At 34.8% G+C, this 54053-nt stretch carries 46 protein-coding genes, 1 tRNA gene and 1 pseudogene (1 of these 48 only partly in view); 19 read left to right on the top strand and 29 right to left on the bottom strand.

Annotated features, from left to right (window positions below):
* Nucleotides 1-466 precede the first annotated feature (466 nt).
* A pseudogene (locus JOC48_RS21775) lies at nucleotides 467-625 on the top strand (YHYH domain-containing protein); the annotation flags it as partial.
* A 522-nt stretch (nucleotides 626-1147) separates the two neighbouring features.
* On the opposite strand, the gene JOC48_RS10120 reads toward JOC48_RS21775, so the two are convergent.
* The 6 genes from JOC48_RS10120 to JOC48_RS10095 form a co-directional block, all read right to left on the bottom strand.
* Nucleotides 1148-1822, bottom strand: a complete 675-nt coding sequence (locus JOC48_RS10120) for a hypothetical protein (RefSeq protein ID WP_204499302.1) — start codon at nucleotides 1820-1822, stop codon at nucleotides 1148-1150.
* Nucleotides 1794-8072, bottom strand: coding sequence for an ATP-binding protein (locus tag JOC48_RS10115; RefSeq protein ID WP_204499300.1), 6279 nt, complete (start codon nucleotides 8070-8072; stop codon nucleotides 1794-1796). The genes JOC48_RS10120 and JOC48_RS10115 overlap by 29 nt, the downstream gene beginning before the upstream one ends.
* Nucleotides 8073-8155: 83 nt before the next feature.
* A complete protein-coding gene (locus JOC48_RS10110; protein ID WP_204499297.1) occupies nucleotides 8156-8437 on the bottom strand; it encodes a hypothetical protein in 282 nt (93 codons plus the stop codon).
* 93 nt (nucleotides 8438-8530) lie between these two features.
* Nucleotides 8531-11596, bottom strand: a complete 3066-nt coding sequence (locus JOC48_RS10105; RefSeq protein ID WP_204499295.1) for a type I restriction endonuclease subunit R — start codon at nucleotides 11594-11596, stop codon at nucleotides 8531-8533.
* An 18-nt stretch (nucleotides 11597-11614) separates the two neighbouring features.
* A complete protein-coding gene (locus JOC48_RS10100; RefSeq protein WP_204499292.1) occupies nucleotides 11615-12790 on the bottom strand; it encodes a restriction endonuclease subunit S in 1176 nt (391 codons plus the stop codon).
* On the bottom strand, nucleotides 12787-14331 hold the full coding sequence (locus JOC48_RS10095) for a type I restriction-modification system subunit M (RefSeq protein ID WP_204499290.1): 1545 nt from the start codon (nucleotides 14329-14331) through the stop codon (nucleotides 12787-12789). Before JOC48_RS10095 ends, JOC48_RS10100 begins: the two co-directional genes overlap by 4 nt.
* A 377-nt stretch (nucleotides 14332-14708) precedes the next feature.
* On the opposite strand from JOC48_RS10095, the gene JOC48_RS10090 reads away from it, so the two are divergent.
* From JOC48_RS10090 to JOC48_RS10070, 5 genes are all read left to right on the top strand, one after another.
* Nucleotides 14709-14918, top strand: coding sequence for a helix-turn-helix domain-containing protein (locus JOC48_RS10090; RefSeq protein WP_204499287.1), 210 nt, complete (start codon nucleotides 14709-14711; stop codon nucleotides 14916-14918).
* A gap of 169 nt (nucleotides 14919-15087) precedes the next feature.
* A complete protein-coding gene (locus JOC48_RS10085; protein WP_204499286.1) occupies nucleotides 15088-15237 on the top strand; it encodes a hypothetical protein in 150 nt (49 codons plus the stop codon).
* 53 nt (nucleotides 15238-15290) lie between these two features.
* The gene (locus JOC48_RS10080) at nucleotides 15291-15512 is read left to right on the top strand and encodes a hypothetical protein (RefSeq protein WP_204499285.1); all 222 of its coding nucleotides are present in this window, start codon (nucleotides 15291-15293) and stop codon (nucleotides 15510-15512) included.
* Nucleotides 15487-16896: a recombinase family protein gene (locus tag JOC48_RS10075; RefSeq protein WP_204499284.1), complete on the top strand. Its 1410-nt coding sequence runs from the start codon at nucleotides 15487-15489 to the stop codon at nucleotides 16894-16896. The genes JOC48_RS10080 and JOC48_RS10075 overlap by 26 nt, the downstream gene beginning before the upstream one ends.
* Nucleotides 16886-18391, top strand: coding sequence for a recombinase family protein (locus JOC48_RS10070; protein ID WP_204499283.1), 1506 nt, complete (start codon nucleotides 16886-16888; stop codon nucleotides 18389-18391). Before JOC48_RS10075 ends, JOC48_RS10070 begins: the two co-directional genes overlap by 11 nt.
* Nucleotides 18392-18993: 602 nt before the next feature.
* Here JOC48_RS10070 and JOC48_RS10065 read toward each other — a convergent pair.
* Together JOC48_RS10065 and JOC48_RS10060 are read right to left on the bottom strand one after the other, a co-directional pair.
* Nucleotides 18994-21156: a hypothetical protein gene (locus tag JOC48_RS10065; RefSeq protein WP_204499282.1), complete on the bottom strand. Its 2163-nt coding sequence runs from the start codon at nucleotides 21154-21156 to the stop codon at nucleotides 18994-18996.
* 343 nt (nucleotides 21157-21499) lie between these two features.
* Nucleotides 21500-22489, bottom strand: coding sequence for a hypothetical protein (locus tag JOC48_RS10060; protein ID WP_204499280.1), 990 nt, complete (start codon nucleotides 22487-22489; stop codon nucleotides 21500-21502).
* A gap of 376 nt (nucleotides 22490-22865) precedes the next feature.
* On the opposite strand from JOC48_RS10060, the gene JOC48_RS10055 reads away from it, so the two are divergent.
* Nucleotides 22866-24011, top strand: a complete 1146-nt coding sequence (locus JOC48_RS10055; protein ID WP_204499277.1) for a site-specific integrase — start codon at nucleotides 22866-22868, stop codon at nucleotides 24009-24011.
* 122 nt (nucleotides 24012-24133) lie between these two features.
* Here the strand turns inward: JOC48_RS10055 and JOC48_RS10050 are convergent.
* A tRNA-Val gene (locus tag JOC48_RS10050) sits at nucleotides 24134-24206 on the bottom strand.
* A gap of 350 nt (nucleotides 24207-24556) precedes the next feature.
* On the opposite strand from JOC48_RS10050, the gene JOC48_RS10045 reads away from it, so the two are divergent.
* The 5 genes from JOC48_RS10045 (at nucleotide 24557) to JOC48_RS10025 (ending at nucleotide 28130) form a co-directional block, all read left to right on the top strand.
* Nucleotides 24557-25144, top strand: coding sequence for a cell wall hydrolase (locus tag JOC48_RS10045; RefSeq protein WP_204499275.1), 588 nt, complete (start codon nucleotides 24557-24559; stop codon nucleotides 25142-25144).
* A gap of 161 nt (nucleotides 25145-25305) precedes the next feature.
* The gene (locus tag JOC48_RS10040) at nucleotides 25306-26034 is read left to right on the top strand and encodes an alpha/beta hydrolase (RefSeq protein ID WP_204499273.1); all 729 of its coding nucleotides are present in this window, start codon (nucleotides 25306-25308) and stop codon (nucleotides 26032-26034) included.
* 140 nt (nucleotides 26035-26174) lie between these two features.
* On the top strand, nucleotides 26175-26687 hold the full coding sequence (locus JOC48_RS10035) for a YjcG family protein (protein ID WP_204499269.1): 513 nt from the start codon (nucleotides 26175-26177) through the stop codon (nucleotides 26685-26687).
* Between the two features lie 10 nt (nucleotides 26688-26697).
* Nucleotides 26698-27123, top strand: a complete 426-nt coding sequence (locus tag JOC48_RS10030) for a GNAT family N-acetyltransferase (protein ID WP_204499267.1) — start codon at nucleotides 26698-26700, stop codon at nucleotides 27121-27123.
* A 329-nt stretch (nucleotides 27124-27452) separates the two neighbouring features.
* Nucleotides 27453-28130, top strand: coding sequence for a DUF421 domain-containing protein (locus tag JOC48_RS10025; protein WP_204499333.1), 678 nt, complete (start codon nucleotides 27453-27455; stop codon nucleotides 28128-28130).
* Between the two features lie 39 nt (nucleotides 28131-28169).
* Here JOC48_RS10025 and JOC48_RS10020 read toward each other — a convergent pair whose 3' ends face one another.
* The 4 genes from JOC48_RS10020 to JOC48_RS10005 all read right to left on the bottom strand — a co-directional run bounded on the left by JOC48_RS10020 (nucleotide 28170) and on the right by JOC48_RS10005 (nucleotide 30179).
* Nucleotides 28170-29066 (bottom strand): MBL fold metallo-hydrolase, encoded by an 897-nt coding sequence (locus JOC48_RS10020; protein WP_204499265.1) that lies wholly within the window; start codon nucleotides 29064-29066, stop codon nucleotides 28170-28172.
* An 88-nt stretch (nucleotides 29067-29154) separates the two neighbouring features.
* The gene (locus tag JOC48_RS10015) at nucleotides 29155-29424 is read right to left on the bottom strand and encodes a hypothetical protein (protein WP_204499263.1); all 270 of its coding nucleotides are present in this window, start codon (nucleotides 29422-29424) and stop codon (nucleotides 29155-29157) included.
* Nucleotides 29425-29500: 76 nt separating this feature from the next.
* A complete protein-coding gene (locus JOC48_RS10010; RefSeq protein WP_204499261.1) occupies nucleotides 29501-29728 on the bottom strand; it encodes a hypothetical protein in 228 nt (75 codons plus the stop codon).
* 208 nt (nucleotides 29729-29936) lie between these two features.
* Complete coding sequence (locus JOC48_RS10005) at nucleotides 29937-30179, bottom strand: hypothetical protein (protein ID WP_204499259.1); 243 nt, start codon at nucleotides 30177-30179, stop codon at nucleotides 29937-29939.
* Nucleotides 30180-30383: 204 nt separating this feature from the next.
* Between JOC48_RS10005 and JOC48_RS10000 the strand changes: the two genes are divergently transcribed.
* Nucleotides 30384-30833: a CotY/CotZ family spore coat protein gene (locus JOC48_RS10000; protein ID WP_204499257.1), complete on the top strand. Its 450-nt coding sequence runs from the start codon at nucleotides 30384-30386 to the stop codon at nucleotides 30831-30833.
* An 85-nt stretch (nucleotides 30834-30918) separates the two neighbouring features.
* Here the strand turns inward: JOC48_RS10000 and JOC48_RS09995 are convergent, their stop codons facing one another.
* The 4 genes from JOC48_RS09995 to mgtE form a co-directional block, all read right to left on the bottom strand.
* Nucleotides 30919-31458, bottom strand: a complete 540-nt coding sequence (locus JOC48_RS09995) for a CotO family spore coat protein (RefSeq protein ID WP_204499254.1) — start codon at nucleotides 31456-31458, stop codon at nucleotides 30919-30921.
* Nucleotides 31459-31662: 204 nt separating this feature from the next.
* Nucleotides 31663-32442 (bottom strand): enoyl-ACP reductase FabI, encoded by a 780-nt coding sequence (gene fabI / locus JOC48_RS09990; RefSeq protein WP_204499252.1) that lies wholly within the window; start codon nucleotides 32440-32442, stop codon nucleotides 31663-31665.
* A gap of 290 nt (nucleotides 32443-32732) precedes the next feature.
* Entirely contained in the window at nucleotides 32733-34601 is a 1869-nt protein-coding gene (locus tag JOC48_RS09985) for a monovalent cation:proton antiporter family protein (RefSeq protein ID WP_204499250.1), read from the bottom strand.
* A 13-nt stretch (nucleotides 34602-34614) separates the two neighbouring features.
* Complete coding sequence (gene mgtE / locus JOC48_RS09980) at nucleotides 34615-35982, bottom strand: magnesium transporter (RefSeq protein ID WP_204499248.1); 1368 nt, start codon at nucleotides 35980-35982, stop codon at nucleotides 34615-34617.
* A gap of 396 nt (nucleotides 35983-36378) precedes the next feature.
* On the opposite strand from mgtE, the gene JOC48_RS09975 reads away from it, so the two are divergent.
* Together JOC48_RS09975 and prpE are read left to right on the top strand one after the other, a co-directional pair.
* Nucleotides 36379-37554, top strand: coding sequence for an FtsW/RodA/SpoVE family cell cycle protein (locus tag JOC48_RS09975; protein WP_204499246.1), 1176 nt, complete (start codon nucleotides 36379-36381; stop codon nucleotides 37552-37554).
* Nucleotides 37555-37631: 77 nt separating this feature from the next.
* A complete protein-coding gene (prpE, locus tag JOC48_RS09970) occupies nucleotides 37632-38372 on the top strand; it encodes a bis(5'-nucleosyl)-tetraphosphatase PrpE (protein WP_204499244.1) in 741 nt (246 codons plus the stop codon).
* A 63-nt stretch (nucleotides 38373-38435) separates the two neighbouring features.
* On the opposite strand, the gene JOC48_RS09965 is transcribed toward prpE, so the two are convergent.
* From JOC48_RS09965 to yjbM, 3 genes are all read right to left on the bottom strand, one after another.
* Nucleotides 38436-39329 (bottom strand): RluA family pseudouridine synthase, encoded by an 894-nt coding sequence (locus JOC48_RS09965; protein WP_204499242.1) that lies wholly within the window; start codon nucleotides 39327-39329, stop codon nucleotides 38436-38438.
* Between the two features lie 87 nt (nucleotides 39330-39416).
* Complete coding sequence (locus JOC48_RS09960) at nucleotides 39417-40220, bottom strand: NAD kinase (protein WP_204499240.1); 804 nt, start codon at nucleotides 40218-40220, stop codon at nucleotides 39417-39419.
* A gap of 20 nt (nucleotides 40221-40240) precedes the next feature.
* Nucleotides 40241-40873, bottom strand: a complete 633-nt coding sequence (yjbM, locus tag JOC48_RS09955; protein ID WP_338024271.1) for a GTP diphosphokinase — start codon at nucleotides 40871-40873, stop codon at nucleotides 40241-40243.
* 225 nt (nucleotides 40874-41098) lie between these two features.
* On the opposite strand from yjbM, the gene JOC48_RS09950 reads away from it, so the two are divergent.
* From JOC48_RS09950 to JOC48_RS09935, 4 genes are all read left to right on the top strand, one after another.
* Nucleotides 41099-41668 (top strand): CYTH domain-containing protein, encoded by a 570-nt coding sequence (locus JOC48_RS09950; RefSeq protein WP_204499238.1) that lies wholly within the window; start codon nucleotides 41099-41101, stop codon nucleotides 41666-41668.
* 206 nt (nucleotides 41669-41874) lie between these two features.
* Nucleotides 41875-42294, top strand: a complete 420-nt coding sequence (locus tag JOC48_RS09945) for a globin domain-containing protein (RefSeq protein WP_420829218.1) — start codon at nucleotides 41875-41877, stop codon at nucleotides 42292-42294.
* Nucleotides 42291-43190 carry a DsbA family protein gene (locus tag JOC48_RS09940; protein WP_204499236.1) on the top strand — a complete coding sequence of 300 codons (900 nt, stop codon included), beginning with the start codon at nucleotides 42291-42293 and terminating at the stop codon, nucleotides 43188-43190. The genes JOC48_RS09945 and JOC48_RS09940 overlap by 4 nt, the downstream gene beginning before the upstream one ends.
* A gap of 360 nt (nucleotides 43191-43550) precedes the next feature.
* Nucleotides 43551-43727: a hypothetical protein gene (locus JOC48_RS09935; RefSeq protein ID WP_204499233.1), complete on the top strand. Its 177-nt coding sequence runs from the start codon at nucleotides 43551-43553 to the stop codon at nucleotides 43725-43727.
* Nucleotides 43728-43846: 119 nt separating this feature from the next.
* Here JOC48_RS09935 and pepF read toward each other — a convergent pair whose 3' ends face one another.
* From pepF to opp3C, 9 genes are all read right to left on the bottom strand, one after another.
* Nucleotides 43847-45652, bottom strand: a complete 1806-nt coding sequence (gene pepF, locus JOC48_RS09930) for an oligoendopeptidase F (protein ID WP_420829217.1) — start codon at nucleotides 45650-45652, stop codon at nucleotides 43847-43849.
* Between the two features lie 96 nt (nucleotides 45653-45748).
* Nucleotides 45749-46924 carry a competence protein CoiA gene (locus tag JOC48_RS09925; RefSeq protein ID WP_204499230.1) on the bottom strand — a complete coding sequence of 392 codons (1176 nt, stop codon included), beginning with the start codon at nucleotides 46922-46924 and terminating at the stop codon, nucleotides 45749-45751.
* Between the two features lie 114 nt (nucleotides 46925-47038).
* A complete protein-coding gene (mecA, locus tag JOC48_RS09920; protein ID WP_204499229.1) occupies nucleotides 47039-47719 on the bottom strand; it encodes an adaptor protein MecA in 681 nt (226 codons plus the stop codon).
* Between the two features lie 336 nt (nucleotides 47720-48055).
* Complete coding sequence (gene spxA, locus JOC48_RS09915; protein ID WP_204499228.1) at nucleotides 48056-48451, bottom strand: transcriptional regulator SpxA; 396 nt, start codon at nucleotides 48449-48451, stop codon at nucleotides 48056-48058.
* A 420-nt stretch (nucleotides 48452-48871) separates the two neighbouring features.
* Nucleotides 48872-49456 carry a GNAT family N-acetyltransferase gene (locus JOC48_RS09910; protein WP_204499227.1) on the bottom strand — a complete coding sequence of 195 codons (585 nt, stop codon included), beginning with the start codon at nucleotides 49454-49456 and terminating at the stop codon, nucleotides 48872-48874.
* Between the two features lie 184 nt (nucleotides 49457-49640).
* Nucleotides 49641-50912, bottom strand: a complete 1272-nt coding sequence (locus JOC48_RS09905; protein WP_239584290.1) for a putative glycoside hydrolase — start codon at nucleotides 50910-50912, stop codon at nucleotides 49641-49643.
* Between the two features lie 137 nt (nucleotides 50913-51049).
* Nucleotides 51050-51976: an ABC transporter ATP-binding protein gene (locus tag JOC48_RS09900; RefSeq protein ID WP_204499225.1), complete on the bottom strand. Its 927-nt coding sequence runs from the start codon at nucleotides 51974-51976 to the stop codon at nucleotides 51050-51052.
* Entirely contained in the window at nucleotides 51973-53040 is a 1068-nt protein-coding gene (locus JOC48_RS09895) for an ABC transporter ATP-binding protein (protein WP_204499222.1), read from the bottom strand. Before JOC48_RS09895 ends, JOC48_RS09900 begins: the two co-directional genes overlap by 4 nt.
* A gap of 14 nt (nucleotides 53041-53054) precedes the next feature.
* Nucleotides 53055-54053: the 3' portion of an oligopeptide ABC transporter permease gene (opp3C, locus tag JOC48_RS09890; protein ID WP_204499220.1), read on the bottom strand. Its footprint extends 147 nt past the window's final position; only the last 999 of its 1146 coding nucleotides appear in the window; the start codon falls outside the window, past its right edge; its stop codon occupies nucleotides 53055-53057.

Here is a 54053-nt window from a genome sequence, read left to right as displayed (position 1 = left end):
AAAGCTATCGTATGAAGACCCGCGAATCTATATTTGAGGAACAAACTGTACAAAATTAATTAGCAAAAAGTGTTCAATTTTACTTGACGGTCACAAGCTCGTATGTAGTATATCATCTTGTACCTAAACTATTTTAATATTGATGTTAGATATTTTAACACAACCCGACCACCGCCAAATAATGATTAAGTTTGAATAATCAATAGCCATTCTGCCCATAATAATTAAAGTTATTAGAGCAACTTGTATGTCTGACAAGGAAGAGGTGCATCCTGCATTTCTTCCTTTTTTACATTCCTCAAATCAAAGATTTCCTTTTCACCTTCCCAAATCCAATCATCAAAAAATATTTTCTATTAAGTATATGTATATTTATAAATATAATTGGTACTATTTAACTTAATTTTTGCTATAAATCATGTGATAAAATAAGTTATATCCATTACATCAAGGAGAAACAGTGGCAATGAGAAAGGTCTTTGTCTTATTATTAATACTAATTTATATAACCTCATTTAAAGTAGTTCTGGCGCATCCGGGGAACACAGACTCTAATGGTGGACACTATTGTAGGACAAATTGTGAGGAATGGGGATATAACTACGGGGAGTATCATTACCATGATAATAATTATAATGACCATTCTCATTATCCTTCTACTAATCAAGGTTCGACAGATAATACAAATGAAAAAAGTATTATTGGTGGGGTAATTCTGTTAATTATTTTTGTTAGTCTCTTTGGGCTAGGGATTTATGGATATTATCAAGAAGGAACATTATCACAACATCTCAAAAATGGAGTTATCAAATTAATTATCTGGATAGGAATTTGCGTAGGTTGGTTTAGCTTTCTTTGGTTATTAACAAAAATGGGTTTATAAATTTTCTAACTAAATTATGTCACGGAAAACACTGATTTAACAATGTAAATTACCTTCTAAACTGATTTTCCAAGGTCAAACTTCACTATTGATTTCTATAAGTTATTTCCAATTAAAAATCTACAATGTTACTCTTAACAATTTTAGATTCACATAAACAATTTACAAGAAATTCTATATCTGATGAGCTAAGCAAGGAAACTGCTATAGCTGAAAAAGAAATTAAAAATGGCTCAGTTATATTACTAAGCCATTTTTAACGAATTAAATCTCTTCAAGTTCCTTTCTATAAATCGAAAGTAGATTTTGATTAAACTCATTAAAAGCTTCCAATTGTTTAATCCTAGAATTTAATTTATCACACCTTCTTTGTTTATCACTCTTATTTTCATCCCAAATATCGTCAGCCGCCAATAAGTTAGAGATGATAGAAAGTTCATAAGTCTCTTGTAAAACAATAGAATTTTTCAACCACTCTTTGGTTTTTTCGTCTGTTGCACATAATGTAGCTTGTTCAAACACATATTCTAACCAAACCCTTGCGACTTGATCTATTCCTTCTGCTACATCTAGCCATTGGTTTAAATCCTTCTCAATTGCATTCAAATTTTTTGGCATCAGTGATTTTTCATTTCTATTAATAAAATAATAGGGTTGTTTATTTTCTGGATCTAATTTTTCTAACACATTAAAAATAGGTTCAAAACTTTCAAAGGCACGCTTTCCATTAGGCATTGAAGATCTATGATCCCAAAGCTTTAGAATTGTTTCAAAACATTTTTGTTCTGCATCAGCTCTGGAAGAAACATCTGCTTGTTCAGCAATTTCTATTTGTTCAGCAATATAGTGAGCCATCCATCGCCCCAACGTATCGACACCTGGATCTAAATTAAGTTCTTTTACGAGTGCTTTACCTAATTTCATAATACGATTCTTCATCTCTAAGCCTTCCGTCTGCTGAGAGGATATATATTTTGTTAAATGGTGGTTTGTATTCACGCTCTTCATCCCTCCCTAAATATGCATTTCGCTTATAACGGTGTCTGATTTGAACCTCGATTATAAGCTCACATTTCATTATCGTACATAGTTTTTTTAGAAAGGTTATTGATGCACTTAATCGATTACCTTTCCTAAAAGGTTCATCATCTGGTTCATTGTTATTTGTGCTCCATATTCTGCAAATTATTGATTCGGTATTTGTATTTGGTAACAACCATTTTCGAAGATCCGAATCGACTGATAAGCCCATCTTTTTAATAATTGATTCACCAATTTGATAAGGTGGATAATCTATTTTAGCAGCATGTGGATCAAATTCATCAATTCTCTTAGGTATATACTCACTCCATACCCAGCCTCTAAGGTTAAATGGTTCTAAATTTAATTCCATGCGACCCTCTTGATAATCTGGTAATTTAAAATCATGTGGATCCGAACATGATGTTAACGCATTTAACAATGATTGAGCCCCCTGAGGAGAGACTAGTGCACTGGAAACAAGGAAGCTCTCCTCGCAATCATTATTCCCCTCTGTCCATGAACCAAAAATATTCAACCACTTATCTCCTAAATGCTCACATATTAGACCATCCAAAAAATCCCCAGAAGATATGTCAGTATTCCAATTTTCTTTATTAATTTTTGACCAATCTTTTTCTTTAAGAGGTGTTGGATCACGACGATCTGCTAACCATTGTCCATCATTACGTGTTAATAAATGATCATTAATCCATTCATTCCAAGGATCCTCTTGCCAATCTTTTGATTGGACAATATGCTTGTCCTTTAGAAGCTTTGCTGCAACAACAAACATTGAATGGTAGGATAGGTAAAAACTATAACTATCAGTTCTAGGATAACTCCCATGACTATGCATAATTTCTTGTTCATTCCTATTAGATCGCCATTGACTTTGGCGGGGATCACTTTGATACCCTCCATCACTGTCTATATTCCATTCATTAATTATTACTTCTGTCGCAAGCTTTTCAACCAATTGACCAGTAATTCCAAATACCTCACCTAAAGGTTCAAACCAATAACGGTCAAGATCATAACCGTGATAAAATTTTGGATCTGTATCATTTTCTTCATCACTGTAAGAACTTCCAATTTTCTGTTCACTCTTATCAATTGTTTTGACTGGTAATTGACTTTTCCCAATCATTTGAAGTTGACTGATAACTTCTTTGCTATTAGTGCTTGGAAAAAGCTTCTCAATATTAAGTGCAATTTCTGCAGAGTATTTTTGAATAAGTACATGCGTAAATGAATCTATTGCGATTTTTAAAAAAGTAGCCCTACGATCCTTTAACAACTGCGGAAAATCAATAGAGACCCGAGCCAATCCAATTAATAGATACAAACGGGCATGTAATTTATAAAAAGGTAATTTATTACTTCCAAAAGCACCAACATCATCATTCTCCATCCAGGTAATCAAAGCATCTATCTCATTTTTACAATTAGATTCAGCTAGCCTCCGTACACAATGTACCGCTTGCCAACGTATCGTTGATTTAGGTGAACCAAGAGCAGACCAAACAAAACCAGCAAATGCCTCACTTATCTCTTGAGGTGGTTTTAGCCAATTTAACCACAGTCCATCCGCATAATCATCATCTATGTGAATTTCAAACCTATTTAATCCAAAATCAAGTAATTCCGTTGCATTACTCGGAGAAATTAAGCTTGATGTAATTTGTACGAATCCAAAAAATGTTTCTGCATCAGCAAGGTCACTGTTATTCGCTAGTCCTTCAATAATACCTTCGTAAATTGAATTAATGTCATAATTTTCTAATTGAACATTTTTTAAAAAGTGTTCTAATACGTACTTATTGGAAAGTTCAACTGAAAATCGTCGTGCAATCTGCTTGAGGAGTTTGTTTATATTACGTTGTATACTAACTTTTTTTAGCCAATTTTTTGGCATATAAGAAAATACATCTTCTAAGCCATATAAACTGATTTGTTCTACATTTATAAGGTTTTCCAAGAATGTTTGTATTTCATTTTCTCTAATTCGATAGAACATCTCTTGCCAAAATGTTTTACGATGGAAGAATTTATCTTCTATTCCATCAAAACGTTTTAATGCCAGTTTAATTCCATTATTTGATGTTAAATCCAAGTTTAGAAATAATTGTTCCCAATTTATATCCTCTAAATCCTTAGCATATTCAGGTAAAGAGTTCTCTTTAGATGTAGATTCAGAAGTTTCATCATGATTATTAGCATAGTAAGCTTTTATTTCATCTAACTCAATATTGTTCAAATTATAATCAGTAGCAATTCTATTTAGTTCCTTATAGCTGCCTTTTTGTGTATCACTTAATCTAATATCCCGAATTGCTTTATTCAAAATGTGCTGTCGAACTTTTTCGGATTGTTCCTTCTCTATACAAATTGATGCAAAATCAGCAATTTCATATTCTTTTAGAAATGCAGACAAAGACCAAGCTACAGTTGGTTGAATATGATCTGATTCTACTATTTCCTTAGCTAATTCTGGCAATTGACTATCAAACCATCCAACATCCCGATCACGCCATCTACTTAATGATGCGAGTGCAGAAGTGGGGGATAGTCTGACACATATTCTAATTGCTTCATTTCTGTCAAAGTACTTTTCTCGAGCTACATTATCACCGATTAATTCAGCACAGCGAATAAAACGATAGGCCAATTCTGAAGATTCATTTTCTTCTTTTGCACTACGTTTTCCTAAGGCTGCAATAGCTTCCCATCTTTGTACGATTTCATCTCCAAATTTTGATATTGATTCAACTGCATAATCAAAATATGCGGCTGCATCATCACGGTTCACGGGAAGAACAGCACGTGAAAGTTGAACGTACCAGTCCGCTCTTGTTTCTGTATCTTCAGAAGAAGAAGCAGATACTATTTCATATATTGTGTTTTCAAGTTCATCTCTTATCTCAGAGAGATGACTTAAACGAAATCCAGCTCGAACAGCCTTCATCTGATCTTGTATTCGAATTTGATTATTTGTTTTTAGATAGTTCGTAAAAATCTTATTTATTAAACTAGAGTCTACCCCATTACTAAACATAAGAATATCAATAATTACTTTAGATATTTCATATGGCAGGATATCAAATTCTTTCCATCTATTATCTATTACTTTCTTAGATTGTTGACTACTATCTTCAACGGCCTTCAATGGATCAGCTACATTATCTATTAAAATTTGTATACGAGCAAAATACCAAGGTAAAAGTCCCTTCATTATTTGTTTGAATTCTTGAATATCATGTTCATATCTGTATTTATTTTCTTTTTTAGAAAACTCCTCTGGAATGACTTCATCTAAATTCAGATTTAAGTTTTCCGTTAGAACAGACTTAAGTGCAACGGCACGTAAAAAGGGATCTCTTTCTCTTTCTTGAAAATTGCTAGTAATTATACGAGGTGCCCTTTTAGGGAAATAATATCTTAGGACTCGTAAAATTTTCCTTTGTGATAATTTGTTAACAGCACATACTTCGGCAAATGAAACAATAGCTGATAGAATATCATTATTGTAAGAATGTGCTGGTTTGTCCATACGAGTACGACTAAAAGTTAGTAAATCCAAACACCTTTCAATTGTATCTTTTTCAGGAAGTTTTCCCACCTCTAGTAACTCATGAACTACCGCAACAACAAAATATGGGTTCTTTGGTACAATTCTAAGCATTTCATATATAGCATCAAAATTCCCTAAATCGATAATACGCCTAATAAGTATTTGTGTGATGCGAAATGTTACTTCTTTTGGCTGCCAATTCAAGAGGAACTCTACAGTTTTAGTTACCCCAAACAGGTTTAAGTGGGCAAAGGCTAGCTCAACTAGGTCTTCATCTTCTATTTTATTATGATGAAAACCCTCCTGATTTTTTCGTTCTTGAAAATATAGATGAAGCCAATTAATACCCGCTCTCAAATAGCCTCTTGCTTCACCTTTAAATTCATTAACTGAAGATAACATTGCTGCCGAATAAACGTTCTGTGAACCATCCCAGGCACCACTTATCATTCTTCGAAAAGCTAACTCTTGAATTCTTTGTTCACTCTGTAACGGAGCTAGCAAGTCAATATTTTCTTTAATTAATTTTAGCTGCCGTTTATCACCAGCCGTTTCTTCACCAGCAAGTAATGCTAATTTGATAGAATCTTCATATCGTCCTAACTTTAATGCTGCTTTGAATGCAAATTGGAGACGATACACTCGAACATTTCTTCTATCAATCGGATTATCTTCGGGTAGATATTTATCAGATACTGTAAGTTCAATTAATTCACTGTACTGTTCAGCTTGTAGTAACAATGAAGGTAATACTTCAGCAACATAGGTATATTCATAAGCCATTGGCTTAAGCTGTGTGATATATGATAGTATCTGCTCTTTTTTAGCTGAAAACCTTTTCCGAAACCAGGTTTCTGTAGGCTCATCTCTAAACTGTACTGAATTATCTGTCAGCCATAGAGGATGCCCCAGTTCCGATATAAAGCTTCTCACCGTAGCTTCATTCACTTCTGCTGCCTTAGCTAGAACACGCAAAGGAATAAATGGTGGTAAATTAGCCAACCCTAAACAAATTGCATCAATTTGACTTTGATAATTACTGGAAAGCTTTTCTTTTATTATGGAAATAGCATTATCTAGTTGTAATTCAATTTGTTCTTCAACTGTAGTACCTACTGGTCCTAGACTATTTAATACTTCTGTAATATTTTTAAATCCTCTGTTAAGAACGTTTGATTGCACCCTTGGGTTACCACCTGTTAATCGATGGAATTCGGTTCCATCCTCCTGAGTAGATTCTGGAAATACACTTTTGAGATAGAATAAAGATTCTTCTTGTGAAAAAGGTTTCAATTCTATCTGATTAACGAAACTAGATGGTTCTAATAAATTAATCCTTTCTGTCCTGCATAACATTGCCAACTTACAACCTTCAGGTAAAGACTCACGTAATAGTTCATGGGCAAAACAAGAATGACCATATTCTCTCGCAGCCATTTCGGCATTATCGGCAGCATCAATTAAAATTGTTAATACTGCATTTTCATTTTCTTTCTTTAGTGCTTCCACAGCAACGTCCAATCTTGAGAGAAATTGCCTTAGAATTTCATCTTCTAGAGCATTAGATAGTGCTATTAATGGTTCACATAATCCATGGGCTGCTAATTCATTTACTATCTGCACAAGAGAATCACGATAACGATGTCTAGGTTCACTTCTATTTCGATATCTACCTCCACCAAAGCAATCATAAACTATACCAAAGGATCCACTAGGCAATGATCGAATAATTTGACGAGAAATAACTGACTTTCCAACACCTCCAGCTGCATGTATTATAGTAGGATTAGAATTGGTCAAGATTAATTCTATGATTTCATTATGTTGTTTTCGTAGAATTGTATTTTCTAGTTTTTCATACTCTGGAGGGGAAGGGAATAAATCTCTATCTGAAGTAACACCAAAACGTTTAAATATATCTTCCCTCATGATTCGACCATCTGAATCAGGCAAAACTTTTTCTTGAACTAATGTAGTAATACTATCAATTTGTGGGTTATCAACAGTTCCTGCCAATATTTGCGAAATTTCTAGATGAAGATCATATTTCTGAGCATTATAGTCTCCTTCTCCATCCATGAATAGAAGACAGGCACAGAATTCTTTTAATTTTTCACCCTTAAGTGTAGTATATTTTTCGATAGTATTAGAAAAGCGTTTTTTAACAACATCTCCATTTATAATTTTCTGGATATTATCCTTAAAACTGTGAGCAATGGGTCTGTTAGTCACTATTGTAAAAGTAATGTTTGGGGCATCTTCACTTTCATTTTTAGTGTCACAATAAGCAATGAACCTTTTTGCAAAACCCTCAATTGTATCTTCTAAATCACTTAAATTAAAAGGCAATTCTTTTCTAACAGTTGTGTGCTTTAGTTGATAGTAATCTATTTTTTGCAAATCTTCATCACTTATTCCCGAGTATTCAGCCACATCAATCACATATTCGCCCGCCATTTTTTTCTCGTTTGACCCTTCAATAATGACACAACGTAACAAAGCTTTTGGATGTAGCATCCTTAAACATCGACGTGCAGCCCATCGATAATGGAAAGTGTCACCTGCCCTTGAATATCTAACTAGTTCGTTTTCCATCTATGTAATTTCTCCTTTTAAAAAATTGACAACCTGTCGAAATTTATAACCAACTAAGAAAGCTGTAATTTTTAGTTGAATGTCTATAACTCATATCTTTGCTTCAATAAGTTAATTTTTTCTAACACAAGATTCAAATCTGTACTGCCATCTTCATTCACATGTGTAGTAATATGTGGAGGAACCTTTGTATTTGGAATCCCGTTATACTCCATTAAAACATAAATTGCTGTCTGGACATTTCCTCGCCAATTAACCGTCCCATAACACACTAGATAATTAACATTTGGACCATGTGAAGCAGGTATTCTTACAAAATCTACAGGATTATCATAAACATCTCCATTCTTAAATAATACTTCCATGTTTCTCAACACCCTTTCCTTATCTCTATTGTTTTTTTACATAGTGATTCAAAAAAGAGAGTCTTCATCTATAATGTAAAGACTCTCGTTGCACTACGCCTGATTAGGCCAATCTTTATATTGCTCTTTGGCTTCTTCCATGATTGCTTTTGTAATAAATATTAGTTGTTGTCCTTTTATTCCTTCGTTCATCAATACTTTTTTAACAGACATATTAACTTTGGCATATATATTCTTCCGATGCTCGCTGGTCCAATCCTGACTAAGGTTCTTCTTTAACTCTTTTAGAACCTTGTGTATTAGGTCAGCTAGAAACTTGTTGTCAAAAGACTCCATTTTTAAAGAGGTAATAGCCTTGTAGAATTCAGCTTCTTCATCGGAAAGGCCAAGTTCTTTACGAAAATCCACTTCACTATCGACATCTTGTTTCATTTCAACCATCATTCGAACGACATCCGCAGCCTGTATAATTCGGTTATGGTAATCTTTAAGAGTCTTCTCTAGAAGTTCTCGCATTTGCTTCTCTTTTGGACTATTCTTTTTAAAATTAACTTGTATATGATCCTCCAGCAATTTCTTAAGGAGTTTCAGCCTTAAGTCTTCGTGCTGTTCTTTTTCCTCCATATCCTTTAAGAAATCTTCATCAAGGATACTAATGTCCGGCTTTTCAATGCCTGCAACCTTATAAATATCAACTGGTTCCTTCGTTTCCAAATGACGATCAATTAGAGAGTTCAGGCGCTCTTCAACGGTTTGATTAGATTCGAAGTCATTTCTCTGTGCAGAAAGGAATTTTCTAACTTGAATCCGCACCATTTGATACAACGTAACTTCATCTGCGAGAGGGATTACTTGTTCCATATGCTTAACTAGCTTGTGAGCTTTTTCAAGTTTTGTACACGCTTCAACAAAAGCTTCTGGATCTCCATTTAATTGGTCGTTAACCAAGTCACCAATCAAATCATCTCGCTTTACTTTAGATAGCGAACGCCAATCATCGCGGTGTTTAATTTCACCAAAGTACTTTCTTACCTCGCTTAACTTATCATTAAAGACACCGATTGCTTTATCAACATCAATATCCATGTCATTAGTAGCATTATCGCCAGTATATCGGTTAGTGGCTTCTTTCAGGGATGTTGCAATACCAATAAAATCAACAATCAGTCCGCCTTCTTTTCCTGGGAAGACACGGTTAACGCGTGCAATCGCCTGAATAAGATTATGACCTTTCATCGGTTTATCAACATATAGGAATGATAGATTAGGTACATCAAACCCAGTAAGCCACATAGAAACAACAATAACCAATTTCAGAGGATCCTCTGTATCTTTTAAACGGGCTTTGACTTCTTCTTGTTCTTCTTTTGTTTTAATATGGGAATATTTACTGTCTGGATTTTTCCTTCTCCACGACTCAGGATCTTTAGTTACATCTCCAGTCATGATTACTTCTACTTCTGGACAATCATCCTGCTTCTTCAGTTCATCATATAAACGAACTGCAATTTGCCGACTCATACAAATAATCATGCCTTTTTGAAATGGATCAGCAGCTTTATTGAAATGATCCAGGATACTCTTGGAAAGCATGTTTAAACGTTTTGGTGTACCTACAACCTTTTCAAGTGCCGCCCATTTCACTTTGTACGATTGAGACTCCTCATCTTCAAGTCCAACATCGTCCACCAAATTGGAAAATTCACTATCTATATCTGCACCATCGTAGTCTAGCGGAATCATTCTACTTTCATAATATAACGGTAAAACAGCTTTATCTTGAACGGCTTGTGCCATATCATATCTGTGAATCACATGGCCAAAAATTTCTTCAGTATTGTTTCCTAATAAATTTACAGGTGTCCCAGTAAACCCAACAAATGAGGCATTAGGGAGGGCAAAGCGAAGTTGTGCTGCATAGCCCCCATCAAAACCACTTTGCGTACGGTGAGCCTCATCAGAAATCACTATAATATTACTTCGATCAGATAAAACAGGATGTTTTGCTTCTCCTTCTTTCAAACGGAACTTTTCAATAGTAGAGAAGACAATTTGTCCACCTTCACCTTTAAGTATATCTCGCAATTCATCCGCTTTTTTAGCGTGATGAGTATGCCCAATTAGACTATAACCTTCTGAAAACGTGTCATGTAATTGTTCATCCAAGTCGTTACGGTCGACTTGAACTACAATCGTCGGATTATCCAGTTTATTATGTTTAGATAATATTGCTGAGTAAAACAACATACTGATACTTTTACCTGAACCAGTTGTGTGATACATCACACCAATTTTCCGGTTACCCTCAGGACGTGTAGCACGAACCGTTTCTCCTACTGCAAAGTTGACTCCAAAGAACTGGTGATATTTCGCTCCAATCTTAACCTTAGACTCGCCCTTATCAAGGTAAACAATAAAATTTCGGATATAGTTTAGCAATCTATCTTTTTCAAATAGACCTTGTACTAAAGTCCTCATGGTATTTACTACATTGTTATCTACATTAACACCATCAATCGTTTTCCAGGAAGCAAAGAAATCATATGGCACAGAGGGCATTCCGTGTTTTGTTTCAATACCGTCAGAAATAACTGTAAATGCATTGTACTCGAATAATTGAGAGATATCATGGGTGTAATTACGAATTTGAGTATAGGCGTCATATACAGTTACGTTTTCTTTATTAGGATTCTTAAGTTCGAAAACAATCAAGGGTATTCCATTAATGTATATAACAACATCAGGTCTACGAGACATACGCCCTTCTATAGACAACTGATTAACAACTAAAAAATCATTATTTTCAGGTGTTTTCCAATCAATAGGATAAACGTGCTGTACTTTTTCTTCTCCTTGATCATCCTCATATTCAAACTCAAGTCCTTTTACAAGTTTTTGGTGGAAGACAAAATTTCTCTCTTCCCAGCCAACACCTTCATTTAAAATAAACAAATTCGATAGACGACTAACTTCATTTTCAGGAATCATTGTATAAGTTTCTTGTAAAAAGGATTCTAACCGTCTTTTTAAAACAACTTCTTGTAGACGTTGACGTTCACCACGTTGATAAAGTTCTTGCCCGTGCGAATAGGTATAGTCAAGAGCTTCCAATCGTTCAATCGTTGTTTCTTCAAAATCCGATTCCATTAATCGCCCCATGTTCATCCCTCCTCTTTGTTACTGCGTGACTTCTGCTACTTGTGATTCCACGTCTAATGAGCGGATTTCTCCTGATAGGAGTTTAGGTAGAAGGTAATCACGAAGTTTAGTTAAATTCCAATTCTGAATATTGTTTTTACTCACCAGCTTAAACCAATCCTTAGTTAGTTTATCAAAATAACTCATTCGTTCACTTTCAATATCTGGCATTTCATATTCTAACAATATGCTATTCTGTATTCTCTGTCGTCCAGAAGAACCTACCATACTCATTTTGGCAAATTCCTTAAACCTCGGATCCTTTATTAAACAATAAAGAAATTGTGGACACGATTTTTCATTGGCCCTTAAAACCAAAAATTCAGTTGAACCGTATGCTAACTCCCCATCTCTTAAGAAGTTTACAAATGCTGATTTCCCATTTTCTAAACAAGGTGTTATTCTTGCAAGTAAAACGTCATTATTCATAAATTTTGAACCAGATTTAAATTCTCTTTCAATTATACTCTCGTAAGATACACTCATATTATTAGTCGACAGAGCCTTCATATCTATATACTTCATGATTGTACCTTTTTTAACCGGTGTTGTGGGATTTAAGGTTATATAATCTCTTAGTCTCCGTGAATTTGAATTATTCTCTGAGATTATCTTTTTGAAAAGTGTAAAAGCCAAATCTTCAAGGGTCTGGTTCATTTTGTTGATGAGTTCGATTTTTTCATCAATTGCAGATAGGATTGCTGCTATTTTTCTTTGTATGGTGATTGAAGGAAACTCTATTTTGTATTTCAAGATTTCTTCTTTGTCACCCCTAGGCATTTTGGCACCCTTAGCACCACTCATAACATAATCAAAAAATGAATCTTGGAATAATGCGTAATATAAGTACTTGTCATCTATTCTTTCTTTCAACTTATTTCTCAAAACTAGAACATCATTCGAGCAACCACCTGTTTGGTTTGCATACCATATCTTTTTAAAGTACGGCCTAATATTTGAAACAAGAATGTCGTTGGGTAAATATTTCGTGACTGTTTTACTTGATGGTAAACCTGACGCTTCTTCTACTCCCCTCTTATCAGTCAACATGTTTTCAGTTGAAATATAAGTATGATTGGATAATTGATCTGTTGATATTCGGTCTTTAACATAGTAGGCAACATCTTTAAGTTGAAGTAGTGATTCTTCACTCAAACTAACCCCTCCAAATCCTTCTTAATCTTATCTTGGAGACGATTGGACTCTTCAAATTGTTCAAAAAGTGTCGTTCTTAATTCTTCCATTTTCTCTTCAAATGGAATGCCATCAACTTTAACTTCCTCTGTTCCAACATAAATACCAGGCGTTAACTTATAATCTTTTTCTTTCACTACATCTATTGATGCAACTTTACAAAAGCCAGGTACGTCTTCAACTTTTTCTTTATCAAACTTAAAATTACGATATACTTTAGCAATATTTTCTATTTCATCTTCTGAAAGTGCTTTTTGTTTTCTGCTAACGAGTGAACCTTTTTGACGAGCGTCTATGAATAGAATTTCATTTCGTCTTTCACGATACTCACCTTTTCCATCACGGTTCTTACTCAAGAAGAATAAACAGACAGGTATCCCAGTAGATAAGAACAATTTTTCTGGTAGTGCAACTATACAATCAATGTAGCCATTATCAACAAACCATTCACGAACAGGTCTTTCTCCTTTAGCATTAGTTGTCATAGCACCATTAGCCATTACATAACCAGCAGATCCAGTATCATTTAAATGATGGAAGAAATGTTGCATCCACATATAGTTCGCATTTGAATCCGTAACAGGACCAATTAACCTTGGATCATCATTTGATATACGGTCCGCACCCCAGCCATCTTGGTTAAATGGTGGATTTGCAATAACATAGTCGGCTTTCAGATCTGAGAATTTATCATCTAAAAGAGAATTTCCAAGACGGATATCTGCATTTAAACCATGAAGCAATACGTTCATTTTTCCTAATCGAGCAGTAGTTGTAACGTTCTCTTGACCATAAAAGGATAGTTCATGACGCCGTGGTGAATATTCTTCTGATTGGATAAACATACCACCAGATCCACAAGCAGGGTCTAGGACAGTACCTTTTATTGGTTCTAACATTCGGACGAGTAAACTAACAACTGAGTAAGGAGTATAGAACTCTCCACCACGCTGCCCCTCAGTGGAGGCAAATTCAGAGATGAAATACTCATAAACCCGGCCTAAAACATCAACACTTCGATCATCATTAGCACTAAACACATCGCGTGAAAAAATTTCAATTAATCCAGAGACGTTTTCGGCTGGTAAATTACTTCCTTGGAAAATACGAGGAAGCATCCCTTCTAAATCAGGGTTTTCCTCTTCTAGTCGTTTCATAGCATTATCCAGAATTTCTTTTATGTTTGGTTGCTTCGCATTTTTTAAGATATATGACCAACGTGACTCTTCAGGTACAACATAAACATTCTCAGCCATATACATGTCTGGATCTTCTTTAATTACTTGTTGGGTTTCCTCATCTGGCACATACCAATCACTATTTGGATCCTTAACTAAACTGTCTATTTCTTCTTTACGAATTGCAAATCTATTTGAGAGGTAACGTAAAAAGATTAAAGGTAATACATAATGTTTATAATCAGCTGGCGCAACACTACCGCGCATGTTAGTGGCAGCGTCGAACAGATCTTTTTGAAAATCAATATCTGCTTTAGCAGGCATATTCTTTCACCTCGGAAAATTATTTTTTATAATCAAATTTTAACATATGATAGGGCTATTAGTCTTAATAGGTTTAATTTGAAATTGGAAGTATCATGGAAATTGTAACTACCGAACTAAAAACATCTTGTGAATTAGACTAATACGTTACCAAAAACTACCTATCGAAATCTTATTGCCCTTAATTTTTAAATAGATTAATATTAATTTATAAGCTTCAACAAATTAACAACTTAATATATCAACAGGAAATTCCCTGTCGATTTGGAAGTGGAAGAACCACTCCATAGCAATTTTTAATTTGCTTAGGAGAGGTCTGTCTACAGCCAAATGGGTAGGGAATTTTTTTATTTTTCTTAACGAAAGGAGGTGTTTTGATGAACCATCGTAGTCGCAATGGATACGACCTTGTTTTAACTGCAACTGAAATTGCAGAAATATTAAATATATCAAAACCAACTGCTTATTCATTAATGGATAGTCCACATTTTCCACTTATTAAAATCGGAGGATGCAAAAGGGTTTTGCGCGATGATTTCTTTCAATGGCTTTCAAATCAGACACTTGGTAAAAGCAACTTATTATAGATATTCAGATTTTGAGGTTAACAAGATTGAGGTGAAATAAAGATGTACAAACTTGAATTGAAAGACATTGAGGCTATTAATATAGAAAAATTACTTTTTCATTGCAAGAAACGTAATATTTCGGCTGAGGTTATTAGAAGTTTTTATCAATCAGAAAGGAGCCAGTCAAATGAATAGAATTATTCAGGAACTTAAGTTACCCGGTAGAAACACTAAAACATTTATTATCAAACGTCCAAATAACTCTTCAAACAAAAAAGAAATGGCTACTATTCAATTAGATTTGCCAATAGTTTTGGAGAATAATTCAGAAGATTAAATGGAATAAATTTTTCACCTCCGGTCATACTGCTACTGACTGGAGGTGAGAATATGAAGAGAAAGCTAAAAATAGCTAAGGTCAATATTAGTGACGATAAGAAACTAGAAACGACAATGTGGCTATATCGTCTTATCGAAAAAATAATCATTGACAAAATCACAACAGACCCCTATATACAGGGACTATTATTATCAAACTCTATGAAAGAATTTGATGAAATTATCATAGAAAAGGAGAAGGACAACAGTGAAAAATCCATTAACCCAGAATAAGATCACTGCAGTATATTCCCGGGTTTCTTCGGCTGGCCAGGATCTAAAAATGCAAGAAACTGCAAATAACGAAGTCTTAAAGAAGATGAATATAAGTAACAACATTGAGTTTTTTACCGATTTTGATGTATCAGCAACTAAAGTGCAGTTTGAAGACAGACCTGCACTACGAAGAATGATGAAAAAAATGCGGGATGGAAAAATTGAACGAGTCATTGCATATGAACGTGATCGAATTGCCCGTGATTCCTTTGAATATAAACATGTATTTCAATACTTTATAGAATTCAATATAGAAGTAATTTTCTCTGCAAGCAATGCACCTGATTTTTCTAAAAACTTAACTTCAGAAGTTTTTTATGGGCTATTTTCACAGCTCGAGGGACAGAAAATCCAGTCGCGGTTAAAGGACCGTCGGAAAAGGTTCCCCCCCAGTCTCATTGGCTACACAAAGATTTCTACGGATGGTGGAAAACGACAGTATAAAGCAAATAAGAAGCAAAAACCAACCATTAATAGATTATTTGAAGAGACATCAAAAATTAGTACTATAAGCGATTTATTTAACGTAATCAGTGAATTTAAACCATTATTAAAAAGAAGCGACAGTAGAATAATAGATATTTTAAAGACACCGTTTTTTGCGGGACATTTGCAAAATAATGATGGTTCATTCCAAAGCTTATCACATGTTGAACCTATCATTTCTCTTGAGTTATATAAAAAAGTTCAATCCAAGTTAAATTCATTTGAAAAAGAATATAAAATTGGATTAAAGCAAGAATCAAAAGAAGCATTAATTACTCCAGTGTGTAAACTCTGTTCAAGCGAAATGAAACTAAAAAAAGGGGAACAGGGCTACCCTGGGAATTATTACTGCAGTAAACATCGGAATAATACTATAAGTGTATCTGATTTGGATGACTATATTAAAACTGCTATCAAACAAGCACTTATGAACTTGTCCGCAAAAAAATTAAAGGGTATTTCAAATATTGTTCTATCCAAAAGAATAAAGGATTTTCAAAGTAAAATTGAATCTCTTCAATCCAAAATAGAAAATAAAAGCCTGGACGTATCCTTGAATTTTACACCAGGGAAAACTGGTCAGAAGCTAAAAGCAATTTTCGATGAACTGCTTGAAATGAAACAACAACAACTGAATTTCCATGATACGGTATCCAACTTAGAAACCTTAAAACAAGAATTTGAAATCGTTGTTGCTTATATTAAAGAGGAAATAAACGAATCAAAAGATGATCTTAATTTTTCCGAAATTGCTAATCTACTCATTTCCGAAGTTTTTATTGATAACGATTTTGTATCAATCAATATGTATTTAGACGAATTTTATGAAATGGAAGGTGATTTAATTGGACAATAAAACTAATATGCCTCGTGCAATTGGGATTGTTAGAAGATCATCTCTCAATCAAAAGGAAAATTTATCTTTTGAAATACAAGAACAAGAAATATTAACTAGAGCACGTATGGAGGGTTATGAATTAATCGAAATTATAAAAGAAGATGCTGAGAGCTCTTATCATAAGAACGTAAAGCAAAGATCAGGAATGCAAGAACTACTAACTAAGGTTCTTGATGACACGCTGGGAATAGAAGCAGTATTTTTTTATGATGAAAGTCGTATAACCCGTCAATTTGATGACTTTACCCTATATATCTATAGACCTATTAAGTTTGAAAAACCATATGTAAAATTTTTCTCAACTGAATATATCGGGGAATGGGATCCTTACGACCTTTTGACCACCCTTAAACTAGCAAATGCAGCTGAAGAATCTATAAAAAAATCTATGAGAGCAAAGGATGCACAAAAAACGTTATTAAAAGAAGGAAAACGTCCAGGTTCCAAGATTCCCTTTGGCTATTCTTATGATGAAGATGGTGAAATCACCCCTGACCGAAATGCTCAAATAGTTAGATATATATTCTCTCTAGCAGCATATGGTCATGCTGAAGATATAATTGCAAATCATTTAAACGATGTGGAAATCCCTTCTCCCAAAGGTAAAAAGTGGACCGGTAAAACAATAGATTATATTCTAAATAATCAATTTTATTTAGGACATCTAAGTTGGAATATAGCCGTTAGTCGGAATACTTCCCGCCGGAAACAAAGAGGTGAGTACGACTTGCTACAAAACCATCATGAAGAGATTATTTCGGCCACTTTATGGTATTTGGCTCACCAAGTTATAGAACTTCATAAACGTCAGGGGAAGAATAACAATACTCCGTTTTTGATTCGTAATTTACTCTATTGTAATAGTTGCAATGTTGCTCTACAGTCTAAGGATTATACTCCTTCAAAGTCTAAGAAAAAGTACTGGGTATATCGCTGCCCATCTTGCAAATCGAAAATTGAGGCAACTAGTTTACAAGATACAATTCTCAACGATTTGTACTCTAAATGGGACATGAAACTAGCTACCATGAAAGACGATGGAAAGAAAATGCTAAGTCAAAGGACAAAAACATTAACAACCCAGTTGAATCATGTAAAAGAACAAATTAGGCATATTGAAACTAGTGAAAAGTATCTAGCAGAAAGTAACTCTACTAATGGTCATCAGTGGGATTTTGTCTTAAACACCGCTAAGACCATGTTAATCGACCAACAAACACGTTTTACAAATGCCTTGGAAAACATTGATGCGATTACATCAGATCCAAATTTTGATGAACTAATGAATCAATTACTTGAGACAAACATTCAATCTTTCACTAATCCAGAAATAAGAACTATCATGCTTCTATTTTTTAAGCAGATAAAAATCGATTTCGAACAAGAGCATAATATTTACGTTGAGTATGACCTTTGTCCTTTCACTGACATAGATATTCCGGCCATGTCGTAAATCAATGTTATAAAATATTGCCCTCATCTAATTGAGGGTAATATCTTTTTGGCCAATTAACCTTGTTCTTAAATAACCGAATGTAACTATTAGTAGTTTCGTATATTACCGAACAAAGCGTTAACGAATTTGGTTATAGTTAATCTGAAGAAACGCAAACCCCTTGATATCAGTGAAAAGTGAGCTAATATTTTCGGTTATAACTGTAGAACACGATGGCGTTCTTCTATTATAACCGAACTACATATTTCAATACTTCCCAGAAAACCGAAAGATTATACACTACTTATCATTACGCTAGTATCTTAGTTAATAATAAAATATTTAACAAGTTAGGCTCTTCGCTATTTAGTGTTGGGTGCTAATTCAAAAGATAGAATCGTAGTCGGTTTGACACTGAGCCTCTGCGGGCATGATCCACGAGCCAAGCCACCAGTATTAAGGGATATTGGCTCTCACATTCGATGCTATCATGCCCGCCACACAGTATAAAACTTCCTAACAACTTACTGCCTCCATACAAAATAGTTTAGGTACTACTAAATAAAAATCATTTTTGCTATTGCTATTTTTTCCAACCCAAAATTCTTTTTAACTTAAACCTAAACTTGATCACCCTTATTCTTCCTTATTGCATAGTATCTTTTTTTACATGCAGTCCAATGTCTATCTAAAGTTTTAGCTGCTGATTGAAACCCCCACTTTTTTGGTCTTTGTTGTTCTTTATAATATGATACTCTTTCTAGAAGAATACAATCCTCATCTTTAGTCCAAGGATTAGGCTTAAAGCTCCTAGTTCTCATTTCTTGTTTAAAACCACTTTGAAATTCTCCTTTTAAATATCTATCTTTAAATTCATGTAAATCCTTTTCCTTCACATTATAGGTGTAAATTCTATGAAAAAGTTTATGTAGTTCTTTCTTAAGAGGTACCCCCTCATATTTTTCATGTTTTTCAATTAATATTTTTTCTATTTGGTACAATTCGTCATCAGTGTACTCACCTACGGTTCTATATATGGGGATTTTAAGTTCTGTAAGAATTTCATCTCTAATTTTGTGGAATGGTTTAGAATGGTGTATTTCTAATTCTGATTCACATCTTCCAGTGATAAAACATTTGTATTCATATTTTTTGAGAGTAGATTCTTTCCATTCATTTATTAATGATCTTAAATATTTACTTAAACTTGTAATTCCGCCTTTCCACATCGCTGCCCCTGAACCTTTTCTTGCTTCGATTCTACAATATATACACCTACTACCTTTATTAAAATCAGACCAAGTTTTTAGTTGAACTTTATCATTATGTTTCATGCAAAGATACTTCATCGGATAAGTCGCATTATGATATTCTTCCTCCAATAACTCATATCCTTCTTTTTCAAATTCTTTGACTACATCTTCATAATCAACTTTTCCATTACAATATTGACAAGGACTATATCCCTTGAGTAACCCAGCATTAAAGTTTTGAAGTGTAGTATATGTTTGCTTTTCGGGGTGCATCGAGCAAGTAAATAGCATGGGGGTTGTCGAATTGATATACTTTTTTTCTTTTAGAATATATCCTGATTTTTGAAACATCGTTTTCACTTCATTGTATTCTAGCTTTCTACTGTTACTACAATAATAGCAACCTTTACCCGCTTTAAAGTTATTCCATGACTTGTATTGAAATTTTTCAGGATGGTGTATGCAATAATATTTCATTGAAGTAGCTGAATCTTTATATTCAGTTTCTAGTAATACTAATCCTCTCTCTAAAAAAGCAATTTTAATATCTTCTATATCTACATAGCCATTACAGTATGGGCAAGCATAATTTTTTGTTAACATGTCATATGAAGCTTTAATATTTTTATCTGGGTGTTTCTTGCACTTTATATCCATTACTGTATTTCGATTTATGTAATTAATATCTATTAACTCAAAACCTTTTTTTTCAAACTCTTCTTTAACAAAGTCAAATTCTAATTTAGCCGAATTCCCACAATATGGACATCCAAAGGTTTGTGTCTTTAATTCTGAATACTTTTTGTATAATTCTTTATCGGGATGTTTAGGGCATTTGTATCTTAATTTTTGTGTTGAACTTTTATAAGTTTCCTCCATCAAAATTAATCCTTTACTTTTAAAGAGTTCTTTTACTTCTTCATAATTAGCAGTCGGCTTCCTACCTTTTTCTAAACAATATGGACACCCAGAGCCATTTAATATAGATTTTAAAGTTTTTTTAATATCTTTGCCTGGGTGTTTAGGACATCTACATTTCATTTTTGTGAATACATCAAAATATTTACTTTCTAATAGTTCTAGGCCTACATTGTAAAAGGCCTCCTTTGCCTCATCAATTGTGTATTTTACATTATTACTACAATAAGGACATCCCTTTTTCCCTGACTTAAAATTACCAAAAGTTATACTTAAATCTTTATTAGGATGTTTAGGACATCGGTATTTTAACTTTTGTTTAGCACCTTTATATTCAGTTTCTAACAACGTATAACCTCTTTTTGCAAACTCTGATCTAATGTCTTCTATACATAATTTACTTCTGTTGCAAAAAGGACAAACTTTACCATTCTTCTTTCTCAAATAGTTAAATGTAGTCTTAGTCTCATATTTTGAATGCTTTGGACATACAAACCTCATTAGGGTATGTATATTTTTATAGTCTTTTTCTACTAACTCAAATCCATATTTTTCAAACTCTTCTTTAATTTGTTTTAAAGTAAATATAGTCTTACCAGCCACTTTCTTCACCTCTACGCCAGGAAATATTCAACTTTTTTTCATCTTAATATTAATACTAAATTTAATAATCTTTTCCTTTTCTTTTTGCACCTTTCTTCTATTAAAAAAATTTCACCTTACATATCTTGAAGCGTGTTTTAGTATAATATTGCATCATAAGAGGTATTGTGGTTCATATAAAGTATTACGCACGATTGTTGAAGATTTTAGAGAGAAAAGAACCAGTTAATTTAAGTGAATTCTCTCGCAAACTCCTTCTGAAACCTAACGTAATCATATATATAAAATGTGAAGTTACAGTATATAATAATGTTGGCTGATCTCCTATTTTTTTATAAGCAACGAGTGTCTTTTACAATAACTCGTCTTTTGCACTTTGGAATAGCTTACTTAAATCAAAAATGTACCTCTTGAAACTCAATAATTGAGCATATACTGCTTCATATTTTAATTCCGTAATAGGCTCTACTCCATAATGAACTGAGTTTCTGTTTCCTAGAACAGTATTCGACCATTCCTTGAATTTATTCAAGTGTTTATAATTAATTTCCGTTTTGTCAGATATATCTTTAAACCAATGTGTGTAATCACTATAAAATTTATTTATATCTTCAACTTTCCTTGTAATTGGAGTTACACCTTTTAAATAATCAATTTTACTTTCATATTTCGTTTGATCGAAGCCGAATTTCTCTTTTGCTAGTTCATATAACACAAGGCCTAATTGTATCCAAGCTCCTTCCAATGCGGTTACAGCCATTACTATTGCTGGACGATATAAATCATTATTAAAACATTTTAAAGAATCTCTAAATGCTTCTTTCATCTCCTCATCCACATTTGGAAAATCCTTAAATACTGTTAAGTCTGGTTCAGTAAATAAATATGTTTCTTTTGACGACTGCCTCATAGAAAAAGCTCTGTGTATAAAAAAAGGTAGTCGAATTTTTAATTCGTCAAATTCTAGTGTATTCGATTGAAACTCGCTATAGTAATGTATTTTAACACCAAGAGAAAGGGGGCTATAATTTTTTGAATCAGTGTTTTCAATGATAAAAGAGTTTGACCCAATTAATGACCAAACTGCTTCACAATAAGCTAGGTGTATTGAAATATAACGGGCAGACACCTTAATATTTTCCTTCTCATTTTCTTCAAGCAAAAATTTAGTGGGCTCTTGTATATTTTGATTCTGTACAAATGTTTTCATCAACTCTAGTACATTTATCTTATTATCTTGGTTAGTTAACAAGAACTCCTTAGCTAATATGACATCATGCTTAGAAACTATTATTTGTTTTTCAATTTCTGCTTTGAGTTGATGTACGTTTCCTATATTCATCTATTTTTCTACCCTTTCAAATAATTAAATTTCTTCATATAATATTTTAGCATAAATCAAAATTTTTGTTATTTTTTCCCACAACTTCTTCTTGTTTTATAATAATCCAACAATAATTTTATATTAAACTACCTCGTTAAATTTAAGTTGTGACACTTCACGATACAAACTCAAGGAAATTCCCATAAATTACCCCTTCGAAAGTACATGTATTCTGCCGATAACCAAGAAAGTCCATTAAGGGACTACTGGAAAAGGGAGAACCAACCCAGTTACATGTCACCAGATATTAACTTTTAAAAACCCTGCATGTGTCAATAATACTAATGACCACATGCTTGCGTTCAGATAAAAACATGGAAAGGACGTAAGTAAAATGAGAGGTTCTTATAAAAAGAATCCAGATGGAACCTGGTCCTTTCGGGTTAATATTGGGATTAATCCGAAAACAGGTAAAAGAATACAAAAATATAAGAGTGGATTTCGAACGAAAAAAGATGCTCAAAATGAAGCAACAAGGATTTTGTTAGAAGTTAATGATGGAACATTTTTTGAAGAAAGTCCTGAACAGTTTAATGTTTATATTAGTCGGTGGTTCAATACTTCATATAAAAGATCAGTCGAGGAATCAACTGCCACTTCCAGATGGTATTTAATCGATAAACACCTGATTCCAGCTTTCTATCATAGAAAGCTCAATGAAATAAGTCCTTTTGAAATTGACTCCTTTTATGCGGATAAAATTGATAATGGTTATTCACCAGCCTACATTCGTCAAATGCACAATGTTCTCAACCAGTCATTCCAACAAGCTGTTAAGTGGCGTTTAATAAAGAATAATCCTGTCCAAGACACTAGCCCGCCCAAAGTTAGAAACAAAGAAAAACAAGTATGGAATGTTGATCAAGTGAATCACTTCATTAAGGTCATAGACAATCACCATACGAAGATTCCTTATGTTTTAGCAATATATACGGGAATGAGACGTGGGGAAATTCTTGGACTAAAGTGGTCAGATGTTGATTTAGACAAAGGGAAAATAAACATTAAAAGAAGTTTATGTTTTATTTCCAAAAAAGGACTTACTTTTAAGGAACCTAAAACATCTAAGTCTAAACGACAAATATCCATTTCCAAACAACTAATCAAAATGTTAATGAATCATAAGGAGTACCGGGAAGGACTACAAGTCAAATTTGGAATCGCTTATGTAGATAATGATATGGTTGTTTCAACAGATGATGGCAAACCTATGGATCCACGGAACCTATTACGACAATTCTATTTGCACATGGAAAAGGCCAAACTTCCTAAACTAAGCTTCCACGATCTGAGGCACACACACGCAACAATTTTAATGCAGATTGGTGAAAATCCTAAAGTCGTATCGGAGCGATTAGGTCATAGCCGTGTTGGTATAACACTGGACTTGTATTCACATGTGAGTGATGATTTACAGGAACGTGCGGCAGAAAAGTTTGAGGAGACTCTTTTTAAGAAGAGGAACTCGCCACCTCTTTAGTAGACTAAAGGTGCAAGATTAGTGCAATTTCAAAAAATGCTTAATCATAGAAAGTATTAACACAAAAAGAGAAAGAGCCTGAAACCCTTGATACAACAAGGATTCAGACTCTCTACATAGGATGATTCCGATTGGGCTCGAACCAACGACCTCCACCCTGTCAAGGTGGCGCTCTCCCAGCTGAGCTACGGAATCAAGATATAAAAATTGTTCTGATAACTATTAATATAATCGGAAAATATGCTTCTGTCAATCCTCTATTTTACCTCCTTAACCGCACAATTTTTTCACTTTAATAACGCTCGTTCTCTTCCTTATGTTACAACTCTGTAACCATTGTTACAATACATCCTTTTCCTTCCACTCTATCAATCCTTTTCCTGTTTTCATCGTCTGGTAACAATTTCCGTAGCTAATTTTATTCCAACGCTACCAATAGCTCCACCAGCACTACTACCTATAGGAAGTTTTTGGCTAATGAATAACTATGTTACAACTGATAGCATTTTAATAGTCAAAAAGATTACTAGGAGGTTTTACTAGTTATGAAAAAACTTAAACAGATGATATTAGCAGGTGCGTTATCATTTGGTATGTTCATGGTACCAGCCATTGCGGATGCTGCTTCTTATACAGTACAAAAAGGCGACTCTTTATGGAGCATTGCAAATAAATATGGTGTTTCCCTATCTAGCTTAAAAAATGTAAATAATCATTCAGGTAAATATATTTATCCTGGGCAAAAGTTCACCATTCCAACAACGGTTTCAGCTGCAGACAAAAAGCTTATGGCTCAGCTGGTTCATGCGGAAGCAAAAGGAGAACCATATGCAGGGAAGGTTGCAGTTGCAACAGTAATTTTAAACCGTGTCGATCATAAGGAATTCCCAGACACAATTAAAGGCGTTATTTATGAAAAAGTTTCTGGTCACTATGCATTTTCACCAGTTAAAAATGGTGAAATCAATAAAGCTGCCGATGCAGAAGCAATGAAAGCAGTAAATGAAGCACTTGCTTACCGTGGACAAGGGCAAGGCTCTATCTATTTCTATAATCCTAGAATTTCTACAAGTAAATGGATCGAAACGAGACAAGTAACAACAATAATCGGAAATCACCGCTTCGCAAAATAAGTATCAAACTAGGATGTTCTTACAAAGGACATCCTAGTTTGGTTTGTAAGCAAACTTCCACAGCATGCGCATTTATTCGTTTCCTATTGTTAGGTATGTTAAAATTTATGTAGGATTTTCCCGATTGAAGAGCAGTTTTGGCTGCGGTAAGGAGTGTACAGATGGGTAGGAAAGGTAAGATGGTCGATAAAGAAATTAATAGTACATACTTAGAAGAGACGATAACAATTAAGTGGTATCAACCCGAGGCATTCACACCACTTAATACGTATCATCTATGCATTATGCAGGATGGAAATGACTATTTTCAGATGGGGAGAGTAGCAACACTTAGTGACAAGCTTCATGATGAGGCCGAGATTGAAGATACCGTTTTTGTAGGGATTCATTATCGAAATCGTTATGATCGACATGATAAATATCATCCGAGTGGTCCCAAAAATGAAGCCTATACGAATTTTCTTGTTCGTGAAGTGTTACCATTGTTGGATCAAGAACTATCAACCCACCAAATAAGTGGTTCTCGCACATTAATGGGCGATTCTTTAGCTGGTACATTAGCCTTGATGACTGCTATCAAGTATCCCAATACGTTTGGCAATGTAATTATGCAATCGCCTTATGTGGATGAAACTGTCCTTGATGCCGTGCAAAAAGCAAACAATCTAGACAAACTATCAATTTATCATACAATCGGAACAGAAGAAGCAAATGTGGAAACAACAATTGCCGAAGTAAAAGATTTTCTTACGCCAAACCGAAAGCTTCGTGATCTAATAACGGAGAAAAATACAGAATATATTTATCATGAACTGGAAGGCAATCATACATGGAAGTATTGGCAGCAGGATTTACCTCGTGCGTTAAAAACGATATTCGGGTGGGAGTAGGGGGAATTCTGTAATTGATACGTTATTGTTTGCATTTTTTGGTATAATAAAAAATAAAATAATTGAAATCATGACAGTTCATTCATTTTAAGATAAGTTGATATACATGGGTCAAAAACACATGGATTGGAGGAATTACGATGAAATATGGTGTGGCTATCTTTCCATCGAAGAAAATTCAGGATGAAGCAAATTCCTATCGGATGCGCTATGATCCTCACTACGCATTAATTCCACCACATATAACGATTAAAGAACCATTTGAAGCTAGTCAACAAGAAGTACAAGAAATTACAAATGAATTAGAATCGATTGCCAAAGAAACAAAGCCGTTTCCGTTAAGAGTATTAAAGGTTAGCTCTTTCTTCCCGGTAACGAATACCATTTATTTGAAGGTAGATCCTGTTGATGAGTTATTGGAACTAAACGAAAAATTATATCGGGGAAAGCTACAACAAGAACGGGCCTTTTCTTTTGTTCCTCACATCACGATTGCACAAAAGCTATCGGATGATGAGTTTTCCGATGTTTTTGGCAGCTTAAACATGCAGGAATTCAACATGGAGGAAATCGTCGATCGCTTCCAATTGATGTACCAATTGGAAAATGGTGCATGGACGGTTTTTGATACATTTACATTTAATAAGGAGTAAGGACAAACAAATGGATATAAAAGTAGTAGAAACAGAAAAACAAAAAAAAGATGCATACTATGTTCGACATACTGTTTTCGTAGTTGAACAAAAAGTTCCACCAGAGCTAGAAATTGATGATTTAGAAAAGGAAGCCATCCATTTTGTTGGTTATGAAAATGACCATCCGATTGCAGCTAGTAGAATGCGTTTAGTAGATGACTACGGAAAGTTAGAGCGTATTTGCGTATTAAAGGAATATCGCGGCAAATATTTCGGTAAGCAAATCATCGGAAAAATGGAGCACTATTTAAAAGAAAAAGGATTACCGAAAGCAAAATTAAATGCACAAACACATGCGGAGGACTTTTATCATTCGCTCGGCTATGAAACGATATCAGACGAGTTTATGGATGCAGGCATTCCACATGTAACGATGATAAAAAAATTATCCTAATTCATTAAAAGAGGATGTTCAAAAAGTCACCAAATGATAAGCGGCGCATCTCTTTGTTGGCTCGTTCTTCCGGTCCTCATGTAGGGAAAGCCTACACTTCGGTCCTCAGAAGCTTCGCCGACTCGACCTGCTTGCTTCTAATTTACCAACTTTTTGAGCATGCATTAAAAGGTCTGACAAAATGTCAGGCCTTTTTCATTTTTACTATCCTTCAATCGATCCAACATACCTTTTCCGAAAGTAAAATGTAGTCGTTGTTAATAGTGTATGAAACAACAACGAAATGGTAAAGATGTATAGGAGTGATTTAAAGGGTAGTGATTATTGACATGAATACATATGGTTCCATATTTATAGAAACATTCTTTGGTTTTTTCGCATTATTAATCATCTCAAAGGTTCTAGGTAAAACACAAATTTCACAGCTAACCGCTTTTGATTTTATTTCTGCGCTTATTTTTGGTGAGTTAGTCGGTAACGCTATATATGACGATAAGGTTGGAATCAAGCAAATTGCCTTTGCTGTTTTTCTTTGGGGAGCGCTTTTATACGTAATAGAAATATTTACTCAGAAATTTAAAGCAACTAGATCAATTTTTGAAGGTAGACCTGCGATTGTTATTCACCAAGGCAAGCTACAACGAGAGGTAATGAAAAAAAACAAATTAGATATCAATCAACTGTTAACCCTACTTCGAGCTAAAAATGCATTTTCAATCAAAGAAGTTGAGTATGCAGTCCTTGAAACAGATGGTACCGTCTCTGTATTGAAGAAAACCTTCGATCAATCACCCACTCGTCAGGATTTTAATTTACTTGCCAAAAATGTCACATTGGGCTTCACCTTAATTAATGATGGTCAAGTGATCAAAGATAATTTGCATGAAATCAATAAAGATGAAGCGTGGCTAAAGAATGAATTGAAAAAACAAAAGATAAACGCAATTGAAGATGTATTTTACGCTGAATATAAAGAGGGAGAAGCATTGTTTGCACAAACTTATTAGCTTCTCCTTCTTTATAAGGTATAAGAACAAGATAAGATCTTATGCTTTCTGAAAAGCCCACCGTCCTTGTTGAATCGCACTTGTTATTTTTTCTTGTTTAAGTAGTGCCAATAAATAGCCAGTAATCGCTGTCCGGTACAATAACCACTGACTTAATTGGGGTGCATTCACATCAAAATGCTGGCACATGTCAGCAACAATGTTTTCATGAGAAACTGCTTCTGTTTTCTCAACTATCGCAGCTTCTAACCAGTTTAATAGTTTCCAATGATAAGCAATATTCTCTTCTACTGTGTCTTGAAAGGTTGATTCAAACACACCATGACCAGGAATAGCACCTTCGCAGGGTATTTCTTTTACTTTTTCTAAGCTCTCCAACGTTTGTTGCGCATCAGATAAATAAGGAATTTTATGCTTGTGTAATTGTTTTGTACCAAAATAGGCATCACCAGCGTATAAAATTCCATCAATCCGTACGGCTAGCTGATAATAGCTATGACCTGGTAAAAGAAAGGTATCAAACTCAAATACATCAACCGTATAGCCCCCTTCCTCCATTACCTGATCAATTCGGATAGGATTTGCTTCTAAAAATTTATTACGTAATTCTGGAAGTGGATCGTTCCCTCCAAATAAATAGATTGGTTCTAGCATTGGATTCCGCATAATTGCCTCTTCAAATTTTGGTGCCATCGTATGAACTTCCTGTTGCTCCTGTAAATAATGAGCGCCACCAAAATGATCGGTATGAGCATGTGTGATAAATAAGTGAGTAATCGGCAAATCTTTTTGTGATAACTGCTTCATCACCTTTTTCATTGTTCCTCTATCAATACCTGCATCAATTAGCATTCCTTTGTCCTCGCGTTGAACGTAACCAATATTGACCGGACCATGAAAAGCATAACAGGTTGTGTTGAAGGTTTGAAAATCCATTTATAATTCTCCTTTTCGTACTGGTCTTTTAGAAAAGCATACAGTTTCTACAAGGAAATTGCTATTCATTCTAGCTGATCTCAATTTTTTATACCTTTTCGTTTACATATTTTCCTTTGCCGGTAATATCAGTGATAATTTTTTCTATTGCTGCTTGGTGAATGGCTGTTGGTGAATAAAGTTTCTTTCTACTTATTGGGGATGTATTTGCAGTTGGTGGCTTTTGCTGTTTTTGGTATGCCAAAGGTAATTGTGATTGGTATAGTTTTTCTACCGGATATGGATCAACTTTCATTTTTCCTGTTCGATCATGATAGCTTGTATATTGATAGTGTTGAACTGGAAGCAGATATCCCATGATTATCTCCTCCTATTTGTTCTAATCATCTATACCCTTTTCAACAAAAAAATATGCCTGTACAGATAAAATACCATTATTTATTACTTTTGTCGTCAAGCTTTCTATCTATATCATCCATTGATGCTTCAAACTCATTTATGTTCTTTATAAAATCATTATTCCACTTTGAAAATTCTTTTTCAAACTCTTTCATTTTCTTTTCCGGGCGCTGAAAGTATTTTTCATTTTTATTTAAGTGTTTATCAATATCACGTAAATGCTTCAGCAATCGGTGAGGAAATTTAGGAAAATTTTGTGCCATAATATTCTCCCTTCTATTAATTACATATGTATGCAACGTTGTCTATTTGTAACCATCATCTACCTATTTTAGGAAAATTAAGCTTAGCCCCTAGGAAATTGTGAAATCAGACCACCCACCTGTTAGAGTTGTTTTACTTATCCTTTCATGCAAAAAACTTACAACACAAAAATAAAGGTAGCCCCCGGCAGCTACCTTTAAATATTACTTATATCCAAGAGAATGGTCTTCTCTCATCATCCTTTTGATCATCATCGTGATCATCGTCATCGTCGCGTTCTTCTACCTCTTCTTCAACCTTTTCTTCTACTGCTTCTTCTTCAACTTCTGCTCTTCTTGGTCCGAAAAATGGGTCTACTGGTCTTGGTCGAGGTCTTGGCGGTTCGATGTGCACATTTTCTGCCTTAATAACTAAATCTTTTACGTAGATAACTTTTTTCTTTTCAGACATCGCTTATTCACTCCTTTATAGATGAAAGCTTAATCGTTACATACTATGTAATTATGTAAAGATGGGTTATGGACATCCGCCCGAATCTTAGACTTTTTTCACAATTTTCAATTGAAGGTTGTTCGCCCACACACAGTAAGCAATTAAACATACTCTAGATAGTGACAAATAAGTCAAATAACTACTTGAAAGGAGTTAGATACAATGTCTTGTGGAAAAAAATTTGATTCAGGCAATTGCGTAGCAGACATTTTAAGAGAGATTGCTGATGCACAATCTGATCTAGTAAGTGATTGTATTACTAGCTGTGAGCAATCGATTGCTGACTTATTGGGGGATACCGCTCCTTCAAATCTAGATACAGTACCGGTAATCTTATACTGTAAAGGTGATTGTAAACCTTTTAAAGGGTTTGGGGCCGAAAGCCGTGAATTTTGCGATGTAGTAGCAAGCTTCTTCTTCCGAGTTAAATCAGTAGATAAAGATAATTGTGCGGTTGTAGAATTGCTACGTGCAGATGTGGACGACAAAGACCCACATTCACCTACGAAGCAAGACGCTTGTGCATTAGAAGCAACTGGAATCTGCATCACTGTTGATCTAGATTGCTTCTGTCATGTTACTTGCTTACCAGCAATTAATGCGCTTGGATAATGCTACTTTTTTTCATTATTAAGGTCTGACCTTTTTTTGGTCAGACCTTTTTATTTTCTTATTAAATAAATGACCAGGATCAATCTTAGAAGCTTAGTAATCGAATATTCGTAATCGCTTCAATAGGAATGGTTTTCATTCTTGGTCTCTTTTTGGTAACCATGTGAACCATTCCATCTTTATAATCAGCAATAACCCCTTGGTGTCGTTCATCTTCCGTTCTAACTTCACATTTCATTCTTGGAACTTGTGAGGGGAGGCCAACGAAGTAATTTACTTTTTCTTCTATCGTCATATCACCAAATCGCTTGCGTTCTGTTCGTGGACGAATCGAGTTAACCTCATCTTTAGAGGCTCCATCTGTTGATTCTTCATACTCATTATCTTCCAGTGCTTCGATTAAATCCTCTTCATCTCCAACATATTTGTCATCCGCTGGTCCCGTTTTCGAAGTTCTTCTTTTTATCTTTTTTGGTTGTGTTGATACCGTATCTGGTACTTCATTTTTCTCATTGGTTTTCTTTGGTGTTCGATAATTGGATTGCATGGAAGCTGTAGGCCGTTTAAGCTTAGGCTGAGCAATGTATAGCATTGGTTCCTGGGCATGCTTCTTCCTTCTTCTCATCTGGATTCCTCCCTATACCTGAACTCTTCAACACATTATATGTATGTAATATTGAATTGTGCCCAAAAATATACAAAATTGCTTACGATAAATGGTTTTGCTTGAGTGAATTGACCAAGCGTTTGTTCTGCACTAGTCGATATCATTTTCTTTGTAGAGAGAAGAAAAAAACCACATACAAATTGTATGTGGCTCTTAAATGTCTTATGATAATCCCAATATGTTATATCCTGAATCGACGTGAATGATTTCTCCAGTTACACCGCGTGATAAATCACTTAATAAATAATAAGCAGTGTCACCTACTTCTTCTTGTGTTACCGTACGACGAAGTGGTGATGTCTCTTCAATTTTTTTAAGTACAGAATTAAAGTCACCGATACCTTTTGCTGAAAGTGTACGGATTGGCCCAGCAGAGATCGCGTTCACACGCACCCCATGCTTACCTAAGTCATTTGCTAAATATTTCATGCTTGCGTCTAAACTTGCTTTTGCAACACCCATGACATTATAATTTTGTACCACACGTTCGCCGCCTAAATACGTTAATGTCACAATACCGCCACCTTCCGTCATTAGAGGCTGTGCTGCTCTTGCAACGGCAACAAGTGAATAAGCACTAATGTTATGTGCCAATAAGTACCCATCACGACTTGTATCAACGAATTCCCCTTTTAAATCGTCTTTGTTTGCAAAAGCAATACAGTGCGCTAGTCCATGGATGGTACCTACATCACCCTTAATTTCTTCAAACGTTTTATTCACTGCGTCATCATCTGTCACATCACATTCATAAAATAGCGCATCTTGTCCTTCAAGTTCAGACACTAAATCTTTAACTGGTTTTTCAAAGCGTTCGTTCGCATACGTAAAAATTAACCTTGCTCCAGCTTCATGCAAAGAGCGAGCAATCCCCCAGGCAATGCTACGCTTATTGGCAACACCCATTACTACATATGTACGTCCCTCTAATGAGAAATTCATTACAAAACCTCCTATAGTTCTATTGTTATTATGGTCACATAGATATAATTTTATGTTATAACTTGTTATTAGTACCTGATACTATTTTATCGAAGTTTAATACGAAACTCAATCCTTTCTCGACGAAACTTAAAATATGAGGATCATTACTAGCAAATCCTTTTTCTTCTTGAACTCAATCAAATCTGGAACTTAATGCTTCCTATCTTAACTCTCAGCTTAAAAAAGAAATCCTTTGAAACTCCAACTTATAAATTCTTCAAAAAAGAAATCCTGCTGTTACAAAACAGTCAGGATTTCATGTAGTTATGTGTACGAAATTCGAGTACCATCTGAAGGTCCAGCACATATTCACGCGAACCCGTGACAATCAGTCGATCCTCTAGCCTTAATTCAGTGTCACCATGCGGAACAATGGAATCCTTTCCTCTAAAGATCCGCACCATAATCACATCACCTGTAAAAGGAAACTCTCGTAACATTACCCCATCAAATGTCGGGTTGTTCATATTGATTTCATATAATGCACTTTCTTGTGTCGTTAAGATATCGACTACACTTGGTGCGACAATTAACGCTTTTAACAATGATTTAGTAGATAGAAGAACTGAAAATACTTCAATACCTTTTTCCTTCAATTCTTTATCAATTTTAGGCGATTCTGCCCGAGCTATTACTCTCTCTACACCTTTTTCTTTGGCATAGGAGGCAATTTCGGCATTACGGTCTTCATCTCCAGTTGAAACAACAATCAAGTCAACATCAAATACCCCTAGCTCTTCCATTTGTTTAAAATCATAGTTTTTTAACTGCTTAATATCAAACACAGATCTTGTTATCGCTTCATCGATTTTATCCTGCCTTGTGTGATAAAGATGGGCTTCAAATAAAGAAGGATCTAATTCACGAACAACTGGCAAAGTGGCCTGGTTGGAACCGACAAATGAGATGATTTGTTTATGTGATTCCTCTTCTTTGTTTTTGTAATATTTTTTGAAAAACGGTGGTGTAATAAGGCAAGTCAACACAGCTGCTAATATTAACGCACCTTCCATTTGACTATTAATTACACCCATTCTTTCTCCAATCGTTGCTGCAGCAATAACAAGAGACAATGTTGAAGTTAGAATCATCCCAGAACTAAATACTGTTTCCCAATCATACCATTTTTTCATTAAAGCAACTGGTACTAATTTAGATATAAATAAAGCGATCAATAGCAATGGAATTAGCAGTAATACCTTCGGGTCACTAAATAAGTTCCATATATTTATTTCTACTCCTACCATTACGAAGAATATCGGAATTAAAAATCCATATCCAAAGCTATCTAATTTTTGGACTAGTTCTTGATTTGGTGACAATAACGAAACCAATGCACCTGCTAAGAAGGCACCAAGTATATTTTCTGCACCTACAGTTTCTGACAGGGCTACAAAGAAAATAATTAAAGTAAAGACAGCCCTTGTACCAATTTGAATCGTACCTTTTGACATCGTTTCAACAAAGGTTTGATTTCGAAAATATTTCCCAACAAAATATAGCAGCACACCGACTCCGAACAAGATTAGCAACAACCACATGTTACTGGATTCTTCACTATACAATGAAACAAAAACAGCGAGTAGAATCATTGTAGCTAAATCAGCAATTACTGCAATCAATAAAATCGTTTGCCCAATCGTTGTCTTCATCGCCTGTGCTTCTTTCAAGGTTGGAACAACAACACCTAAGGAAATCGTAGAAATAATTAACGTCATTAAAAATACATTGTCGATAAACCCTGCAAGCACAAATAAGTAAGACAGAATGAGGGATAAAATGAAAATCCCTATAAATACAATGCTCGCTATAAGAACTGGGTTTGGCATTCCATTATTTTGCGGTTTTTTCGTTTTCTTTTTATTTGCAAAAATAGAAAAGTCTATTTCAAGCCCACTCAAAAACATTAAGAAAATAAATCCTAGAGTTGATAAAGTCTCTAACCAGTTACTCTCATCCACTAAATTAAAGCCACTATGCCCAATGATAAGACCGACAATGATTTCAGCAACAACAACAGGAATTACTTTTAATTTAAATCGATGCATTAATATTGGTGTAATGAATGCCGCTAAAATAACAATAACTAGTGAACTTACAGACTCTGCATGTTCCATTTTTTTGCCCCCTTTAATGAATTAATAAGTTCATAAATGCTGTTGCCATTCCTAAATAAATTAGAATCGATATAATATCGTTGATGGTTGTGATAAACGGACCGGAGGCAACTGCTGGATCTATATTAAGTCGATGCATAATTATTGGTACGACCGCTCCGGCAATTGTTGCTACAATTAATGTTGCCATAATCGAAAAACCTACTAATAAACCCAGAAAAAAATCACCTTTCCATACAAACACAACCAATGTTATGATAATTCCACAGCTTGTACCAGTAATTAAACCGGTAAAAGCCTCTCGTATAATGATGGAAGCTTTTCCTTGCTTTTCAAATTCTCCAGTAGCAATACTTCTTACTGCAACAGCAAGTGCCTGTGTACCAGTATTACCAGCCATTCCAGCAATCAGCGGGATAAAGATAGCCAAAATCGCCACTTCATCTAAAGTTTCTTCAAATCTGCCAATAATACTAGCAGTAAACATCCCAAGGAATAAAAGAATGACGAGCCAGGGCAATCTTTTTCTAGCTGAAGAAATCGGATTGTCATCAGAGCGATCTGCAAGTGAGATACCCGCTAACTTTGAATAATCATCGCTTGCTTCTTGCTCCATAACATCCATCACATCATCTACCGTAATAATTCCTAATAAGTGATTTTGAAAGTCTACAACAGGCAAGGCTAAAAAGTCATAATCACGCATCATTTGCGCAATTTCTTCTTGATCTTCTCCTACCTGAACAGAAACGACTCGATCACTCATAACATCAGATATAAGCCAATCACCCTCTGCAATAATCAAATCTCTTAGTGATATTACACCTGCAAGTCGTTTATTTGCATCCACAACATAAGTATAATAAATCGTCTCGGCATCTGGTGCTTCTTTTCTTAAGTGCCTCATTGCTTCTTTTACTGTTTGATTAATTTGCACAACCACGAATTCCGTAGTCATGATACTTCCGGCAGTCTTTTCTTCATAATGAAGCAACGCTTTTATTTCATTTGCAGAGTCTTTCTCCATAATCGTTAAGAAGCTGGCAACTTTATTTTTATCAAAATGATTTAAAATATCTACCGCATCATCTGTTGACATCTCAGCTAACACATGTGATGCATAGGTCGGATTCATTTCTAAAATGAATGCCTCTACTAATTCACTATCTACCTGCTCGATCACATCAGCAACTTCTTCAGGCGATAAGTACGAGTAGATTAGAAATCGAATGTATTCGTCTTGATTCTCAAAAATTTTGGCCTGATCATATGGGTGTAACTCCAAAAATTCAGCGCGAAATTGATCAATTTGTTCATTCATTAACGCTTCCTGTATTTTTTCCCAAATTTGATCTCTTTCTTGTTGATCTAAATGTTCCAACGCTTCCCCCCCCCTATCGCCTAGAAAATATTATCGTAAGGGTCTACTAATGTTTTGTCAATCGTTTATTTTTGTTCTTCTTAAAAATACGATACAGATCGAACATTTAAATGATTTTTCCATCATTTTTCTTATTCATTTGACATTATTCTTTCAAACTAACCTTAAAAAATGTAGAATTTTAATGTAAACTTAGAATGATGCTATTCACAAGTTTTTAACATAAATATTACCTTATGAACATAGAACATTTTAACATTCGTTAAAAATTTGCTAAAAATACAGTTCAGATAAAACCTATTTTAAATGAAAACATACAATAGAAACAGTTATTTGTTTTTGTTTCAATTGTACGGTGAACTCGTTTAAAAATTTATGTGAAAGAAAGGTAAACGTATGAGTTCAAAGAATGCCAATACAAATATTGATTACTCATTGATTTTTATTATTTTATTATTAGGAATTGTCAGTTGCTTTGCGATATACACCGTCCAACCATTTCTACCTTCCATTTATGCCGGACAAAATTTTGTCCTAAAACAAATTGCTTGGTATGTTATCGGTTCAATGCTAATTGTTGTAATTATGCTGTTTGATTATGACCGCTTTAGACAGGTTTCATGGTTCTTATATGGAATAGGTATGATATCACTGATTATGCTCTACCTTAATTTTCCTGCTACAATTATCCATGAAGCAAATGGCGCAAGAAGCTGGTTTATTTTCCCTGGAATCGGAACCATTCAACCAGCAGAATTTATGAAGGTTATTCTTATTATTGTCCTTGCACACGTTATGGTCGCTCATAACGAAAAGTATAAAGACCATACCAATAAAACAGATCTTTGGTTATTACTAAAAATAATGCTCCTCTCATTGCCGCCAATGGGGTTAATTGCTGTTCAACCAGACCTAGGAGGATTTCTCGTTCTTGCTGCTATCATAACATGTATGATTCTTATATCTGGGATTAGATGGAGAATTCTTTTTTTGATCATTGCATTGGTTGGACTTGTTTCTCTTATCATTGTGTTACTTTATCTCGGATATCCTGACGCAACGAGAGCTTTTTTATATGATGTTGGCTTTAAGCACGTAGAAAGTCGCTTTTATGGGTGGTTATATCCAGAAGCCTATGGAGACTCTGGTTACCAACTGATTCGCGCTATGCTCGCAATTGGGTCCGGTCAGCTCTCCGGAAAAGGGCTAAGAGATTTAGAGGTTTATATTCCAGAACGACATACTGATATGATTTTTTCAGCGATTGCTGAGCAATTTGGATTTATCGGGGCAAGCTTTGTCATTACTCTTTTCTTTTTACTTATTTACCGGTTAATACACATCGGATTACAGAGTAATGACGCATTTGGAAGCTACCTGGTTGCTGGAATTATTGGTATGTTTACATTCCAGATTTTTCAAAACATAGGGATGTCCGTTCAATTATTGCCAATTACAGGCTTACCCCTACCTTTTATAAGCTATGGGGGAAGCTCTACACTAACGTATCTACTAGCGATTGGAATTGTATTAAATATTCATTATCGAACAAAGGAATATATGTTTGATTAGATTAAAACTTGGGTGGAAATGCTAGTTATAGCATCCACCTTTTCTTTTAGATTTCATTATACTTTGGAGGAAGATAGATGAAAGTTGATATAATTGGAGACATTCATGGTTGTTTCGAGGAATTAGTAGAGCTATTTCATAAATTAGATTATCAGTGGAAAGATGGTATTCCAGTTCATCCGGAAAATAGGATTCCTGTCTTTCTTGGTGACTTAACTGACCGTGGACCGGATTCCATCAAAACAATTGATTTGGTTTATCGTTTAGTAATGGAAAAAAAGTTAGCGAAGTATGTACCTGGTAACCATTGCAATAAGCTATATCGATATTTTTTAGGCAATAACGTAAAGCAGCAGCATGGATTAGAAACAACTGTCGCAGAATTCAAAAAACAGAATGATACAGATCAATCCAGGATTCGAGACCATTTTATCAAGCTTTATGAACATGCAGACTTATACTTACAGTTACCGCCCGTCCATGCAATCGTTGCCCACGCTGGTATCCGTGAAGATCTTATCGGCAGAAACGATAAAAAGGTGAAGACGTTTGTGTTATATGGAGATATTACTGGGGAAAAACACCCAGATGGGAGGCCGATTCGACGAGACTGGGCCCAATCTTATCATGGAGAGGATTGGATTGTTTATGGCCATACTCCAGTAAGACAACCACGGATTGTAAATAAAACAATTAATATTGATACTGGATGTGTTTTCGGAAATGCGTTGACGGCTTTTCAGCTGCCAGAAGAAAAAATAATCTCCGTCCCTTCCAAGCAGCCTTTTGTTGAAGAAAAATTCAATTCTTTTGATTAGCAACAATACGATTGAGTTCAGCACTAGGCTTAGCATTGATTAAAAAGCTCCTCCCGGTGTTATTCACAAGGAGGAGCTTTTTTGCATGAAATATTGCTTCATATCCTCCGGTAATTCTGAGGATAAATTAATTCTTTCTTTGGTTGTTGGTTGGATAAAAGATAACAATCGACAATGAAGGGCTTGTCGTTTCATTACCGTCATATCGCCCCCATATAAGTCATCGCCAATTAACGGATGGCCTAAGTGGGAAAAATGGACACGAATTTGATGGGTTCGTCCAGTTTCTAATTTAATGTCAAGTAGTGTTGTTTCACCAATTTCCTTTTCAACTTCGTAACGAGTTATCGCACGCTGTCCGTCATCATGGACCCTTCGCTTAATAATTGAGTCTGTTTCTCTAGCTATCGGTAAATCAACTACCCCATTTTTATTTCCAAGCTTTCCTTCAATAATCGCATAATACCTTCGATTAACAAGACCCTGCTTTTGATCGTTGGAAAGAATAGAATGACTATATCGGTGCTTGGCCACTAACATTAAACCAGAAGTATCACGATCTAATCTAGTTACAATGTGAACGGTATAATCCAACTTATGTTCATCATAGTATCCAAGGATACGATTAGCTATCGTACCAGATACGTGATTAAATGAAGGTATTGTGGCGACTCCAGAAGGTTTATTAATCACTAAGACATCATCATCCTCGTAGACAATGTCCAGTGGTAATTTTTCAGGCTTCATATAAGATCCTCGTTCTTCAGGTGGAAGAATAACCTCTAATTCATCGCCTTCGATTAACTTTCTCCGAACAGTCGATAGTTCTCCATTAACCAGTAAACTACCACCGTTAAATTTTATAGCCTTAATAAGCCGTCTGGACAAACCTCTTACCTCTCTTAAATAATCACGTATGAATATTCCTTCCTGCTCTTTTGTTATGATCCACTTCAATGGTTGTCACCTTTCTTAGTAGCCTGTAGAAAAACTTAACATTCGTCTCTTTACTATATCTAGTATGAATTCCTCTTCTATATTGGATTATCTTTCGTCTGAAATAAAGGAATCATGCACTCTTTTCCAAAACGGAAAATTACGAAATCTCGCAAAACGAATTTTTTCTTCTGCGACACGACATTCAATCGATTTCACATTTGAAAAAGTTTTGGTAATGTGGTCAATTGTTATTAAAAAGCTGCGGTCATCATAAATTGGCATTAACTTCAATTCGTGATGCTTTGGTAAAATCAATGGCGAACCAATGGTACGAAAGACACGATTATTTATCGATGCCATCTCTGTAACTTGAATCGATTCTAAAGAAGGATGAATAATTCCTCCTCCTAAAGCTTTATTATAGGCTGTACTCCCCGATGGTGTTGAAATACATAATCCATCTCCTCGAAATCGTTCAAAATGCTCTCCTTTAATACTTACATCTAACGCAACGGAACCTTCTGTTGTTTTGACAGATCCTTCATTCAATGCAAGGTAACGGTCAGCTTTTCCACCATCCTTTGAATGGATAGTAAGCTCTAACAAAGGATATTCAATAATTTGAAAAGGATTTTTTGCAATTTCTATAATTAATTTCTCTACCTCACCAGGAACCCAGTCCGCATAGAACCCCAAGTGACCTGTATGAACACCAACAAAAGCTGTATTTTCCAGTCGATGATTATATGTATGAAATGCTTCTAGAAAGGTACCATCCCCACCAACGGATATAACGATGTCTGGTTCGTTTGAATCAAATTCTAAATCAAAATCAGTTAAGTATTGTTTTATTCTTGCCATAATTTCATTTGATTTCGCATCACCTTTAGAAGTTATTGAGAATCTCATAAGGAATCCCCCTATTCTCGCTAGTGTTTATTTTTATTTTTACTTTTATTTTTGTAAAACACGCGCTGTGCCTCTTGAACTTCATCTTTAATTTTAGACATTTCTTCATCTAATTTAAAAGCGGCTTCTGCAGCGTTTTTTAATCGTGCCTTGACATGGACAGGTATTTGACCATCATATTTATAATTTAAGGAGTGCTCATTGGTTGCCCAAAAATTCATCGCTAACGTACGAATCTGAATCTCCGCAATGATTTTTTTCTCACCACTAATTGTTTCCACTGGATATTCAATAATCATGTGGTAGGAACGATATCCACTATCCTTTTTCTCTTGTATATAATCCTTTACTTCAACAACTTTAAAATCATTTCTAGATTCTAACATTTGCACAATTTTGTATATATCATCAACGAATTGACAAACGACCCGTACACCGGCAATGTCTTGAACTTCTTTTTCTATTTTATCCATTGGTATATTCTTCTTCAGTGCTTTTTCTAATATACTTGGAACTGGTTTTACTCTGCCTGTAACAAACTCAATCGGGGAATGTTCCGACTCGTATTCAAATTGTGCTCGCATTCCCTTTAGTTTAACCTTTAGTTCCTCAACAACTTGAACATAAGGTGCCAAAAAAGCTTCCCAATTCACAGTATGCACCACCTTATATATTCATCCTAATAAACATGCATTTATCTTAATTGTATCACAAAATCTTATATTTATTGTTTAAAACTACCTAACCATCATTCCCTTTCTAGCATACAATAGCATACCACTATTCATTAAATTTTCTGTCTTCAGAGGTTATACTTTGCATTTTTTAAATTATTTTTACAGAATAGAATTAGAGCTTTAGTAGATGGAGGGATTATTTTGGCTCAAGAAATAGAAATCGAATTTAAAAACTTACTAACTAAACAAGAATATGATCAACTTCGCTCCACCTTTAATCTAGAAAATGTTACGCCGATTAAGCAAACGAATCATTACTTTGAAACAAAAGATTTTAAGCTGAAAAATAAAGGGGCAGCGTTACGGATTCGCGAAAAAAATAACCTATGGCAATTAACGTTAAAAGAACCACATGAAGAAGGATTATTAGAAACCCACGACCCACTTACGGAAGAAGAAGCAAAATCATGGTTAGATGGATCAATTATTCCCAAACCACATGTTGCAAAACAATTAAATCAGCTTGGAATTGATTTTGCAACACTTCACTATGGAGGCGCCTTAACAACGCATCGATTAGAGACCTATTATAAAGATACTGTCGTTGTATTAGATTACAGTACGTATAATGGTAAGGTTGACTATGAGCTTGAACTAGAAGCAAAGGATAAAGTCTATGGAGAAAACATATTTCAAGAGTTGTTAGTAAATAATAGAATAGCAAAACGTAAAGCACCAAATAAAATTGAACGATTTTATTCAACTATATAATTGCGTGTTCAAAAAGCCGACCAATTAGAACCAAGAAGATCGAGGTAGCGCAGTTTTGAACATCCTCTATAAGATTTTAGTTAACATTGTTTTACAACACTGATGTCAGATTACAAGCCATTCTAACCTATAAGCAATCAGATGAGTTGCCCAAATCAGCTAGACACTGTTAAAATAATGACAAATAACTGTACAACACCAATAGAATGAAGGGTATTGGTAAAATGAATCAACCTGGAACAATTTTTGAAGCAATCGGTGGTCACGATACAATTAGCCAACTAGTTGATGCTTTTTATAAACGAGTTCATGTTCATCCAGCATTACAACCAATTTTTCCAGATGACTTAACAGAAACTGCACGAAAACAAAAGCAATTTTTAACACAATTTTTTGGTGGGCCACCATTATATATAGAAGAACACGGACATCCTATGTTACGCCGACGACACTTACCCTTTCCCATTACTCCAGAACGGAAAGATGCATGGCTTGCTTGTATGGAAGCTGCACTTGATGAGGTTAACATACCTGAACCTTACCGAAGTGCCATGTTTGATCGACTAACATTAACTGCACAGCATATGATGAATACACCTGAAGACCAGAAAGGAGAATCGATGTGAGTTTTCATCCATCTGGGCCATCCAATAACGAGAGAATTCAATCTGCGGCGCAGTATGGCTATTTTGATTTACTAAAAAAACCACTAGAGATATATGTTTTTGTCGATCCATTATGCCCTGAATGCTGGTCACTGGAGCCTTATTTAAAAAAGCTTTCCATCGAATACGGCAGATTTTTTACGATTCGCCCGATTTTAAGCGGACAACTAACAACTCTTAATAAAGACAAATTTGATAAACCAAAGCAACTAAAAAAAATATGGGAAAAAACGGCAAGCAGAACTGGTATGAGCTGTGATGGTGATATTTGGATAGAAAATCCGATTTCCTTTCCTTGGATTGCTTCGATTGCAGTTAAAGCAGCAGAACTTCAAGGGAAAAAGGCTGGTAGAAAGTTTTTAAGAAAAGTACAAGAATATGTTTTCTTAAATAAAAGGGACATCTCAAAGGAAGACGTATTGATACAATGCGCGTTTGATACAAAACTTGATATAGACGAGTTCAAAAATGACTTATATTCAACCTCTGCAAAAAAAGCTTTGCAATGTGATTTAAAGCTGACGAAAGAGATGGATGTTGAATATATTCCAACAATGGTGTACTTCAATGAGAATGAAGAAGAAGGATTAAAGCTTTCTGGACTCTACCCCTATGATATTTATGTAAAAGTTATTAAAGAAATGCTACAGAAAGACCCAACACCAGCCAAAAAACCTGAGCTGGTAGATTTTCTTTCTTACTTTGATTTCGTTGGAACCACTGAAATTTCCGTTGTCTATGATTGGTCCATTGAAAAAACCGAAAAAGAAATGAAAAAACTTCAGCTGAAGCAAATTGTTGAAAAGGTACCAGTAAAGTACGGATCCTTTTGGCAATATTTATCACAAAGAAAATAAAGTCTAAAGTTGAAAAGGGCTGTCTCAAAATTTTTGCGATTGAGGCAGTCTTTTGCTTTCTGTGAAGGTCTATTGTTCGGACTAGACATTATATATACTTCCTTATAAAAAAGACGCATCTATTGAAGATACGTCTTTTCCTTGTCTATTTACTAGACAGGGGGATGGGAGAAAGTTTCAAGTCAAACAAAGGGGTTTTGTTTGTTTTTACATCTCACAAATCTTACTATAGCAATTATCCATACAATCAAGCAACCACTTTGTTCATATTTTCACAAAAATGTCACACGTCTAATTTCTCCCTACCCTTCATAAACTATCCATAGCTTGATCATCAATAGATTGGAGGAGGTTATGGAGATGCCAAGCATTACTCATATTTTCTTTCTTTCTCTCACCGTTGTTGCCTTTTTCTTTAACATTCTTGGATTGATGCGGTTAATTCCTATGTTTATCACGTTACCAATGTTGTTCATCTCTATTTACTTAACGGTTTTCTCTTTTTCTCATCGAAATTCGTTTAAAGGCTTCAAATGAATCTATATTGTAGACAACCTTGACTTATCGGGGGGTTTGAGTGAATTCTTTATGCCGAAATTATATACAACAAAGGGTCTGACCCTACTATCATTGGGGTCTGACCCTTTATTCTACTATTATATTTTATCGATTAACTTTTCCATTTCGTTTAACTTCTCTTCGAATACATCGAGCGCAGCTAGTATTGGAGCTTTTTCCGTCATATCTACCCCAGCATGCTTTAACACCTCAATTGGATAATCACTGTTTCCCGCTTTTAAGAAATTTAAATACCTTTCAACTGCAGGTTCCTTCTCTTTCAATATTTGTGAAGCTAAGGATGTTGCTGCAGCGTAACCAGTAGCGTATTGATATACATAGTAATTGTAATAAAAGTGGGGGATTCTAGCCCACTCTAATCCAATCTCCTCATCAACGATTAAATCATCACCAAAGTATTTTTTGTTTAACTCATAATACAGTTCTGTCAATTTGTCTGCAGTTAACGCCTCACCATCTTGTGCAAGAATATGAATATCATGCTCAAACTCTGCGAACATCGTTTGTCTAAATACAGTCCCTCTAAACCCTTCTAGGAAGTGATTTAATAAGTATAATTTTTCCTTTTCATCTGTCGTTTGGTTCACCATGTATTCATTTAATAAATTCTCATTACAGGTCGATGCAACTTCAGCAACAAAAATCGAATAATTTCCATAGCGGAATGGCTGATTTTCTCTCGTGTAATAACTGTGTAACGAATGCCCAAATTCATGTGCTAAAGTAAATAAATTATTAATATTGTCCTGCCAATTCATTAATATATAAGGGTTTGTTCCATATGCACCAGATGAATAAGCACCACTTCTTTTTCCTTTATTTTCATCTACATCTACCCATCGATTCTCAAAACCTTCTTTTAACTTATTTACATAATCTTCTCCTAAAGGAGCCAATCCTTTTAAGAGATGCTTCTGTGCTTCTTCATAGGTGAATTTCATATCCACATTTTTAACAAGCGGCGTATAAAGGTCGTACATATGCAGTTCGTCTAACTGTAATACCCTTTTTCGTAAAGCAACATAACGCTGTAAAAGTGGTAACCGTTGATTCACTGCCTCAACCAGATTATCATATACTTCTTCCGGAATATTGTTGTTATTTAGAGCGGATTGACGTGCTGTTTCGTAATTCCGTATTTTCGCATAAAAGTTATCTTTTTTAATAGCACCTGACAACGTAGAGGAAAATGTGTTTTTAAATTTACCAAAGGTGTCATACATTGCTTTAAATGCATCTCTACGAACGCGCTGCTCATCAGACTCAAGAAAGTTAATATAACGACCATGTGTTAATTCAATTTCTTCCCCTTCTTCATTTTTTACTTTCGGGAACGTTAAATCCGCATTGTTTAACATCCCAAAAGTTTGTGATGCATTTTCAGTAACCTCAGAAGCTTCTGCAAGCAATTCTTCTTCTTGTTGGCTAAGAATGTGAGGACGCTTCCTAGTAATTTCATTTAATGCTTTCTTATAAAGCTGTAATTCCTTTTTATCCTCCAAGAAAGAATCCAGCTTTTGTTCATCAATTGCTAAAATTTCAGGAACGATAAAACTCATCGTGCTTGATGCATTGGTAAGTAAATTTTCTGCTTTACTATTTAATTCTTGATAATGCGAATTCGTTGTATCCTGATCATATCTCATGTGAGCGTATGTATATAACTTTCCTATCCTCTCGGAAACTTCGTCCTGTAAAGATAAAAGCTCATACAATGTGTCAGCAGATTCATCTAGCTTGCCCTGAAATTTTTTGAAATTAGGTATCTCTTTTTTTAGATCCTCTAACTCTTTCACCCATTCCTCATCTGTCTTAAAAATATCTTCCAATTTCCAAGTTCTCTCAACAGGAACTTGATCCCTCGTTTGTAATTCTTTTGCCAAAATAAAATCCTCCTTTTTAGCCATTTCATATAGATACTTCTCTAAACAATAGAAAAATCCTTTTTTACTCACTCACTATTAGTATATCGAATCCATTTATGAATCATTCGTACCAATGCTTGTACAAATGATTTTATCGATAATTTCCCTATCATCCTTTATTCCAGTTTCTATCGTGTTAGGAACATTTGCTTTTTTAATTAACATGTAGGAATCTTCTATACATGTTATAAATTGAAGTTTTTCCAGTAGCACCAAGTACTCATGAATTGGGTTGATTGTAGCTTTTATCAGAGGAAAATAGGATGAGGAAAAGTGATCTTTCAGTCGAATATAACACTGTTTCAAGGACACTTTTTCATTTTTCAGAAGCACATCTAAATACAAAATACTTTGCCAGATCCAAGGTGAACTATTCATCGCAAATTGACTAGGGACTGGTAAATGAATGATTGATGGTAAAAAACAAGGATAGAGACGAAAATTTACATATAACCAATCTCTCCAGTTTTTCTCTTTTTTAGATAGATAAAGGGTAGGGTTTAATCGCCATCGATGTTTTTCTTGAAGCCAGTTTGTATATAATTCTAGAGGAAATGCAGTTGGTGAAAATAGTCGTTTAAATGGTAAGCTAGCTAGTTCATGAAAGGAAATAGAGGCAAAAGCTTTTTTTCTACCTGTAGATTGCACATGTTGAATAATAGATAATTTTTTTGTATTGGAACAGTAAAAGTAAATGGTGCTGGGGAATCCTACAGAAAATTGATGCTGGAAAAGTAATTCATAATGCCCTAAAGATACCTGGGATTTTCCGATTCGATTCATTCGTGTACCTCCAAGAATCCATATCGGTGTTATCTTTTGTTGGTGATAACCATTATTACGTTTCAAAAATTCCGTTTCTGTCATACGAGCACATTGAAACTCGATAGCAATTACTTTTTTATTTATTCGAAGTAATATATCGGAGCGTTGTTTAATATCGGGGAGATAAGTTTCCAATGTGGCATCAATACCTTGTTTTATAAACCAATCATATAGTTGCAGTTTTCCACGTTCATGATATTCCCCCTCTCCCGAACTATGATTGGCGCAAGTACTATTTGGTCTATGTGAAAAATGTGGAATAACTTTTGTTCCAGATTTAAGGATCACTTTTTCCTTACAAACAGGACAATAAAAGCGACCATTCTTTTTATATTTGTTAATCTCTTGATGACTTAATTTGGACAAAAGTAGTAGCTCTCCTTGTTGGTCTAATGCTTGAAGCATCGTAATAATCACCTCCAACTACTATAATTCCGTTGGGATCCCCTAAATTCCTGCTTCATTCCTAATTATTTTTTGATAGTCAAAAAAAAGACACTCGATCTCTCGAATGCCTTCCTAATCAATTGGAAAATGATGTTTAACTTGTGACAATGCTGTATCTTCAAAAATCTCTTTACCATATTCTTGAAGAACGTGTATTGTAACGGTTGATTCTTGACCAAATTCAAGAACTTGGCTTAATACATCTTCTTGTTCTTCATCCGTTAACTGTTCGTCATCGAATTGCAATAGAAGCAAGAACTTATCTTCATAATGATATAAACCATCTGTCAGCCCTTCCACTAATGGAAAATAGTGACTTAATTGAATGATATCCTCAAAATCTGAAAAGCTTATGATAAAAGATAAGTCTTCCATAGCAATGATGTCGTCGTCAATTTCTTCTTCATTTCCAAACTTCTCATCTAACAAGGACTCAATTTTCTCATCAACAGGTAAATCAATCGTTTTGCCACTCTCCGTTGGCAACTCTAAATTCTGGCCATCCTTTGAAATTTGCGCTTTTGTAACAACAATTTCTAACCCTTTATCTAACGCTTGAACTTGAATCCATAGTGGGCCATCTATATTAAAATCGTCTTCATTGTAATTCACTTCGTCCATTACTTGCCAAAATAGTTGTTCACTTTTCTCGCGATTATACCAAATTTCTTCTCGATCAAATCCACGGTCTTCAATGTCTAAATAGGAAATATAAAATTTCACCGTGTTCTCATTTATTCTTTCTATTTCCATTTAACAACTCTCCCTTCTAAAGATATTAGGTGGAAGGGATAACTTCACCTAGCTTTCTACTCCTACTTACACCTTATCATGATTGTAATTCATTTACTTCTATTTTATGATAAAAAAAGGCTAATTGAAAATATAAATGCCTAATTTCATACAAAATGATGTTGTGAGACAAGCTATTTTTATAAAATTAGGAGTATATATTAAATATATATTTTAACTTATTCTTCTACTTTTGTCATCCTATATTCGTCTAGAAAAACATGGATTTTATAAATTTTTCTAGAAACGTCAAATGAATGAAAAACGCAGATCTTGTGTAAAAGACCTGCGTTACACTTAATTAACCATTCGTTGCGCTTCTCGCAATTGAAATGTACGAACTGTTCTAGGAAGGAAACGTCTAATTTCATCTTCATTATATCCAACTTGAAGTCGTTTCTCATCAAGAATAATTGGTCTACGCAATAGCCCTGGGTTTTCTTGAATCAAATTAAACAGATCCTTCAATGGCAATTGATCTAAGTTCATATCCAACTTTTGAAAGACTTTTGATCTTGTAGATATAATCTCATCCGTACCATCTTCTGTCATTCTCAATATCTCTTTAATTTCATCAAGTGTAAGTGCATCAGAAAAAATATTTCTTTCTGTAAACGGGATATCGTGCTCTTCTAACCATGCTTTTGCTTTTCGGCAAGATGTACAACTTGGTGAGGTATAAAGTGTTACCATGGAACTTCACTCCTCAATATGCAAATTTAATTTATAATCATTTCATAGACATTGAAGAATTTATTAAATTAAAATAACTTTAAACAACTCTTCTATGTACAAGTATACTACATTTGTCAATACAAGGATAGGGTATCTAAAAACTTTTAATATAATTGACATATTTTTAGAAAGTGAAACGTCATATCAGTAAGAATTTCTTCCTTCCTCCATTTACATTTCTTTTGAGTTTTGAAGGAGTTGTCTCACCGACAATTATTCACCGTGATAAAGTAGCTTCATTATTGATTACCTTACCCCTATCCCATTAACATTAAACCCTTTTTTATTAAAATTTATGAAGAAAACCCTTTCCTTTTTAATCTTAGTAGAGCAAAGGGGCTTTCCCATAAGGTTTCCCCTTTGCAATGAACAAGTTACTTATTTTTCTTTTATGCCTCCAAAAATATTATCCGCATCACGCCCATCATCATAAGTCAAAACCTCATCAACTGGCTGATACGATTTTCCATATAATTGTTCATCCTTATAAGTATGAATGTCCTCGTACATTTTCTTCATTTTCTTATAAATAGTTTCTTCATCCTCATCTTCTGGTGTCCAGTATAATATTTCCATTGGGTTGTTTTCGTTTGTAGCTAAAGAACGTCGGTTATAGCCTATAGACTGTGCATGGATAAACCCTTCACGTTGATAAAAACGAAGTCTTTTTTCTGAATCAGTATCCTCATAATCAAATGGTTCTACTTCTAAAATAATTGGTTTATTTTTAGCTTTCAACTTTTCCATAAGCTTGTGCCCTAATCCTTGGCCTCTCGATTTTGCCGATACATAAACATAATCTATAAAAATAAACGATTCAAACTCAGCATACATTAATACGTGATGCGGACCTTCATCCTTATGATAAACATCACCTTTTTCTTTTAATAGCATTTCCATATGTTCTTTTGACTTCATTTCTTCAATTGGAAAATACTCATTTAATTTTTCATACCAATTCATGGATCTACTCCCTTGTTTATGTTTTCTTATTTTATTATAACGGAAAATACCAAACATGTTAAATTCATGCTTATCTTTTCCCGAATTCTTACTTAATTATCCTATTTTTTTCAAAAGTACACACTCAAATAATTTCCTGACCAGAACAAAAGGCTCTCACCTTGTCGGTAAGAGCCTTCACTTTTTAATCTAATGGTGTGTAATCAACACCAGGTGTATATCTATTTACAGGATTCCAAATGAGAAATTCTTCAATTCCATTCTCATTTAATGCTTTAATTTGTGCTTCTACTTCCGCTATACCATACTCTGTTGCAGGTCCGGTATATAACCATGGTGCCTCAAAATCTTGAATCCACGGTCTAGAAGTAGGTGGATTTTCTAATTTACCCAATACTTCATTTTCAACTTTCGAATACTCTGTAACTAAGCGATAAGGCTCTTTATCAGGGAAATCAATTCCAAAGTATGCGGTCCAATGACTAGGATAAATCATAGATGATATAACATCTACGTTTTCTGATATCTTAGTGAAGTTTTGCCCAATTCCTGGTGTTTCTTCAATTGTCGCGGAATATCCAAATATATCAACTGAAACGTCCACATCATAATATTCTAATTCAGATTTTGCATATTTAACAAAGTCTGTTACGGCTTCCACCCGTTTTTTAATACCGTTTAAATCTGAATTTGCATAATCTCCTTCACTATATGTCAGTATTTCGTCCCTTTTTTCAAACCCCTCTGGAAATCTTACATAATCAAATTGAATATCCTGGAAGCCTAGTTCTGCTGCCATCTTTGCAATTTCTACATTATATTCCCAAACCTCTTTTTGATAAGGACTAACAAATGCTTCCTGTCTTCCATTTTTCCACACCTGACCATCCTTCGTAAAGGAAAGGTCAGGACGTTTCTCGGCTAATAAAGTATCCTTGAAGACCACAATTCTAGCAATTGGATAAATACCCTTCTCTTCTAACAGCTCTAGCATTTCTCTAGGTTCAGAGATGTAGTTATGCGCAAACTCCTCATAAGGAGAACCCTCTTCGGGACGAAAAGTCAGGTTACCATTATCTTCTTTTACATCTATAACCATTGCATTCAAATCAGTATTTTCTACTAAATCAAGTATTTCTTGAAAACGACTTCCTCCTGCTACTGGACCAGTTACATAAATTCCTCGCACAGCATCTGGATAAGTAAATTCTAACCCTGAATCATAATAAAACCTGCTAATCTTCTCGGGTACCATGAGTGGTTGCAGATTTGTTATCCTTGATTCATGCATCTTCACCATCTTTACCTCATCTTCAGAGGCAGCTTCCATTTGAGCAGGTATTAAAAAAAGCAGGACAAGAAAAAGCGTGAAGTAAATAAGTTTTTGTCGAATTTCCCCCATTTTACTAATCAAACTCCCAATGTTGTATTTACCTCTATTATATAATTGAATCATGCTTAATAGTATGAATTTTTGTAAGTTTTTTTTGGAATTTTTTGCAGGGGTCAGACCCCTTTTCGTTAGTGCAAAAAAATTTCCCCTACACAAAAATCGGCAGGGGGGATTTATAGTTATCCATGTAGCTTTCGTTACTATTTTAATTCTTGCTTGTAAGCTTCAAATTCTTTTGTTGTACATAATACCCAGTGATTTGGACTGATTTCTCGTAATTCAGGCTCTTCCGTTGTGTCGTGCTGGTTTGGATCGTACACAATTCGATTACGAGTTCGTTCGTAATCAGGATCTGGTAATGGAATAGCAGATAATAAAGATTTGGTATAAGGATGAACTGGGTTTTTATATAATTCATCACTGTCAGCTAATTCCACCAATTTCCCGAAATACATAACTCCAATACGATCACTGATATATTTAACCATTGATAAATCATGTGCAATAAACAGATAAGTTAAATCATACTGTTCTTGTAAATCTTTTAGCAGGTTAACCACTTGTGCTTGAATGGATACATCCAAAGCAGAGATAGGCTCGTCCGCAATAATAAACTCAGGATCTACCGCTAGTGCTCTGGCGATACCGATTCTCTGTCTTTGACCGCCGCTAAACTCATGTGGATATCGATTCGCATGTTCCTTATTTAAACCAACCTGTTCAAGTAAATCCTCTACTCTTTTTTTACGCTCTTTTTCATTTTTAACTAAACCGTGAACATCTAGCCCCTCAGCAATAATATCTAGAACAGTCATTCTCGGATTTAGCGATGCATAAGGATCTTGGAATATCATTTGCATCTTCTGGTTAAATTCCTTCAAATGAGATTTTGATTTTTTATCATGAACATTGATACCATTAAAAATCACATCGCCATCTGTGGCTTCATATAACCGAATAATCGTACGACCAGTAGTTGATTTTCCGCATCCAGATTCACCAACTAACCCAAATGTTTCCCCTTTGTAAATATCAAAGGAAATACCATCAACAGCCTTAACCACACTACGTCGGCCCGTTTTAAAATGTTGCTTTAAGTTTTTAACTTCAAGTAGCTTTTGACTCATGACTGCTCCCCTCCTTGATCACTATTAGCAATCATGCCACTAGCCATGCCCTTCATTCTCCGCTTTACAGAGGCAGGTGGTTCTATCTTAGGAGCATTTTCATGCAATAACCAAGTTGCTGCATAATGCGTATCAGATACTTGGAACATTGGTGGATCCATTTCAAAGTCAATTTCTAAAGCATATTCATTTCTTGGAGCAAAAGCATCACCTTTTGGTGGATTTAGCATATCTGGCGGTGATCCTGGGATTGCAACTAGACTTTCTTCCGTATTATCTAATGTCGGCATAGAACCTATTAACCCCCAAGTATATGGATGCTTAGGATTGTAAAAAATTTCATCAACCGTTCCAATTTCTACAATTTTCCCTGCATACATAACTGCAACACGATCTGCGACATTAGCCACTACACCAAGGTCATGCGTTATAAAAATGATGGAGCTTTCTGTTTTCTTTTGAATGTCCTTCATTAATTCCAGAATTTGCGCTTGGATTGTAACGTCTAATGCGGTTGTTGGTTCATCTGCAATTAAGATTTTAGGATTACAAGCAAGTGCAATCGCAATGACAACTCGCTGACGTTGCCCACCTGAGAATTGGTGTGGATACTGATCAACTCTTTCTTTCGCGTTGGGTAGTCCAACTAAGTCAAGAAGTTCGACTGTTCTTGATTTCGCTTCACTGCGACTCATTTTTTGATGTTTTATCAACCCTTCCATAATTTGTGTACCAATCTTCATGGTTGGATTTAGTGAAGTCATCGGATCTTGAAAGATTGTTGATATTTCTTTTCCACGAATTTGTTGCATTTGTTTTTCTTTTAATTTAGTTAGATCTTTTCCTTCAAATAAGATTTCGCCTTCTTTTATACGACCAGGAGGATTAGGAATAAGACGTGCGATAGCCCTTGTAGTTACTGACTTACCAGAGCCTGATTCACCAACAATCGCTAACGTTTCACCCTTTTTTAAATTGAAGGATACACCACGTACCGCTTTAACTTCTCCTCCATAGGTGTCGAAGGAAATGTGTAAATCATTTACTTCTAAAATATTTTCCATGTTGCACCTTCCTCCTATTCACGCATCTTCGGATCTAATGCATCCCGAAGTCCATCAGCGAGTATATTAAATCCAATCATGATTAACGACATAACAATTGCCGGGAAGATCATAATATGCGGATTAATTTGAAGCGATTTAAAACCATCATTAATCAACGTTCCTAATGACGCTTCAGGAGGTTGTAAACCTAGTCCAATAAAGCTTAAAAACGCCTCAAAAAAGATTGCAGATGGAATGGTAAACATTGTATTAATAATAATCATACCCAATGTATTTGGAATGAGATGTTTCGCCAAAATTCGCGTATTGGACGAACCTAATGTGCGCGAAGCAAGTACAAACTCTTGATTTTTTAACTTCAATACTTGACCACGAACAATCCTTGCCATTCCAACCCAACCGGTAATGGTTAAGGCAATGATAATAGATATGATACCAGGGTCCAAAATCATAATCATTAGAATAACAATAACAAGATTGGGAATACCAACTAATATTTCAATAATACGTTGCATGACATTATCTACACGCCCACCGTAATAAGCAGAAATACCACCATAGGCAACTCCAATAACCATGTCAATAATTGCAGCAATAAACGCGATTAGCATAGATATTTGCGTACCGTACCATACACGCGTAAATAAATCACGACCTAGTGTATCTGTACCGAACCAAAAGTACTCATCAACAGCTTTTGCATCGTAAATATAAAAATATGCAATTACCCTTGCAGAATCTTCTTGTCCATTTCCTTCGTTCTTTACATCGAAAGTAATGTATTCAAAATCTGTTTGTGTAAAACGAGCTAATGCTTTTTCCTGAGCTTCCTCAACAGTTGCCGCTGTTAAATCAGCAGATTTTGTTCCATTTAACCGTAACCAATCAATATTTTCTAAACCTTGTACACGAGGAGGCATTTTAGACAAACCAAGGTCTTGGTCATCAAGACCATATTTATTAATATGTGGTCCAGCGAAAGAAAGGACTGCAATCATGAATAGAACGAT

The organism is Aquibacillus albus, assembly GCF_016908325.1.
GTDB classification, from domain to species: domain Bacteria; phylum Bacillota; class Bacilli; order Bacillales; family Amphibacillaceae; genus Aquibacillus_A; species Aquibacillus_A albus.
Note: the sequence above shows the minus strand (reverse complement) of the source record. Positions and strands in the feature narration are given on the sequence as shown.

Excerpts from the sequence above, each read along its gene's own strand:
- JOC48_RS10025 (WP_204499333.1), top strand. The coding sequence starts at position 27,453 with ATGAATACATATGGTTCCATATTTATAGAAACATTCTTTGGTTTTTTC.
- prpE (WP_204499244.1), top strand. The coding sequence starts at position 37,632 with ATGAAAGTTGATATAATTGGAGACATTCATGGTTGTTTCGAGGAATTA.
- JOC48_RS09900 (WP_204499225.1), bottom strand. The coding sequence starts at position 51,976 with ATGAGTCAAAAGCTACTTGAAGTTAAAAACTTAAAGCAACATTTTAAA.
- JOC48_RS10030 (WP_204499267.1), top strand. The coding sequence starts at position 26,698 with ATGGATATAAAAGTAGTAGAAACAGAAAAACAAAAAAAAGATGCATAC.
- JOC48_RS10000 (WP_204499257.1), top strand. The coding sequence starts at position 30,384 with ATGTCTTGTGGAAAAAAATTTGATTCAGGCAATTGCGTAGCAGACATT.
- JOC48_RS09945 (WP_420829218.1), top strand. The coding sequence starts at position 41,875 with ATGAAGGGTATTGGTAAAATGAATCAACCTGGAACAATTTTTGAAGCA.
- JOC48_RS10120 (WP_204499302.1), bottom strand. The coding sequence starts at position 1,822 with ATGAAGAATCGTATTATGAAATTAGGTAAAGCACTCGTAAAAGAACTT.
- JOC48_RS10060 (WP_204499280.1), bottom strand. The coding sequence starts at position 22,489 with ATGAATATAGGAAACGTACATCAACTCAAAGCAGAAATTGAAAAACAA.
- JOC48_RS09895 (WP_204499222.1), bottom strand. The coding sequence starts at position 53,040 with ATGGAAAATATTTTAGAAGTAAATGATTTACACATTTCCTTCGACACC.
- JOC48_RS10005 (WP_204499259.1), bottom strand. The coding sequence starts at position 30,179 with ATGTCTGAAAAGAAAAAAGTTATCTACGTAAAAGATTTAGTTATTAAG.
- JOC48_RS09995 (WP_204499254.1), bottom strand. The coding sequence starts at position 31,458 with ATGAGAAGAAGGAAGAAGCATGCCCAGGAACCAATGCTATACATTGCT.
- JOC48_RS09925 (WP_204499230.1), bottom strand. The coding sequence starts at position 46,924 with ATGCTTCAAGCATTAGACCAACAAGGAGAGCTACTACTTTTGTCCAAA.
- JOC48_RS10035 (WP_204499269.1), top strand. The coding sequence starts at position 26,175 with ATGAAATATGGTGTGGCTATCTTTCCATCGAAGAAAATTCAGGATGAA.
- spxA (WP_204499228.1), bottom strand. The coding sequence starts at position 48,451 with ATGGTAACACTTTATACCTCACCAAGTTGTACATCTTGCCGAAAAGCA.
- JOC48_RS10020 (WP_204499265.1), bottom strand. The coding sequence starts at position 29,066 with ATGGATTTTCAAACCTTCAACACAACCTGTTATGCTTTTCATGGTCCG.
- JOC48_RS09975 (WP_204499246.1), top strand. The coding sequence starts at position 36,379 with ATGAGTTCAAAGAATGCCAATACAAATATTGATTACTCATTGATTTTT.
- JOC48_RS10040 (WP_204499273.1), top strand. The coding sequence starts at position 25,306 with ATGGGTAGGAAAGGTAAGATGGTCGATAAAGAAATTAATAGTACATAC.
- JOC48_RS10110 (WP_204499297.1), bottom strand. The coding sequence starts at position 8,437 with ATGGAAGTATTATTTAAGAATGGAGATGTTTATGATAATCCTGTAGAT.
- JOC48_RS10090 (WP_204499287.1), top strand. The coding sequence starts at position 14,709 with ATGAACCATCGTAGTCGCAATGGATACGACCTTGTTTTAACTGCAACT.
- JOC48_RS10095 (WP_204499290.1), bottom strand. The coding sequence starts at position 14,331 with ATGCCTGCTAAAGCAGATATTGATTTTCAAAAAGATCTGTTCGACGCT.
- JOC48_RS10055 (WP_204499277.1), top strand. The coding sequence starts at position 22,866 with ATGAGAGGTTCTTATAAAAAGAATCCAGATGGAACCTGGTCCTTTCGG.
- JOC48_RS10045 (WP_204499275.1), top strand. The coding sequence starts at position 24,557 with ATGAAAAAACTTAAACAGATGATATTAGCAGGTGCGTTATCATTTGGT.
- JOC48_RS09910 (WP_204499227.1), bottom strand. The coding sequence starts at position 49,456 with ATGAATTGGTATGAAAAATTAAATGAGTATTTTCCAATTGAAGAAATG.
- JOC48_RS09960 (WP_204499240.1), bottom strand. The coding sequence starts at position 40,220 with ATGAGATTCTCAATAACTTCTAAAGGTGATGCGAAATCAAATGAAATT.
- JOC48_RS09905 (WP_239584290.1), bottom strand. The coding sequence starts at position 50,912 with ATGATTCAATTATATAATAGAGGTAAATACAACATTGGGAGTTTGATT.
- JOC48_RS10010 (WP_204499261.1), bottom strand. The coding sequence starts at position 29,728 with ATGGCACAAAATTTTCCTAAATTTCCTCACCGATTGCTGAAGCATTTA.
- JOC48_RS09935 (WP_204499233.1), top strand. The coding sequence starts at position 43,551 with ATGCCAAGCATTACTCATATTTTCTTTCTTTCTCTCACCGTTGTTGCC.
- JOC48_RS09985 (WP_204499250.1), bottom strand. The coding sequence starts at position 34,601 with ATGGAACATGCAGAGTCTGTAAGTTCACTAGTTATTGTTATTTTAGCG.
- JOC48_RS10085 (WP_204499286.1), top strand. The coding sequence starts at position 15,088 with ATGAATAGAATTATTCAGGAACTTAAGTTACCCGGTAGAAACACTAAA.
- JOC48_RS10080 (WP_204499285.1), top strand. The coding sequence starts at position 15,291 with ATGAAGAGAAAGCTAAAAATAGCTAAGGTCAATATTAGTGACGATAAG.
- JOC48_RS10015 (WP_204499263.1), bottom strand. The coding sequence starts at position 29,424 with ATGGGATATCTGCTTCCAGTTCAACACTATCAATATACAAGCTATCAT.
- mecA (WP_204499229.1), bottom strand. The coding sequence starts at position 47,719 with ATGGAAATAGAAAGAATAAATGAGAACACGGTGAAATTTTATATTTCC.
- fabI (WP_204499252.1), bottom strand. The coding sequence starts at position 32,442 with ATGAATTTCTCATTAGAGGGACGTACATATGTAGTAATGGGTGTTGCC.
- JOC48_RS10105 (WP_204499295.1), bottom strand. The coding sequence starts at position 11,596 with ATGGGGCGATTAATGGAATCGGATTTTGAAGAAACAACGATTGAACGA.
- JOC48_RS10115 (WP_204499300.1), bottom strand. The coding sequence starts at position 8,072 with ATGGAAAACGAACTAGTTAGATATTCAAGGGCAGGTGACACTTTCCAT.